Source organism: Bradyrhizobium australafricanum (genome assembly GCF_020329495.1).
GTDB lineage: Bacteria > Pseudomonadota > Alphaproteobacteria > Rhizobiales > Xanthobacteraceae > Bradyrhizobium > Bradyrhizobium australafricanum.
In genome coordinates this window covers 1-55,697 of record NZ_JAGKJL010000050.1, presented here as the reverse complement: position 1 = coordinate 55,697, position 55,697 = coordinate 1, and the positions used below count along the sequence as shown (strand labels likewise).

57 protein-coding genes and 1 other RNA gene (1 of these 58 running past the window's edge) are annotated in these 55,697 nt (G+C 65.7%); 24 read left to right on the top strand and 34 right to left on the bottom strand.

Features of this window, described 5'->3' with window-relative positions; translation table 11 throughout:
* Positions 1-603, top strand: partial view of an SDR family NAD(P)-dependent oxidoreductase gene (locus J6525_RS33670; RefSeq protein ID WP_225647901.1) — the 3' portion only. It extends 186 nt beyond the left edge of the window; 603 of the gene's 789 nt are visible here — the last part of the coding sequence; its start codon lies beyond the left edge, outside the window; the stop codon is at positions 601-603.
* 156 nt (positions 604-759) lie between these two features.
* On the opposite strand, the gene J6525_RS33665 is transcribed toward J6525_RS33670, so the two are convergent.
* Both J6525_RS33665 and cobS read right to left on the bottom strand, forming a co-directional pair.
* A complete protein-coding gene (locus J6525_RS33665; RefSeq protein WP_225647900.1) occupies positions 760-1,326 on the bottom strand; it encodes a histidine phosphatase family protein in 567 nt (188 codons plus the stop codon).
* Between the two features lie 70 nt (positions 1,327-1,396).
* Complete coding sequence (gene cobS / locus J6525_RS33660) at positions 1,397-2,149, bottom strand: adenosylcobinamide-GDP ribazoletransferase (RefSeq protein WP_225647899.1); 753 nt, start codon at positions 2,147-2,149, stop codon at positions 1,397-1,399.
* Positions 2,150-2,326: 177 nt separating this feature from the next.
* Between cobS and cobT the strand changes: the two genes are divergently transcribed.
* The 3 genes from cobT (at position 2,327) to J6525_RS33645 (ending at position 4,345) form a co-directional block, all read left to right on the top strand.
* Positions 2,327-3,340, top strand: coding sequence for a nicotinate-nucleotide--dimethylbenzimidazole phosphoribosyltransferase (gene cobT / locus J6525_RS33655; RefSeq protein WP_225647898.1), 1,014 nt, complete (start codon positions 2,327-2,329; stop codon positions 3,338-3,340).
* A 178-nt stretch (positions 3,341-3,518) separates the two neighbouring features.
* Complete coding sequence (locus J6525_RS33650; protein WP_016842535.1) at positions 3,519-3,809, top strand: hypothetical protein; 291 nt, start codon at positions 3,519-3,521, stop codon at positions 3,807-3,809.
* Between the two features lie 113 nt (positions 3,810-3,922).
* On the top strand, positions 3,923-4,345 hold the full coding sequence (locus J6525_RS33645) for a S49 family peptidase domain-containing protein (protein WP_057016263.1): 423 nt from the start codon (positions 3,923-3,925) through the stop codon (positions 4,343-4,345).
* A 278-nt stretch (positions 4,346-4,623) separates the two neighbouring features.
* Here J6525_RS33645 and J6525_RS33640 read toward each other — a convergent pair whose 3' ends face one another.
* The 5 genes from J6525_RS33640 to J6525_RS33620 all read right to left on the bottom strand — a co-directional run bounded on the left by J6525_RS33640 (position 4,624) and on the right by J6525_RS33620 (position 8,271).
* On the bottom strand, positions 4,624-5,034 hold the full coding sequence (locus J6525_RS33640; protein ID WP_225647897.1) for a VOC family protein: 411 nt from the start codon (positions 5,032-5,034) through the stop codon (positions 4,624-4,626).
* Positions 5,035-5,152: 118 nt separating this feature from the next.
* Positions 5,153-5,689 (bottom strand): SRPBCC family protein, encoded by a 537-nt coding sequence (locus J6525_RS33635; RefSeq protein WP_225647896.1) that lies wholly within the window; start codon positions 5,687-5,689, stop codon positions 5,153-5,155.
* 33 nt (positions 5,690-5,722) lie between these two features.
* Entirely contained in the window at positions 5,723-6,133 is a 411-nt protein-coding gene (locus J6525_RS33630; protein ID WP_051002956.1) for a DoxX family protein, read from the bottom strand.
* Positions 6,134-6,628: 495 nt separating this feature from the next.
* Positions 6,629-7,906: an RNA polymerase sigma factor gene (locus J6525_RS33625; RefSeq protein ID WP_225647895.1), complete on the bottom strand. Its 1,278-nt coding sequence runs from the start codon at positions 7,904-7,906 to the stop codon at positions 6,629-6,631.
* Positions 7,903-8,271, bottom strand: coding sequence for a YciI family protein (locus J6525_RS33620; protein ID WP_028332829.1), 369 nt, complete (start codon positions 8,269-8,271; stop codon positions 7,903-7,905). Before J6525_RS33620 ends, J6525_RS33625 begins: the two co-directional genes overlap by 4 nt.
* A gap of 511 nt (positions 8,272-8,782) precedes the next feature.
* Here J6525_RS33620 and J6525_RS33615 point away from each other — a divergent pair.
* Positions 8,783-9,748, top strand: a complete 966-nt coding sequence (locus J6525_RS33615; RefSeq protein WP_225647894.1) for a 2-hydroxyacid dehydrogenase — start codon at positions 8,783-8,785, stop codon at positions 9,746-9,748.
* Between the two features lie 229 nt (positions 9,749-9,977).
* On the opposite strand, the gene J6525_RS33610 is transcribed toward J6525_RS33615, so the two are convergent.
* Positions 9,978-10,631 carry a dihydrofolate reductase family protein gene (locus tag J6525_RS33610; protein ID WP_225647893.1) on the bottom strand — a complete coding sequence of 218 codons (654 nt, stop codon included), beginning with the start codon at positions 10,629-10,631 and terminating at the stop codon, positions 9,978-9,980.
* 90 nt (positions 10,632-10,721) lie between these two features.
* Positions 10,722-11,381 (bottom strand): TetR/AcrR family transcriptional regulator, encoded by a 660-nt coding sequence (locus J6525_RS33605; protein ID WP_225647892.1) that lies wholly within the window; start codon positions 11,379-11,381, stop codon positions 10,722-10,724.
* Between the two features lie 93 nt (positions 11,382-11,474).
* Between J6525_RS33605 and J6525_RS33600 the strand changes: the two genes are divergently transcribed.
* Positions 11,475-12,119 (top strand): glutathione binding-like protein, encoded by a 645-nt coding sequence (locus J6525_RS33600; protein ID WP_225647891.1) that lies wholly within the window; start codon positions 11,475-11,477, stop codon positions 12,117-12,119.
* A gap of 184 nt (positions 12,120-12,303) precedes the next feature.
* On the opposite strand, the gene tolA is transcribed toward J6525_RS33600, so the two are convergent.
* The 9 genes from tolA to J6525_RS33555 form a co-directional block, all read right to left on the bottom strand.
* Entirely contained in the window at positions 12,304-12,780 is a 477-nt protein-coding gene (gene tolA, locus J6525_RS47990) for a cell envelope integrity protein TolA (protein ID WP_092087599.1), read from the bottom strand.
* A gap of 209 nt (positions 12,781-12,989) precedes the next feature.
* On the bottom strand, positions 12,990-13,457 hold the full coding sequence (locus J6525_RS33590; protein WP_225647889.1) for a nuclear transport factor 2 family protein: 468 nt from the start codon (positions 13,455-13,457) through the stop codon (positions 12,990-12,992).
* 270 nt (positions 13,458-13,727) lie between these two features.
* Positions 13,728-14,177 carry a tol-pal system-associated acyl-CoA thioesterase gene (gene ybgC, locus J6525_RS33585; RefSeq protein WP_028332822.1) on the bottom strand — a complete coding sequence of 150 codons (450 nt, stop codon included), beginning with the start codon at positions 14,175-14,177 and terminating at the stop codon, positions 13,728-13,730.
* Positions 14,178-14,367: 190 nt separating this feature from the next.
* Complete coding sequence (locus J6525_RS33580) at positions 14,368-14,559, bottom strand: hypothetical protein (RefSeq protein ID WP_225647888.1); 192 nt, start codon at positions 14,557-14,559, stop codon at positions 14,368-14,370.
* 75 nt (positions 14,560-14,634) lie between these two features.
* Complete coding sequence (locus tag J6525_RS33575; RefSeq protein ID WP_225647887.1) at positions 14,635-15,552, bottom strand: metallophosphoesterase; 918 nt, start codon at positions 15,550-15,552, stop codon at positions 14,635-14,637.
* 170 nt (positions 15,553-15,722) lie between these two features.
* Complete coding sequence (gene ruvB, locus J6525_RS33570; protein ID WP_283848655.1) at positions 15,723-16,772, bottom strand: Holliday junction branch migration DNA helicase RuvB; 1,050 nt, start codon at positions 16,770-16,772, stop codon at positions 15,723-15,725.
* A gap of 193 nt (positions 16,773-16,965) precedes the next feature.
* Positions 16,966-17,583 carry a Holliday junction branch migration protein RuvA gene (gene ruvA, locus J6525_RS33565; protein WP_038386561.1) on the bottom strand — a complete coding sequence of 206 codons (618 nt, stop codon included), beginning with the start codon at positions 17,581-17,583 and terminating at the stop codon, positions 16,966-16,968.
* A complete protein-coding gene (ruvC, locus tag J6525_RS33560; RefSeq protein WP_092087607.1) occupies positions 17,580-18,107 on the bottom strand; it encodes a crossover junction endodeoxyribonuclease RuvC in 528 nt (175 codons plus the stop codon). Before ruvC ends, ruvA begins: the two co-directional genes overlap by 4 nt.
* 215 nt (positions 18,108-18,322) lie before the next feature.
* Positions 18,323-19,069, bottom strand: a complete 747-nt coding sequence (locus J6525_RS33555; protein ID WP_016842553.1) for a YebC/PmpR family DNA-binding transcriptional regulator — start codon at positions 19,067-19,069, stop codon at positions 18,323-18,325.
* A 213-nt stretch (positions 19,070-19,282) separates the two neighbouring features.
* On the opposite strand from J6525_RS33555, the gene J6525_RS33550 reads away from it, so the two are divergent.
* Positions 19,283-21,049 (top strand): methyl-accepting chemotaxis protein, encoded by a 1,767-nt coding sequence (locus J6525_RS33550; protein WP_225647886.1) that lies wholly within the window; start codon positions 19,283-19,285, stop codon positions 21,047-21,049.
* Positions 21,050-21,246: 197 nt separating this feature from the next.
* A complete protein-coding gene (locus J6525_RS33545) occupies positions 21,247-22,671 on the top strand; it encodes a methyl-accepting chemotaxis protein (RefSeq protein ID WP_225647885.1) in 1,425 nt (474 codons plus the stop codon).
* A gap of 243 nt (positions 22,672-22,914) precedes the next feature.
* Here J6525_RS33545 and J6525_RS33540 read toward each other — a convergent pair whose 3' ends face one another.
* The 5 genes from J6525_RS33540 to J6525_RS33520 all read right to left on the bottom strand — a co-directional run bounded on the left by J6525_RS33540 (position 22,915) and on the right by J6525_RS33520 (position 25,555).
* Positions 22,915-23,739, bottom strand: coding sequence for a TIGR00282 family metallophosphoesterase (locus J6525_RS33540; protein WP_225647884.1), 825 nt, complete (start codon positions 23,737-23,739; stop codon positions 22,915-22,917).
* A 2-nt stretch (positions 23,740-23,741) separates the two neighbouring features.
* Positions 23,742-24,320: a 5-formyltetrahydrofolate cyclo-ligase gene (locus tag J6525_RS33535; protein ID WP_137476855.1), complete on the bottom strand. Its 579-nt coding sequence runs from the start codon at positions 24,318-24,320 to the stop codon at positions 23,742-23,744.
* Between the two features lie 171 nt (positions 24,321-24,491).
* Positions 24,492-24,652: non-coding RNA, 6S RNA (gene ssrS / locus J6525_RS33530), on the bottom strand.
* Between the two features lie 202 nt (positions 24,653-24,854).
* Positions 24,855-25,238, bottom strand: a complete 384-nt coding sequence (locus J6525_RS33525) for a cell division protein ZapA (RefSeq protein WP_028332812.1) — start codon at positions 25,236-25,238, stop codon at positions 24,855-24,857.
* On the bottom strand, positions 25,235-25,555 hold the full coding sequence (locus J6525_RS33520; RefSeq protein WP_018269681.1) for a DUF4164 domain-containing protein: 321 nt from the start codon (positions 25,553-25,555) through the stop codon (positions 25,235-25,237). The genes J6525_RS33525 and J6525_RS33520 overlap by 4 nt, the downstream gene beginning before the upstream one ends.
* A 336-nt stretch (positions 25,556-25,891) precedes the next feature.
* Between J6525_RS33520 and tkt the strand changes: the two genes are divergently transcribed.
* From tkt to J6525_RS33480, 8 genes are all read left to right on the top strand, one after another.
* Positions 25,892-27,874, top strand: coding sequence for a transketolase (gene tkt / locus J6525_RS33515; RefSeq protein WP_092087617.1), 1,983 nt, complete (start codon positions 25,892-25,894; stop codon positions 27,872-27,874).
* A 160-nt stretch (positions 27,875-28,034) separates the two neighbouring features.
* Complete coding sequence (gap, locus tag J6525_RS33510) at positions 28,035-29,042, top strand: type I glyceraldehyde-3-phosphate dehydrogenase (protein ID WP_016842563.1); 1,008 nt, start codon at positions 28,035-28,037, stop codon at positions 29,040-29,042.
* Between the two features lie 179 nt (positions 29,043-29,221).
* Entirely contained in the window at positions 29,222-30,418 is a 1,197-nt protein-coding gene (locus J6525_RS33505; RefSeq protein ID WP_225647883.1) for a phosphoglycerate kinase, read from the top strand.
* A 42-nt stretch (positions 30,419-30,460) separates the two neighbouring features.
* Positions 30,461-31,528, top strand: a complete 1,068-nt coding sequence (fba, locus tag J6525_RS33500) for a class II fructose-bisphosphate aldolase (RefSeq protein WP_168859026.1) — start codon at positions 30,461-30,463, stop codon at positions 31,526-31,528.
* Positions 31,529-31,844: 316 nt separating this feature from the next.
* The gene (locus tag J6525_RS33495; protein ID WP_225647882.1) at positions 31,845-32,870 is read left to right on the top strand and encodes a class I fructose-bisphosphate aldolase; all 1,026 of its coding nucleotides are present in this window, start codon (positions 31,845-31,847) and stop codon (positions 32,868-32,870) included.
* A complete protein-coding gene (locus J6525_RS33490) occupies positions 32,871-33,560 on the top strand; it encodes a thiamine phosphate synthase (RefSeq protein WP_225647881.1) in 690 nt (229 codons plus the stop codon). It begins immediately after the preceding gene.
* Positions 33,561-33,567: 7 nt separating this feature from the next.
* Positions 33,568-34,650: an HcpA family protein gene (locus tag J6525_RS33485; RefSeq protein ID WP_225647880.1), complete on the top strand. Its 1,083-nt coding sequence runs from the start codon at positions 33,568-33,570 to the stop codon at positions 34,648-34,650.
* Positions 34,651-34,879: 229 nt separating this feature from the next.
* Positions 34,880-35,674, top strand: coding sequence for an inositol monophosphatase family protein (locus tag J6525_RS33480; RefSeq protein ID WP_225647879.1), 795 nt, complete (start codon positions 34,880-34,882; stop codon positions 35,672-35,674).
* Positions 35,675-35,688: 14 nt separating this feature from the next.
* Here J6525_RS33480 and J6525_RS33475 read toward each other — a convergent pair whose 3' ends face one another.
* The 3 genes from J6525_RS33475 to J6525_RS33465 form a co-directional block, all read right to left on the bottom strand.
* Positions 35,689-36,822 (bottom strand): AAA family ATPase, encoded by a 1,134-nt coding sequence (locus J6525_RS33475; RefSeq protein WP_225647878.1) that lies wholly within the window; start codon positions 36,820-36,822, stop codon positions 35,689-35,691.
* 116 nt (positions 36,823-36,938) lie between these two features.
* Entirely contained in the window at positions 36,939-40,094 is a 3,156-nt protein-coding gene (locus tag J6525_RS33470; RefSeq protein WP_225647877.1) for a multidrug efflux RND transporter permease subunit, read from the bottom strand.
* 6 nt (positions 40,095-40,100) lie between these two features.
* A complete protein-coding gene (locus J6525_RS33465) occupies positions 40,101-41,306 on the bottom strand; it encodes an efflux RND transporter periplasmic adaptor subunit (RefSeq protein WP_092087989.1) in 1,206 nt (401 codons plus the stop codon).
* 541 nt (positions 41,307-41,847) lie between these two features.
* Between J6525_RS33465 and J6525_RS33460 the strand changes: the two genes are divergently transcribed.
* The 3 genes from J6525_RS33460 (at position 41,848) to J6525_RS33450 (ending at position 44,663) form a co-directional block, all read left to right on the top strand.
* Complete coding sequence (locus tag J6525_RS33460; RefSeq protein WP_225647876.1) at positions 41,848-42,834, top strand: flagellar motor protein MotA; 987 nt, start codon at positions 41,848-41,850, stop codon at positions 42,832-42,834.
* Positions 42,835-42,861: 27 nt separating this feature from the next.
* A complete protein-coding gene (locus J6525_RS33455) occupies positions 42,862-43,890 on the top strand; it encodes a peptidoglycan -binding protein (protein WP_057016193.1) in 1,029 nt (342 codons plus the stop codon).
* 383 nt (positions 43,891-44,273) lie between these two features.
* Positions 44,274-44,663, top strand: a complete 390-nt coding sequence (locus J6525_RS33450) for a hypothetical protein (RefSeq protein WP_225647875.1) — start codon at positions 44,274-44,276, stop codon at positions 44,661-44,663.
* Positions 44,664-44,939: 276 nt separating this feature from the next.
* On the opposite strand, the gene J6525_RS33445 is transcribed toward J6525_RS33450, so the two are convergent.
* On the bottom strand, positions 44,940-45,260 hold the full coding sequence (locus tag J6525_RS33445) for a PilZ domain-containing protein (protein ID WP_176937104.1): 321 nt from the start codon (positions 45,258-45,260) through the stop codon (positions 44,940-44,942).
* 321 nt (positions 45,261-45,581) lie between these two features.
* On the opposite strand from J6525_RS33445, the gene J6525_RS33440 reads away from it, so the two are divergent.
* From J6525_RS33440 to J6525_RS33430, 3 genes are all read left to right on the top strand, one after another.
* Complete coding sequence (locus J6525_RS33440) at positions 45,582-47,096, top strand: AMP-binding protein (RefSeq protein WP_225647874.1); 1,515 nt, start codon at positions 45,582-45,584, stop codon at positions 47,094-47,096.
* A 144-nt stretch (positions 47,097-47,240) separates the two neighbouring features.
* Entirely contained in the window at positions 47,241-48,212 is a 972-nt protein-coding gene (locus J6525_RS33435; RefSeq protein ID WP_057016190.1) for a S1C family serine protease, read from the top strand.
* A 23-nt stretch (positions 48,213-48,235) separates the two neighbouring features.
* On the top strand, positions 48,236-49,318 hold the full coding sequence (locus J6525_RS33430) for a carboxylesterase family protein (RefSeq protein WP_225647873.1): 1,083 nt from the start codon (positions 48,236-48,238) through the stop codon (positions 49,316-49,318).
* A 114-nt stretch (positions 49,319-49,432) separates the two neighbouring features.
* On the opposite strand, the gene J6525_RS33425 is transcribed toward J6525_RS33430, so the two are convergent.
* Together J6525_RS33425 and J6525_RS33420 are read right to left on the bottom strand one after the other, a co-directional pair.
* On the bottom strand, positions 49,433-50,332 hold the full coding sequence (locus J6525_RS33425) for an SDR family oxidoreductase (RefSeq protein ID WP_225647872.1): 900 nt from the start codon (positions 50,330-50,332) through the stop codon (positions 49,433-49,435).
* Positions 50,333-50,388: 56 nt separating this feature from the next.
* Positions 50,389-51,129, bottom strand: a complete 741-nt coding sequence (locus J6525_RS33420; protein WP_225647871.1) for an SDR family oxidoreductase — start codon at positions 51,127-51,129, stop codon at positions 50,389-50,391.
* Positions 51,130-51,249: 120 nt separating this feature from the next.
* Between J6525_RS33420 and J6525_RS33415 the strand changes: the two genes are divergently transcribed.
* The gene (locus tag J6525_RS33415) at positions 51,250-52,137 is read left to right on the top strand and encodes a LysR family transcriptional regulator (RefSeq protein ID WP_225647870.1); all 888 of its coding nucleotides are present in this window, start codon (positions 51,250-51,252) and stop codon (positions 52,135-52,137) included.
* Positions 52,138-52,200: 63 nt separating this feature from the next.
* The gene (locus tag J6525_RS33410; protein WP_092087973.1) at positions 52,201-52,407 is read left to right on the top strand and encodes a hypothetical protein; all 207 of its coding nucleotides are present in this window, start codon (positions 52,201-52,203) and stop codon (positions 52,405-52,407) included.
* 77 nt (positions 52,408-52,484) lie between these two features.
* Here J6525_RS33410 and J6525_RS33405 read toward each other — a convergent pair whose 3' ends face one another.
* The 5 genes from J6525_RS33405 to J6525_RS33385 form a co-directional block, all read right to left on the bottom strand.
* Positions 52,485-53,162 (bottom strand): DsbA family protein, encoded by a 678-nt coding sequence (locus J6525_RS33405; RefSeq protein WP_225647869.1) that lies wholly within the window; start codon positions 53,160-53,162, stop codon positions 52,485-52,487.
* 36 nt (positions 53,163-53,198) lie between these two features.
* Positions 53,199-53,936: a sulfite exporter TauE/SafE family protein gene (locus J6525_RS33400; RefSeq protein ID WP_051003131.1), complete on the bottom strand. Its 738-nt coding sequence runs from the start codon at positions 53,934-53,936 to the stop codon at positions 53,199-53,201.
* 216 nt (positions 53,937-54,152) lie between these two features.
* Complete coding sequence (locus tag J6525_RS33395; protein WP_225647868.1) at positions 54,153-54,875, bottom strand: LrgB family protein; 723 nt, start codon at positions 54,873-54,875, stop codon at positions 54,153-54,155.
* Entirely contained in the window at positions 54,872-55,258 is a 387-nt protein-coding gene (locus tag J6525_RS33390) for a CidA/LrgA family protein (protein WP_225647867.1), read from the bottom strand. Before J6525_RS33390 ends, J6525_RS33395 begins: the two co-directional genes overlap by 4 nt.
* A gap of 54 nt (positions 55,259-55,312) precedes the next feature.
* Positions 55,313-55,697, bottom strand: a 385-nt coding sequence (locus J6525_RS33385; RefSeq protein WP_225647866.1) for an integrase core domain-containing protein, incomplete at its 5' end; no start/stop codon positions are given.

Genomic DNA, 55,697 nt, shown 5'->3' with positions numbered 1-55,697 from the left:
GCATCGGACGCCGCCGGCGTGGCAGCCGCGATCTCTGCGATCACGGACCGGTTCGGCCGGCTCGACGCGCTGGTCAACAATGCCGGCATTGCCGTGTTCACGCCGGTGCTGGAGACCTCGGAGGCCGACTGGAGCCGGATCATGGCGGTCAACCTCACCGGCCCGTTCCTGTGCACCAAGGCGGCCGCGCCTGTGATGCGCGAGCATGGCGGCGGTGCGATCGTCAACATCACCTCGATCTCGGCGGTGCGCGCCTCGACGCTGCGCTCGGCCTACGGCACCAGCAAGGCCGGCCTTGCGCATCTCACCAAGCAGCTCGCGGTCGAGCTCGCCTCGCTTGGCATCCGCGTCAACGGCGTCGCGCCCGGGCCGGTCGAGACCGCGATGGCCAAGGCCGTCCACACGCCGGAGATCCGCGCCGACTATCACGACGCCATCCCGCTCAACCGCTATGGGCTGGAGGAGGAGCTGGCGGAAGCGATCTTCTTCCTGTGCTCGGATCGCGCCAGCTACATCACCGGCCAGATCCTCGCCGTCGACGGCGGCTTCGACGCCGCCGGCATCGGCCTGCCGACCCTGCGCGGCGCGCGACGGAATGGGTAGACTCAGCGATACACTCACTCCATCTCCGTCATCCTGAGGCGGCCGCGAAGCGGCCGTCTCGAAGGATGGACGGCCCCGCTGGTGGCCGTCGACCCTTCGAGACGCGCTACGCGCTCCTCAGGGTGACGGAATTGCTAGTGCCGCTGAGTGGCTAAATTAGCGCTCGTTCACCGCGACCACGCGCCAGGCATTCGGCAGCCGGTCGATCCGCGTCAATGACAGCGGATCGATGACGAAGCGCAGCGCGAGCTCCGGCGCAAGCTCGAGCGCGATCGCAAGGATCGCGCGGATGGTGCCTGAATGCACGACCAGGACGACGTCGCCTGCCGGCAGGCGCGCCAGCCCTGCCCGCGCCCGCACGATCTGATCGGCAAAGCTTTCGCCGTCCGGCGGCCGGTTGTTGCCCGGCGATTGCCAGAACGCGCGATAGGCTGCGCCGAGCTCGGCTTCGATCTCGCTATGGCGCCGGCCGGTCCAATCGCCAAAATCCTGCTCGCGAAAGGCGTCGTCCTCCGCTGCCGTCAGGCCGAGCTTTGCTGCGGTCTCGCGAGTGCGCCGCGCCGGACTGCAGACCGCAAGAGCGTAAGCCGGCAGCCTCACCTGCAACGACGCGAATGCCGCGGCATCGCTGAGGTCGGCGGGCGCATCCGGCGCGTGGATCACGCCGCGCGGACCGTCCACCGGCGCATGACGGATTAGCCAGAGACGCGTTTCGCGATCCATGTTCCGCCCACGCTTTCATTTTGACGCGTTCTCTTCACGCGAACCGGTATCCACTTCGCTCGAAAACGCCCTAACCTAACCGCGCCGCAAGCAACACCAGAATCGCGGTCTCCGCGACCTGCTCGGCGCCGCCGAGCACATCGCCGGTCTGGCCGCCGATCTGCCGCTTTGCCGCGAGCACCATGACCAGTGCGCTCGCACCGGCCGCGATCGCCGCCAGCAGCGCGCTGCCGAACGGCAAGGCGAGGATTGCGATCAGCAGCGCGATGCCGGCCGCGACCACGGCAATGGTCCCATCAGGCCTTCCGGCATTGGCGGCGAGCCCGTCCTTGCGCGCGTAAGGCTGGCTGATCGCGATCCATGGCAGCACGCCGCGGCCCAGCGCGTGCGCAGATATCAGGCTCTGCACCACAAATCCGTTCGGAAGTGCAGCCAGCGCCGCGAGCTTGGCGGCAAAGCTCACCACCAGCGCCAGCGCGCCATAGGTGCCGAGCCGGCTGTCGCGCATGATCTCGAGCTTGGCCGCGACATCGCGGCCGCCGCCGAACCCGTCGGCGACATCGGCGAGCCCGTCCTCATGCAGCGCGCCGGTGAGCAGCGCACCGCCGCCGAGCGCGAGCGCCGCGGCGGCGAGATCCGGCACACCGATCGCCCGCAGCAGCAGGCAAAACAGGCCGATCGCCGCCCCGATGGCGGCCCCGACCAGGGGAAACAGCCGCTGCGCCCGCGCAAAGCTCTCCGGCCGCGCGCCGTCCGGATGCGGCATCGGCAGGCGGGTCAGGAAGGCGGTCGCGGTCCGGAGATCGTCGAGCCATTGATTCATGGTGAAGGCCTGGAAATTGGGCTAAAGCGCGACGAGACCGGGCTCGATCTCATCGCGCTTTAGCTTCCTGTTAGGGCATGATCTCCGCGCAAATGCTACGCATTTGTCGCGAGGAAAACCGCTTCACACTTTTCCGGATCATGCATTAGCTTGCGGCCCGCTCGACGAGGGAATCGCATGCAGTTCAGTACTCTAGACGACATCCGCGGCTTTTGTCGCGACCTGCCGCAGGGCGACGAGGCCAGTGCCGCGGCCGCCACGCAGCGCCAGCAGAACCTGACCAAGCCGCCGGGAAGCCTCGGCCGCCTGGAGGAGGTTGCGATCTGGCTGGCGCGCTGGCAGCGGCGTGAGATGCCCCGGCTCGACCACGTCACGATCGCCGTGTTCGCCGGCAATCACGGCATCGCCGAGCGCGGCGTTTCAGCCTATCCCTCCGAGGTCACCGCGCAGATGGTGGCGAACTTCGCCGCCGGCGGCGCTGCGATCAACCAGATCGCCAGGCTTACCGGCGCCGAGCTGCGCGTCGAGCCGCTCGAGCTGGCGCGCCCGACCCGCGATTTCACGACCGGACCGGCGATGGACGCCGCCGATTTCCTCGTCGCGCTCGATACCGGCTGGCGCACGGTGCCCGAGCAATGCGATTTGCTCGTGGTCGGCGAGATGGGCATCGCCAACACCACGGTCGCCGCGACGCTGTGCGCCGCCTTGATGGGCGGGCGCGGCGTACGCTGGGCCGGCCGCGGCACCGGCGTCGACGATGCCGGGCTGATACGCAAGCGCACCACGATCGATGCGGCGCTCAAGCTGCATCGCGGCGTGATCGACGATCCGCTCGTCACCGCGATGTCGCTCGGCGGACGCGAGCTCGCGGCGATCGCGGGGGCCGTGCTGGCAGCGCGCGCACGCTGCATTCCGGTGCTGCTCGACGGCTTCGTCGCGACAGCGGCGGTGCTGCCGCTGGCGCGGCTTGCGCCCGATAGCCTCGCGCATTGCCGCGCCGGACATGTGTCGGCCGAGCTTGGCCACCGCGAATTGCTGCGCGAGCTCGAGCTCGCCCCCTTGCTCGACCTTAACATGCGGCTCGGCGAAGGCTCCGGCGCGGGGGTTGCGATCCTTTTGTTGCGGGCGGCGCTCGCCTGTCATGGCGGCATGGCGACCTTTGCCGAGGCCGGCGTCTCCGGCGCTGACTGAGGCTCCCGGGAGAGCCGGAGGGTTCCCTCAAAAAAGCCGGTGCATAGCGTCGGCGCGGGTCGACAATCCTCGCGTGTGCAGCATGACCTCTGCGCGCTGGAGGCCTAACCTTCGCGGCGGTGGGACGCCGGCCGGCGTCTCAGCCGTGCTGAACCAGATACCGGGGAGAAATCACCTCATGTCGGGCGTTCTCATCAATCTGATCATTCAGGTCATCAGCGGAGCCGTCGGCGGCAATGTCGCGGCGGGAGCGGCCAAGAACATCGATCTCGGCACGCTCGGTAACACCATCGCAGGCGCCATCGGCGGCGGCGCGGGCGGACAGCTTCTGGGCATGCTGATCCCGCTGCTCGCCAATTCCGGCGCGACGCCTGACATCGGCAGCATCATCGGCCAGGTCGCCGGCGGCGGCGTTGCCGGCGCCGTGCTCACTGCGATCGTGGGGGCGCTCAAGAACCGCGCGGCCTGAGCCACCTGCTGTCGCGAACGGGACATCGGTCTTGACGATGCCCCATTCCGGCGCGAGCCTTCCGGCTTCAGATGCGGCGGCACCTCGATCGCATCGTGGCAGGGATTGCGCGCATGAAAATACTTGTCGCGGCGGCAGCTCTCTGCGCAACGGTTAGCTGCGCGCAAGCTGATGTTCGTATTCTCGCCAGCCCCGGCGGGCAGGTCGGCCCGTTCATCGAGCTGTTCGACAAGGTGCGCGAATCGGGCGAGCGCGTCGTGATCGACGGGCCCTGCCTGTCGGCCTGCACCCTGGTGCTCTCGATGGTCCCGGGCGACCGCATCTGCGTGACGCGGCGCGCCGTGCTCGGCTTCCACGCCGCGCGCTCGATCGACCAGCGCGGCCGCACCTATGCCGAGCCGGAAGCGTCCGTCGCGGTGCTGCAAGCCTATCCGGCGCCGGTGCGCGGCTGGATCGCCCGCCGCGGCGGCCTGACTTCGCGCCTGCTATTGCTGCGCGGCCGCGAGCTCGCGGCGATCTATCCGCGGTGCAGGTGAGATTTGCAGCTTGTAAAGTGTCGTAGCCCGGATGAAGCGAAGCGCAATCCGGGGGACTGCCGGCGCGGATTGGGTGCCCCGGATTTCGCTGCGCTCCATCCGGGCTACGGCTCCCATCCCGTCATCCTGAGGTGCGAGCCTTGCGGTGCACTTGCACCGCTGGGCGAGCCTCGAAGGATGCACGGCCACCAGCCGGGCCGTCGTGCTTCGAGACGGCCGCTACGCGGCCTCCTCAGCATGACGGGTAGGGAATGAGCTCGGCGGAATAAGCCGCCAGCCTACATCCCCTGCGGGCAGTTCACCATCCAGGGGATGCCGAACTGATCGATGCACATGCCGAAGCCGTTGGAGAAGAAGGTCTTGCCGAACGGCATCGTCACCGTGCCGCCCTCTGACAGCGCCTTGAAGCGGCGTTCGGCCTCCGCGGGATCCTCGACCTGCAACGCGACGTGGAAGCCCTGCGGCTTCTGGAAGTGGCCGGGCGGGGCGTCGGAGACCATGATGATCTCGCCGTCGATCGTGAGGCGGGCGTGCATGATCTTGTCCTTCCAGCCGGGCGGCGTCTGCATCTCCGCACTGCCCTCGCCGTAGGGGAAGGTTTCCTCGATCCGCGCGCCGAGAACCTTCTCGTAGAATTTCAGCGCGGCGCCGCAATTGCCGTCGTAGGAGAGATAGGGGTTGACCTGCATCGCATGCTCCCTTGGGTCATTCGAGCCTCGTCCCGAGGGTGTCGGAACGAGGGCTCCGGATTGTCATCTTGACGCGTTTTCTTGACACGAACCGGTAACCACCTCGTTCGAAAACGCGCTACTTTTCAGTCAGTTTCTTCAGATTGGCGAGACCGACCTCGAAATCCCTGCCGATCATGCGATCCAGGTTCATGAACACCTGCATCACCTTCGACATGAAGACGGCCGGACCATACATGGTCCATGTGACGCTGGTCGCATCTCCCTGCGGCAGCATTGTGAACTCGGCGGTGTTGTGGCCTTCGAACGGCTTGATGAAGTCGAGCTTGATGACGATCTTCGACGGCGCGGAGGATTGCAGGATCTCCATGCGGCCGGCGCCGACATTCTTGTTGCCGTCCCAGGCATAGGCCGCACCCTGCCCGCGCCCGGCGCCGCTGTAGATGCGCTTCATGGCCGGATCCCGGTTCTCGTAGGGCGACCAGAGCGTCCACTGATGGAAATCGTCGATCAATGGAAATATCCGCTCGGCCGGCGCGTTGATGCTGATCGCACGCGTGACGCGGAGCGTGCCCGGCTTGGTTACCGCGAGGATGAGGATGACGGCGATCGCGACGCCGAGGACAATCGCGATGATGGCAATCATCTCCAACATGATAGTCTCCACAAGGATGAATTGAACAATATCTCACCGGCGAAATGGAAGCATTGCGCGCAGATTGCCGTCGCGCAGATAGAGCCCGCCCCACAGCATCAGGCCGAGATAGAGCCCGAACAGCGTGTGGGTGAACAGCGGGCTGCCGATCCGCACATGCGATGCGATCGCGCCGCCGAGATAGCCGGTGAGCAGGATGGCGCCGAGGATCGAGGTCGGCGGCACCGAGTAGAGCAGCGTGCAAACGATGGTGATGATGCCGAGGCTACGCGCCAGCGCATCGCTCGCGCCGAAGCCCATCCTGTCCATGGTCTCGGTGACGACCGACAACGGCACCAGCTTGATCGCACCGTCGAACAGCAGGAACAAGACGACCACGCCGCTCATGACGCGGCCGGTGATGCGGGCGGGCTTTGAGACTTCGGTGTCGACGATCGTCGGCATGACAGGCTCCGTAACGCTTGGTGATGCACTCTGCCTTCATGACGAACGGCGGAGTACGCGGCCGACAAGGCGGGCGAAGATTTTTTCGGAAGTCAGGCAGAGTCGATTGAGAGCTGCGACAAGCTCCCTCTCCCTAACCAAGACGTGGATGCCCGGCACAAGGCCGGGCATGACGAGTTTGTGGAGCTATCGAGCCCATATGCGATTGCCCTGCACTCGCGGGGGAGGCGCGTTGCCAAAATATCGAAAACAACCCCATGCAAAGTAGCCGGCGGTGGCCGGCGTCCGACCGGGCTACTTGACACGTCGGGCAACTCAGGGATAATTTTCCAATATTCCGAAATCACCCAGACGCACGCTCGCCCCCGGCGGGCATATGGCATTCGCGCGCTTCTGCAAGCGACGTTTCCACGTCGTCATGGCCGACAGCCATATGCGATAGCCCTGCGCTGCGGGGGAGGTGCAGCGAGTATGCCGGTGCGCTGTTGCTGACCGCTACTTCGCCTTCGCGTTGCGCGGCTGGCTGTCGCGCATCAGGCGGTCGATATGCATGCGGATGTGGGCGGCTTCGGCGGTGGTGTTGGCAAGCGCGATGGCGCGGTCGAAGGCGATGCGGGCCTCCTCGTTGCGGCCGAGCTGCATCAGGAAGGCGCCGCGCACGCCGAAATAGTGGAAGTAGTTGGCAAGCCGCGGCGCCAAGGGCTCGATCATCTCGAGCGCGGCTTCCGGCCCCTTTACCTTGGAGACCGCAACGGCGCGGTTGAGCGTGATCACCGGCGACGGCTGCATGACCTCGAGCGCGCCGTACAGCAGATCGATCTGGGTCCAGTCGGTATCCTCGGGCTTTTCCGCACGGGCGTGCAGCGCTGCGATCGCCGCCTGCACCTGATACGGCCCACTGCGGCGGTGGCGCATCGCCTTGTCGATCAGCGCGAGGCCCTCGGCAATCTGCTTCTGATTCCACAGGCTGCGGTCCTGGTCGTCGAGCAAGATCACCTGGCCATCGGCATCGAAGCGCGCCTCGGCGCGGGCATGCTGCAGCAACAACAACGCCGTCAGCCCCATGATCTCCGGCTCGCTCTGGAACAGCCGCAGCAGCAGGCGGGCGAGACGAATCGCCTCCTCGCACAGCGGCGCGCGGATTTCGGCGGTGTCGCCGCTCGCCGAATAGCCCTCGTTGAAGATCAGATAGATCATCGCCGCGACCGAGGCGAGCCGCTCGCTGCGCTCGACCGCGCCAGGCGTCTCGAACGGCACGTCGGCATCGGCGACGCGCGCCTTGGCCCGCGTAATGCGCTGCTCCATCGCGGCTTCCGAGACCAGGAAGGCGCGCGCGATCTGCTTCACCGTAAGACCTGAGACGATGCGCAGCGCGAGCGCGATCTGCTGCGTCGCCGGCAGATCCTTGTGACAGCAGATGAACAGCAGCCGCAGGATGTCGTCGCGGTAATGCGAGCCGTCGAGCCGCTCGGCGATCTCGTCCTCGGCGTCGTCGAGGTCGGAGATCGCCTGGTCGTCCTCGGGCAGCGGCTGCTGCTTCTTGTTGCGGCGGACCTCGTCGATCGCGACGTTGCGGCCGACCATGATCAGCCACGCCGCGGGATCGCGCGGCGGGCCGTTCTGCGGCCAGCTCTTGAGCGCCCGCAGGCAGGCGTTCTGGAACGCCTCCTCGGCGGTGTCGAGATTGCGGAAGTAGCGCAGCAATGCGCCGACCGCCTGGGGACGCGCGGACGTCAACGCAGCATCGATCCAGGCGGTGTCGGTCACGCTCACGCCTTGGTACCTCCCTGATTGAAGTAGCCGACCGGGCGGATCTCATAGGTGCCGCCGGGATTGGCCTCGCCGAGGTCGCGCGCGATATCGAGCACCTCGTCGAGGTTCTTGCCCTCGACCAGATAGAAGCCGAGCAGCTGCTCCTTGGTTTCGGCGAACGGGCCGTCCAGCACCAGCGGCGGGTTTTCCTTGCGCAGCGTGGTCGCCGCGGTGGTCGGCAACAACCGCGCCACCGGGCCGAGCTTGCCCTGCTTGGCGAGCTTGTCCTGCACGACGGACAGTTTCTGCATGACGGAGGCGTCGTGTTCCTTGCTCCAGGAACCGACCATGTCTTCGTCATGATAGCAGAGGATGGCGTACAGCATCGAAAAGGCATCTCCGTTCATTGCAAGAACGAACGATTATGCCCGCTGCCGACAGGGGGCGCGAAAGAAATTTAGGTTCCGGATGCCGACGGTGGATTTTGATCGGGACTTCATGGCGAGCTTCGACGGACGGGACGTTTGTCGCGGCGACGATGTACGTGCGCTTACCAATAGACGCCGGAGCGCCTTGGCTCCATCGCTCTCACGATGGCGGACGTGGCTCCTCGTCACCGGACGAGACGCCTGCCGCCGCGGAGACTCCTCGGGTTGAGCCTGGGCCCGCGATGGGGCCGGCTGGGCCTCGCTGTGCGTTGGAGCAACGCCCGGTTGAGCCTGAGCCGGCGTGTCAGTGTTTGCGAGCACAGGCGTGAATCGTGGCGCCGGCGGCGCGGATGAAAGCCGACACCAGGATCAGTTTGCGCATGGAAGTTCTCCCCTGTTGATGGCAGGAGATGAGAGCGGGCCGGACCCGCTTTGTGACACACATCACATAGACGTTGGAGGTATCGGGATGGGTAAGGGCGCGCTCGCGCTGCTGATCAATGGCGGCTCGGAAAACTGGTCGTCGGCGCGCTGGAAGGCGCGGTTCGACGCGATCTGCCCGGACCGCCGCGTGGTGCTGCTGCCGGATGGCGCGCTCGATCCCGCCGAGGTGCACTATGCGGCGGTGTGGAAGCCGAAGCCGGGCGAGCTCGCGGCATTCAAGAACCTGCGCGTCATCTTCAATCTCGGCGCCGGGGTCGACGCGCTGATGGCTGATCGCTCGCTGCCCGACGTGCCGCTGGTGCGGGTTTCGGTCTCCGATCTCACCGACCGCATGACCGAATATGTCGTGCTGCACGTGCTGATGCATCACCGCCAGGAGCTCTATTTGCGCGAGTCGCAGCGGGTGAAGCGCTGGGCGCCGGACTATCAGTGGGCGGCGAGCGCGATCACCGTCGGCGTCATGGGGCTCGGTGCGCTCGGCGCCGCCTCGGCGCAGGCACTGCGCGCGCTCGGCTTTCGCGTCGTCGGCTGGAGCCGCAGCGAGAAGCGGATCGACGGCATCGCCTGCTACCACGGCGCGGACGGGCTCGACGCATTCCTGCGCGAGACCAACATCCTGGTCTGCCTGCTGCCGCTGACGCCGGATACAAGGCACGTGCTCAACCGCGATGCGTTCGCGAAGCTGAACGGCAGTAGCCCGCTCGGCGCGCCCGTCATCATCAATGCCGGCCGCGGCGGCTTGCAGAACGAGGCCGACATCCTGCGCGCGCTCGATGACGGCACGCTGGGCGCCGCCTCGCTCGACGTCTTCGAGACCGAGCCGCTGCCCGAGGCGAGTCCGTTCTGGAGCCACCCGAAGGTGGTGCTGACGCCGCACAACGCCGCCGACACCGACGCGGACGAGATCTCGAAATATGTCGCGCAGCAGATCGCGCGCTTCGAGGCCGGCGGCGCGCTGGACAATCTCGTCGATCGCAAGCGGGGGTATTGACGCCAGCGCGTAGCCCGGATGCAGCGAAGCGAAATCCGGGGTTCTTTGCGCCGGACAAACCGCTCCCGGATTGCGCTGCGCTCCATCCGGGCTACGAAACCGGCGATTGCGGAATCACGCCTGAGCGTCATTGCGAGGAGCGAAGCGACGAAGCAATCCATCGTACCGCATACGCGGGGACATGGATTGCTTCGCTTCGCTCGCAATGACCGACAAGATGCACGGCTGACTAGGACGTCTTGCGCGCGAAGGTGACGTGGGTGGCGTTCGGGCTCGCGACATGCGAGACCACGCCATAGCCGAGCGCGAGCAGGTCGATGCCCGCGAACAAGCTCTCGCCGGCACCGAGCACGACCGGCGGCAGCACCAATTGCAGCTCGTCGAGCAAACGCGCCTGCAGGAATTGCCGCACCACCGACACGCCGCCGCCGACCCGGATGTCCTTGTCGCCGGCAACGGCGCGCGCCCGCTCCAGCGCAGCAAGCATGCCGTCGGTGACGAAATGAAACGTGGTGTCGTCCGCCATCGGAAGATCGGGCCGCGCATGATGCGTCAGCACAAAGACCGGCGTGTGGTACGGCGGATTATCGCCCCACCAGCCTTTCCAGGCATGATCCGGCCACGGCCCGCGGATCGGGCCGAACATGTTGCGGCCCAGGATCCAGGCGCCGATCCCCTCCATCGACTTCCGCGCGATCTCGTCGTCGAGACCGGTGGTGCCGCCATCCTGGCCGGTCATCGCGCGAAAGGTTCGCGTCTCGAAGAACCAGGCTGCGGGCAGCGCCAGGCCGCCGACGCCGAACGGATGTTCGAGGCTCTGATTCAGCGCCGCGCCAAATCCGTCGATCGAGACCGTGAATACTGAAGTCCTGACTTTTCCCATGATGTTCCGCTTCCGTGAGTGGGGAGACCTTACGGAAGACGGGCGGGAAAGCCAGCGCCCGACATTTGCCCGGTAAGAAAATTTGGACGGCTATTTCGCCCCGCACAGCACGTCGATCGCACCCTTCACGATCGCCTCGAGCTCCTTGCGCGGCACGCGGGCACGGGCGCGGATCGCGATGGTGTGGATGGTGGCGGAGGCGAGATGCGCCAGCGACGCCGGATCGGTCCCCTCAGGCAGTTCGCCGCGCTCCTTGGCATGGCGGAAGCAGATGCCGAACGCCTTGTCGAGCTCGGTCAGGCCCTCGACCACCATGGTGCGGATGTCCGGATCCGACACCGCCTCCGACGCAGCCGTCATCACGGTGAAGCAACCGCGCGGGCCGGACTCGCCGGAGAGATAGATGTCGAGCGCGATGCGATAGATGCGCTCGAGTCGCTCGCGCAGCGGAGCGTCGGCGCGGAAGATGTCGACCATCGCGGCGCGCGCGTCGTCGCGATAGCGCTGGTAGCTCTTGATGTAGAGCTCGCGCTTGTCGCCGAACGCGCCATAGAGGCTCGGCCGGTTCATGCCGGTCGCAGCGCTCAGATCATCGAGCGAGGTCGCGGCAAAGCCGTCGCGCCGGAACAGATCCAGCGCCTTGCCGAGTGCGACATCGGGCTCATAGGCGCGCGGCCGCCCGCGGCGCTTCGGGGCGACTGGCGCCACGATTTTGGCAGCAGTCGGCGGCTTCTTACTTTTTTGTACCATCTCGCATTTAATTCCTTGACGCCACCAATATTATCCAAGACAGTACAAAAATCAACAACGGCCGGACACCCGCGCCAGACACTGGAGGCACCCATGGACCTTTATTTCTCGCCCCTCGCCTGCTCGATGGCGACCCGCGTCGCGCTCTATGAAGCGGGCCAGCCGGCCAACTATCTCGAGGTCGACCCGAAGACCAAGGCCGTGCGCAACGACGGCTCCGACTTCAACAAGGTCAACCCGCTCGGCCTGGTGCCGACGCTGCGCACCGACGACGGCATCGTGCTGACCGAAAACGCCGCGATCCTCCAATATGTCGCCGACCAGTTTCCGCGCGCCGGCATCGGCACGGCGTCGAACGCCGAGCGTTCAAAACTGCATCAGTGGCTGTGCTTCATCGGCACCGAGCTGCACAAGGGCCTGTTCCTGCCGCTGCTCGACAAGAAGGCGCCGCCGGAAGCCAAGACCTATGCGCTGGAGAAATACGTCTCGCGGCTCGACTATCTCGAGGACCACCTGAAGGGCCGCGACTATCTGCTCGATCATTTCAGCGTCGCCGACGCCTATCTCGTCACCGTGATCAACTGGACCATGGCGACGCCGCCGATCGAGCTCACGAAATGGCCGGCGCTGAAGGCCTATTACGAACGCCTGCGCGCCCGTCCCTCGGTTGCGAAGGCGATCGCCGAGGAGTTCGAGCTCTACAAGGCCGAGATCGCGCGGCATAAGGCTGCGGCGTAAGGTTTCTTACGACGGAGGCACTGTCTTCTCTCCCTCTCCCCGTTCTTACGGGGAGAGGGTTGGGGTGAGGGGCCGCTTCCGCGAGTTGCGAATGCGGTGAGACCTGTACCCCCTCACCCGGATCGCATCTTGCGATGCGATCCGACCTCTCCCCGCAAGCGGGGCGAGGTGAGGGGTGCCGCGGTCAGCATCCTCGGCAAATCGAAAGCTTGCGCTTATCGAGCTCCCCGGCTGCAGGCTTCCCCTTCCCGCCGGGAGGGGACGGCGTCTCTAGAAACACCGGCATGAAGTATTTCCATTCATCGTAGTATTCGGCCGGCAAGGAATATGGCTGGCATAGCGTGATCGCTTGCAGCGCGCTCTTGCGATAGGCTTGGGAGTAGTCTGACACGGCCGGACTGTTCTGCGACGACACCGACGGTTGCTCCGCCAGCGAGCCCTCGCGCGTCAGCCTGATCTCGAGAACCAACTTTATGTTCGCTGCCTCGTCCCCAACGGGGGCAGGTTTACGCCAACACTTGGTGACCTGAGAGCGAAACAGCGGCCCCCATTTTGCGGAATGGTCTGCGCTGCTCTGCGCAGCCGCGGGCTGGGCAAGGATGAGAGCAGTCGCGAGCAAGAGGCCTGCCAGCACTACGGCTGTAGAACGTTCAATTGGCATGTAATGGATCCGGCGGACGCGGTGAGGTTGCAATCGCCGACCAGCATAAATCAGCCCTCTTCGAGACGCGCAAACGTTTTCGATGAGTCCCCACAACGACCCGTAGCCCCGGATGGAGCGCAGCGCGATCCGGGATCGACCGCACAACAGGAGAGATCGTCCCGGATTTCGCTTCGCTCCATCCGGGCTACAAGGCTACGGAGAGCCGATCAGAACGGCTCCTGCCCCAGACCCGGAACGTCGGCCGGACGCGGGCCCGGGGCGGGCCAGTGGAAGCGGCGGTCCTTCTCCGAGATCGCGATGTCGTTGATCGAGGCCTCGCGGCGGCGCATCAGGCCGTGCTCGTCGAACTCCCACTGCTCGTTGCCGTAGGAGCGAAACCAGTTGCCGCCGGCATCGTGCCATTCGTACTGGAAGCGGACCGCGATGCGGTTCTCATCGAACGCCCAGAGATCCTTGATGAGGCGATACTCCTGCTCCTTCTCCCATTTGCGGGTCAGGAAGGCCACGATCGCCTCGCGGCCCTGAAACACCTCGGAGCGGTTACGCCAGCGGCTGTCCTCGGTATAGGCGCCGGCAACCCGAACCGGGGCGCGCGAATTCCAGGCGTCCTCCGCCATGCGCGCTTTCTGCGCGGCGGTCTCGCGGGTGAAGGGTGGCAGCGGCGGGCGTGACATTGGCGATCCCTCGCGGTTGAAGCATGATCCGGAAAAGTGTGAAGCGGTTTCCGAAAAGATCATGCTCGAAATGTAAGACAAACGCGATCAATCTGATCGCGTTTTGTCAGGCGCAAATCTATCGCCGCGCCGCGCAGAGTCGATGGGTCGTTTCGTATCGCCCGACAGCCGGAGCCTATTCCGTTCCGATTGTATCGGAACGGGGCTCCGGATTCTTGTTTTGACGCGTCTTCTTCGCGCGAACCGGTGCCCACTTCGCTCGAAAATGCTCTAAGCCAGATCGGCCTTCATCAGCGCGCGAATAGCCTTCGGAATCGGCTGCGCGCGGCCGCCGCTGATGAAGGCGACGCGGACCTCGGCCTTCACAAGCACGTCATCGCCGCGCCGGACTTCCTGAGCGAGCATGATGGAGGCGCCCTTCACAGCGATCGGCCAGGTCACGACGTCGAGCACGTCGTCCATCCGCGCCGGCTTGAGGAAGTCGAGCGTCATCGAGCGCACGACAAAGGCGAAGCCGCCGGTCTCCTCCTGCGCTTCATCGAACAGCGCCTGCTGCTCGGCGCCCATCAGACGAAGATGATTGGTACGGCCGCGCTCCATGAAGCGCAGGTAATTGGCGTGATAGACGATGCCGGAAAAATCGGTGTCTTCGTAATAGACGCGGACCTGCATATGGTGGCGGCCGTCGCGGATCTGGCCGTCGAGAATGGGTGAGGTCATTTCGAAAACTCTCGTTCGATGTCCCTGCGGCCGTCGAGAACGCGAACGATCACGATCCGATCCGTTTCCACCAAATAGAATGCAATGCACCCCTCGATCAACAGTCCGCGTAATGATGGCCGCAGTTCGCTTCGGTCCGGACCAAGCAAGGGAATGCTCGCAGGGAGACAACGATCCGCAGGCTCATGGTCTATCGCCGGGTTCGCGAGCGCGCCTGCTTGAGGAATTCTTCGAGATCCCACGGAACGACGCGGCCCGCCTCGACATCGGCCATCCCTTCGTCGATCGCGTCCTTAAGCGCCCGAAACTTCCTGGCCTGGGACAGGAGGTAGTCAGCCGCCTGCTCCTGCATGTCCTCAGGCAGCAACTCCAACGCTTCCACGGCTTTCTCAACGGCTGAACTCATACGCATAATATAGCACGGCGCGCCAGAATAGACAGCCATCAGCCTGGTTGATCAGGACACCACGGGCCCCTTTGCGCCGAGCGTGACCTGCACGATCTCGGGCGGCACGCCGAGGCGGAACGGCATGATGCTGCAGCCGAGGCCGCCGGAGACGACGACGTCGCATTTCAGCTTGATATGGCCATAGGCGAGCCGCATGCCGTGCTTCACCGGCACCGCCGGCGACCAGCCGAGCAGCCGGACCTGCCCGCCATGGGTGTGGCCGGACAGCTGCAACGCGACGCGCGAGGGCACGCGGAGCGCGACGTCGGGCTCATGCGCGAGCAGGATCACCGGCGCGTCGTCCGTGACCTTGGCAAGCGTCGCGTTGAGATCGTCGACGCCGATGCGCGAGACCTGGCGATAGGGCCGCGCCGCCATGAAGGCGAGCTGGTCGCCGAGACCGGCGAGCCAGAACGGCCGGCCGTCCTTGGCGAGCCGCACCGCGTCGTTCTCGTAGACCGGAATCCCCGCCCCCTCCAGCGCGCGGCGCGCCAGCGGGATGCCGCGCCCCAAGCGCTGTACCGCCTTGTCTTCCCAGTAGTCGTGGTTGCCGAGCACGGCGTGCACGCCGAGCGGCGCCTTCAGGCCCTTCAGCACCGCGGCCCAGTCGGAGGCCGGAATGAAGCGCGTCACATGACGCAGCCCGGCGACATAGTCGCCGAGCAGCACGATGATGTCAGGGTTCAGGGCGTTCGTCCGCTCGACGATCTCAGCGATGCGATCGAGCGACATCCAGGGATCGCAGGCGTGGATGTCGGCGAGTGCGGCGATCTTGAGCGGAAAGTCCGCCGGCCATTGCCGCGGCGACAGATCGTAGCGCGTGAGCGCGAGGCGGACGACCGGCTCGCTCAAGCCATAGGCCGCGGTCGAAGCGGTGGCGGCGGTCAACCCGCCGAACCCGCGCAGAAAATGACGACGTGAAATCATGGATGTGTGATCGGTGATGCCTGAGCGATCATACGCTCTCTGATTGGAGCGAAATTGGGCCGCGTTTGTGCAGACCGCCTGCAAGATGTAGCAATGGTTAGCGGGCAAGGTTAGCGGCGGGCGCGATGCATTGCATCAACACGCGTTTTCACGTCTTCGAGAGCGCGGGTTTAGTCCTCGTCGCCATTGCCGCCGAACAGGCCGAACTGCGAGGGATCGCGGCTCGGCTCGGCGAGCCCGAGATGGCGGAAGGCATGCGAGGTCAGGAGCCGGCCACGCGGAGTACGCTGCAGATAGCCGCATTGGATCAGATAGGGCTCGATGATGTCCTCGATCGCATCGCGCGGCTCCGACAGCGCCGCCGCCATGGTCTCGACCCCGACCGGCCCGCCGCCATAGTTCAAAGCGATGGTGGTAAGGTAACGGCGATCCATCGCATCGAGCCCGGCGCTGTCCACCTCGAGCGCGCTCAACGCCCGGTCGGCGATGCCGCGGTCGACGGAATCGGCATCGGCGGCGGAGGCAAAGTCGCGCACCCGGCGCAGCAGGCGGCCGGCGATGCGCGGCGTGCCGCGGGCGCGGCGCGCGATCTCGTTGGCGCCGTCGGCCGTCATGCCGATGTTGAGCACGCGGGCACCGCGGGTGACGATCTTCTCGAGCTCTTCCTCGGTGTAGAAATTGAGCCGGATCGGAATGCCGAAGCGGTCGCGCAAGGGATTGGTGAGCAACCCCGCACGCGTCGTCGCGCCGACCAGCGTGAATTTCGACAATTCGATCTTCACAGAACGCGCCGCGGGACCTTCGCCGATGATCAAATCGAGCTGAAAGTCCTCCATCGCGGGATAGAGCACCTCCTCGACCGCCGGGCTGAGGCGATGGATCTCGTCGATGAACAGCACATCGCGTTCTTCGAGATTGGTCAGCAGCGCCGCGAGATCGCCGGCCTTCGCAATGACAGGGCCGGAGGTGGCACGAAAGCCGACGCCGAGCTCACGCGCGACGATCTGCGCCAGCGTGGTCTTGCCGAGGCCGGGCGGACCGACGAACAGCACGTGATCGAGCGCCTCGCCGCGTTTCTTCGCAGCCTCGATGAAGATCGAGAGATTCTTGCGCGCCTGGGCCTGACCGACGAACTCCGTCAGCGACTGCGGCCGCAGCGCGGTGTCGCCGACATCGTCGGAGCGGCGTTCAGGCGAGACCATGCGCGAGGGCGTGTTCATGATGCGAGACTAACATGAGATTGTTCTCCCTCTCCCCGCTCTTGCGGGGAGAGGGTTGGGGTGAGGGGCTCCTTCCGCGAGCGCACTGTGTGTCGAGACCTGGACCCCCTCACCCGGGTCGCATCTGCGATGCGATCCGACCTCTCCCCGCAAGCGGGGCGAGGTGAAGGACAGAGGCGCTCCAATCCACTGATCACTTCGACAATTCCTTCAACCCGAGCCGGATCAGCTGCGCGGTCTCGGCCTTCTCACCCGCGCTGCGCGAGGCGGCGGCGATGGCGGCGGCGGCCTGCGGCTGGCCGTAGCCGAGATTGACCAGCGCCGAGATCGCGTCGGTGACCGGACGCGGCGCACGATTGTTGTCGATCGCACCCGAGAGCTGCACCACCGCGGGATCGACATCGGCAAAGCCCGGCGCCTTGTCCTTCAATTCGCTGACGATACGCTCGGCGACCTTCGGCCCGACCCCCGGCGTCCGCGCCACCGCCGCCTTGTCGCGCAGCGCGATGGCGTTGGCGAGATCGGTTGGCGGCAGCGTGCCGAGCACCGCGAGCGCGACCTTGGCGCCGACCCCCTGCACCGTCTGCAGCAGGCGAAACCATTCGCGCTCGTGATCGCTGCGGAAGCCGAACAGTTTGATCTGGTCCTCGCGGACATAGGTCTCGATCGAGAGCACGGCAGCGCCGCCCGGCGACGGCAGCGCCTGCAGCGTGCGGCTCGCGCAGTGCACCTGATAGCCGACGCCGCCGACGTCGAGGATCACGTAATCCTCGCCATAGGAATCGATCAGGCCCTTCAGCTTGCCGATCATAGGCTCGCCACCCTGAGCCGCAGCGCGGTGCTCTGGCGGTGATGCGCGTGGGTGATCGCGACCGCGAGCGCGTCCGCGGCGTCGGCGGACGGCGGCTCGGCTTTCGGCAGCAGTATCTTCAGCATCACCTGGATCTGGTTCTTCTCGGCATGTCCGGCGCCGACCACGGTCTTCTTGACCTGGTTCGGCGCATATTCGGCGACCGAGATACCGAACATTGCGGGCGCCAGCATGGCGACGCCGCGCGCCTGGCCGAGCTTCAGGGTGGCAACGCCGTCCTTGTTGACGAAGGTCTGCTCGACCGCCGCCTCCACCGGTCTGTGGTCGGCGAGCACAGCAGCCAGCCCCTCATGGATCGCAAGCAGCCGGTTCGCCAGCGGCAGATTGTCCGGCGGCTCGACCGAACCGCAGGCGATGTAGACGAGACGATTGCCTTCGGTCTCGATCACACCCCAGCCGGTGCGGCGGAGACCCGGATCGATACCGATGATGCGGACGGGAGAGCGAATCGGCTGGGATGTCATGGGGTAGTGATACCGCCTGCGCCGGGAGAACGAAACACAAACGGAGCCTCATCCCCTGCCGCGGTCGTTGTACTCGGCCCACTCGTCATCCCCGCCTAGTGCGCAATTGCACACGAGAGCGGGGATCCAGTACGCCGCGGCCTCTCGGATCAAACGCAGGTCTCTGGAATACTGGGTCGCCCGGTCCAGCCGGACGACGACAGCAGTGCAAGCGACTAGCCGCCCATCTTCGCGATCAGAGCGTCGGACACCTCGAAATTGGCGAACACGTTCTGCACGTCGTCGTGCTCGTTGAGCAGGTCCATCAGCTTCAGCAGCTTTTCGCCGGTCTCGTCGTCGACCGCGACGGTGTTCTGCGGTTTCCAGGTCAGCGCCGCCTTGCGCGGCTCGCCGAACTTCGCTTCCAGCGCTTTTGCGACTTCGCGGAAAGTGTCCTGCGAGGCGTAGACCTCGTGGCCGCCCTCGCTGGAGACCACGTCGTCGGCGCCGGCCTCGATCGCGGCATCCAGCATGGCGTCGTCGGAGGCGACCTTGGCGTCGTATTCGATGATGCCGGTGCGGTCGAACATGAAGGCGACCGAGCCGGTTTCGCCGAGATTGCCACCCGACTTGGTGAAGAAGGAGCGGATATCGGAAGCGGCGCGGTTGCGGTTGTCGGTCAGCGCCTCGACGATGACGGCGACGCCGCCGGGGCCATAGCCCTCGTAGCGGATCTCGTCATAGTTCTCGCCTTCATTGCCGGCGGCCTTCTTGATGGCGCGGTCGATATTGTCCTTGGGCATGTTCTCGGCGCGGGCCGCGACCACGGCGGCGCGCAGCCGCGGATTCATCGCCGGGTCCGGGGTGCCGAGCTTGGCCGCCACGGTGATTTCGCGGGCCAGCTTGCCGAAAAGCTTCGACTTCTGGGCATCCTGCCGGCCCTTGCGGTGCATGATGTTCTTGAATTGGGAATGGCCGGCCATGCGACGTCTCTTCGGAGCTTAGGGTCTGAACAGGGATGGAAAACGCGGCCTTATAGGCCCCTCACGGTCAAAATCAAAGGATCGGCGGGGCCCTCCGGCGGAGGAATACTACCGCAAGCCGGAATATGAGGCACTTGTTAACCATGACTTCATGCCCGGGTGCGAGGATCGCCCCGTCCCGCCGCAACTTTCCACAGCCCCCAAAGAGCCCACATGGCGTTCGGTTTGTTTCGAAAGCAAGTGCCGGAGCCGGCTGCGCCGGCCGTCGCGCCGCAGGTTCCAACCGCGGCCGCAGCCCCTGAGGTCTCGACCGAGACTGATTCGGCCAAGGATTCGTCCAAGGAGATCCTGGAATTGCTGGAACTCGAGCTCGGCGCGATGATCCGCCAGCTCGAACGCGCCGCGAGTTCGGTCGCCGACGGCGCCGAGGCGACGGCAGCCAAGCTCGCGACCATCCGCGCCCGCACCGACGCGCTGACCGGCCGCAGCAGCGATGCGCAGAGCACCGCGACGACGTTCTCGCAAGCCGCCGACCGTTTCACCCACTCCGCCGAGGGCATCGGGGCGCAGGTGCGCAGCGCGAGCCAGCTCGCCGACGACGCCGCGGCCGCGGCGCGCGAGGCCACCGCCAACGTCGATCGCCTGCGCGAATCCTCGGCCGCGATCGGCAACGTCGTCAATCTGATCGCCCAGATCGCGCGGCAGACCACGCTGCTCGCGCTGAACTCGACGATCGAGGCGGCGCGCGCCGGTGCCGCCGGCAAGGGCTTTGCGGTAGTCGCAACCGAGGTCAAGGCGCTGGCGGTGCAGACCCAGAGCGCGACCGAGGAGATCACCCGCAAGATCGAGGCATTGCAGAAGGACGCCACCGGATCGGCGGACGCGGTGCACCGCATCTCCCAGGCGATCGAAAAGATCCGCCCGGTGTTCGAGAACGTCAACGGCGCGGTTGCCGAGCAGAATGAAATCACCGGCGAGATGGGCCAGAACGCCGCCTCCGCCTCGCACTTCATCGTCTCGGTCGGCACCAGCGCCGGCGAGATCGACAGTGCAACGCGCGAAGCCGCCGCGCATGGCGACAATGTCGCCAGGGCCGGCAAGGCGGTGACCGCCTTCGCCCAGAAGCTGAAAGCGCGCTGCGCGGTGCTGCTGCGCCAGGACGAGCGCGGCGATCCGCGCAAGAACGAGCGCCTGCCCTGCAGCCTCAAGATCGAGATCACGACCGCGCGCGGCATCGTCACCGCGCCGGTCTACGAAATCGCGATGGACGGCATCCTGATCGGCGGACCCGATGCCGAAAAGCTGCCGGTGCAGGAGACCCTGAACGCGACATTGCAGGAGATCGGCGCGTGCCGGATCCGGATCGGCGAGCGCTCCAAGGCAGGCAGCCAGGCCCGCTTCGAGGCGGCAACCGCCGAGCTGCGCGAAAAAATCGAAGACCGGATGTGGGCGATCCACGAGGAGAACGCCGAGCTCGTCACCCGCGCGATCGAAGCCGGCAGCACGCTGAGCAAGATGTTCGAGAACGGGCTGGCGAGCGGCGCGATTACGATCGCCGACATGTTCGACACCGACTATGTCGAGATCGCAGGCACCAACCCGGTGCAGTACCGCACCAAAATGCTGGACTGGGCGGAGCGCACGCTACCGGCGTTCCAGGAGGCGTTCCTCGCCAGGGACAAGCGAATGGCGTTCTGCGTGATGATCGACCAGAACGGCTATCTGCCGGTCCATAACAAGCTCTACTCGCAGCCGCAGCGGCCGGGCGACGTGGCATACAACACCGCCAACAGCCGCAACCGCCGCATCTTCAACGACGCCGCGGGCCTCGCCGCCGGCCGCAACCAGCGCGCCTATCTGATCCAGACCTATGCGCGCGACATGGGAGGCGGCAACACGGTGATGATGCGCGAGATCGACGTACCGATCCGCGTGCGCGGCCGGCACTGGGGCGGTTTCCGCACCGCCTACAAGCTTTAGCGGCTTCGTAGCCCGGATGCAGCGAAGCGTAATCCGGGATGCGTGTTTCCACGGGCAGGAGTCCCGGATTTCGCTGCGCTGCATCCGGGCTACACAGTGCGCGCTCAGGCAAGACCGGCAGCGCGAATCACGCTTTAGGGTTGGAATGGGGAATGCTGCGGCGGCCGACAGGCCGCTGTAACGGAGGAAGCGTCGACATGTCGGCCGCGCAGCTTGCAGTTCTGGATACGTCATCGGACCGAACGCTGGCCGAGCGGCTGGTGGACCAGCTCGCCGACCGCATCGGCGGCCTCGGGGTGGAACTCGCCGACATCGCCGGCAACGTCCAGGAGGTCGCGAACCGCGTCAGCAGCCAGTCCGAGCGCTTCCATCATTTGCAGACAACGGCCGAGACGATGGTCGCCGCCAATCACGACATCGCCAACGCATCGCAGGCGGTGCAAACGACCGCATCCGCCGCGGTCGGCCAGATCGCGGAGTCCCGCCATGTGGTCGAGACGGCGGTCAGCCATATCGCGGAGCTCGTCGCGGCGGTCGGACGGATCGAGGCGCGGCTCGCCGCGGTCGGCTCCGCGCTGAGCCAGGTCGCCAAGGTTTCCGGTTCGATCGAGGCGATCGCCAAGCAGACCAATCTGCTGGCGCTCAACGCCACCATCGAGGCGGCGCGCGCCGGCAATGCCGGCCGCGGCTTTGCCGTGGTCGCGAGCGAGGTCAAGAACCTTGCGGAAGCAACCCGCCAGGCGACACATCAGATTTCCGACACCGTGCGCGATCTCGACGGCCAGATCGGCAGCCTGATCGGCGAGAGCAGCGATGCCTCGTTGCGCGCCAAAAGCGCCGGCGAAGGCGCCCAGCAGATTTCGGGCATCATCATGCGCGTGCAGGAAGGCTTTTCATCCGTCGGCGCCGAGATCGGCAGCGTGGCGCGCGCCGCGACCTCCAATCTCGGTCATTGCGACAGCGTGATCGCGGAGTTGAACGAGCTGGCCAAGGGCGTCGATCTCTCCTCGCGCGACCTCAAGCACGCCGACAGCCGCGTCGCGAAACTGCTCGAGCTCTCCGAGAGCCTGATCGTGACCATCGCCGACAGCGGGGTGGAGACCAGCGACACGCCGCTGATCCGCGTCGTGATCGACACCGCAAGGCAGATCTCCGAGCTGTTCGAGAATGCCGTCGCGCGCGGCGAGATCACGTTCGCGCAATTGATGGACGAGAATTATCGCGAGATCGCCGGCACCAATCCGAAGCAGTATCTGACGAACTACGTCGCCTTCACCGACCGCGTGCTGCCCGCGATCCAGGATCCGATCCAGAAGAGCGACCCGCGCATCGTGTTCTGCGTCGCCTGGGCGCGCAGCGGCTATCTGCCGACCCACAATCCGAACTACCGGCAGCCGCAGGGACCGGACCCGGTCTGGAACAACGCCAATTGCCGCAACCGCCGCCTGTTCAACGATCGCGCGGTGAGCAAGGTCGCGGCCAACACAAAACGGTTCCTGCTGCAGACCTATCGCCGCGACATGGGCGGCGGCAATTTCGTGCTGATGAAGGACCTGTCATCGCCGATCGTCGTGAACGGCCGCCACTGGGGCGCATTCCGGATGGGTTTTCGGCAGAGCTAGACCAGCCCCTTGGCCGGGACGGGGGATGCAATGCCAAAATATGGAAAACAACCCCATGCAAAGCAAGCCGGCGGCTGTCGGCGCTCGACACTGCACTTGACACGTCGGGCAACTCAGAAGTATTCTTCTATTATTCCGAAATGACTTGTAGCCCGGATGGAGCGAAGCGAAATCCGGGAATCTCGCAAGCTCAAAGACCGGTCCCGGATTTCGCTGCGCTTCATCCGGGCTACGGTGACTTCACTACGTCCAAAACGCCGGCACCGCAGGCTCGAGCCGCCCGCCGGCGCGCACCGGCGCGACCTTCACCGCAAGCCCGGTCGCATCGTCGGTCTCGACCGCGATGCCGCTCAGTGTTGCCACACCGCCCGCCGGCTCGAACCGTCCGGAGGGAATGCCGGTGAGGAAGCGCTGCAGCGGCTCCTCCTTCTGCATGCCGATCACCGAGTCATAGTCGCCGGTCATGCCGGCATCGCTCATATAGGCGGTGCCGCCCGGCAGCACCTGATGATCAGCGGTCGGCACGTGGGTATGGGTACCGACCACGAGGCTGACGCGGCCGTCGCAGAAGAAGCCGATGCCCTGCTTCTCGCTGGTCGCCTCGGCATGGAAATCGAGCACGATGGCGTCACAGCCCTCGCGCAGCGGGCAGGCCTCGAGCTCGCGCTCGATGGCGCTGAACGGATCGTTCGAGGACGGCTCCATGAAGACGCGGCCGATCGCGTTGAGGACCAGCGCGCGCTTGCCGCTCTTGGTATCGACCAGCGTGGCGCCGCGGCCGGGCGAATGGCGCGGGAAATTCAGCGGGCGGATCAGGCGCGGCGCGCGCTCGATGAAGACCAGCGCCTCCTTCTGATTCCAGGCGTGGTTGCCGAGCGTGATCGCATCGGCGCCGGCGTCGAGCAGCTCCTGATAGATCGCCTCGGTGATGCCGAAGCCGCCGGCGGAATTCTCGCCATTGACGACCACGAGATCGAGCGACCAGTCCCTGATCATGCCGGGAAGGTGGTCGGCGATGGCGGTGCGGCCGGTCCTGCCGACGACGTCACCAACGAAGAGAATTCGCAAGGCTAGCTACTCCGGAAATCGAACGTCTTGCGCTCCGTTAGCACAAAATCGAGCGGGACGTCGTGCGACAGCGCCGGAATCGCCTTGGTTTCCTGTGCAGCAAAGGCAAGTCCGACCCCGATCACATGTTTGGCCTTGCGCAGATGCGCGAAGGTATAGTCGTAATAGCCGGCGCCGTAGCCGATGCGGTGACCGAGCTTGTCGAATGCCGCGAGCGGCACCAGCATCACGTCCGGATGCACCTCGGCGGCGGCCGGCGACGGCTCGGGAATGCCGAGCGGCCCGAGCATCAGCCGGTCCTGCGGCGACCAGCTGCGGAAGGTCAGCGACTGGCCGCGCGCGTTGATGCAGGGCAGCGCGAGCCGCGCGCCCTTGTCGGCAAGCTTCTTCATCAACGGCGCCGGATCGAGCTCGCTGCGGATCGGCGCATAGCCCGAGACGATCATGCCCTGCGCGATCTCGAACGGCGCGCCGCGCTTGGCGAGCGCTTCGGCAGCCGTCGCGCGCTGCTCGTCGCTCAGCGCATCGCGCTTGGCGAGAGCAAGTGCCCGGAGCTCGGCCTTCGATGGAGATGCGTGCATGATCCATCTTCCGCTGTCGTCGTCCGCGACAACGGACGATCCATCATTCCAGAGACGCTAGCTTTCGTTAAGGCAAGGCCGCGGCGCGCTGGACGCCCCGTATCGCGGGGCACAACACTGCTAGACAATTCAACCGCCGCAGCGCGACGACAAGGCAACAGCAAAAATCAGTGCGAAGCCGCAGAGGCCGTTGGAGCGCTCGATCCCGGAGTTCCCTACGAAAGTAGGTGGGCACCATATGTCCGGGTCCACGGACCCGGCCAGGGACAGTTCCCTAAAGGATCGATAAGGCCCCGGGGATATATGGCTCCTGACGCACGACGCAGCTTCGCGGGGGCTAATGTAGCCATCGTTGCCCCAATCCGCCAGCGGTAAGGAAGACGCAGCCTTGGCTCCTGGAAGAAACTGTCATGGCCGGGCTTGTCGAGGCCATCCACGTCTTTCTTTTCATGGAGACAAATACGTGGATGCCCGGGACAAGCCTGGGCATGACGAATGTGTGGAAACACCGAGACCAACAGGGACGAACGAAGATCACCCGATCGCGATGCCGCCGCCGATGGTGCGGTTGAGCACCTGCGTGGTGCGCTCGATCCGCTCCGCGGCGGCGTTGAGCGCATTGGAGACCGCGGTCTGGGTCGCGCGGGCGCGGTCGATGGCGGCAACGCGCGCGTTGCGCAGCTGCTCGACCTCTTCCTCGAGGCTGCGGATGCGTGCGCTGGCGTCAACCAGTTCGTCGCAGGCGGTGAGCGCCGCCATCACCGTCAGCCGCGCATCGCCGATTTCGCCGAACTTGCCGCGCAGCGATTCCACGCGCTGCTGGAGATTTTCCGCGAGCTTCAGCAACCGCACCTCCTGGCCCTCCTCGCAGGCCATCCGGTATTGCCGGCCATTGATGGTGACGTTGATGTGGCTCATCTGCTGTCTCCGCCGTCGAGCACGGCGCGAATGCTGCCGATTGCCGCGTCGAGTTTTTCCGCTATCTCGCGATTGGCGCGCTCGAGCTTGCGCGTCTTCACCAGCGATCCGTCGAGTTCGTCGGCAAGCCTGGAGCGATCGGCGCCGAGCGCCTGGATGCGGCTCGCCAATTCGTTCTCGTCGCGGTCGGCCTCGCGGCGCCGCTCCACCGAGCTTTCCAGCGCATCAAGCGCTGCCATCAGCCGCTTTGTCGCAGCATCGATATCGGCAAGCGGTGCCTCGGTATTGCCAGACCCGTTGGCGAGACGATCACTCATGACACGCGGCGTGGACCCTTCAAATCGGTTGGCTTGGTAGCCTGCTGCAGACAAGCCTGCCGCACGGCAAAACTGGCGGTTCGGCAAGCGTTTACGGGACGAAATTTACGTGGCAAGCGAGCCCAGCGCAACGGCGGCGCAGAACTATGCACCGTTGAATGAAATAGGGCGATTTCGGGCCACTTTTCCCCGTTTTGAGGCGTTTCATCGCCTTGGACTTGCGGAATTGAGGTGCTAATCCACCCCCAACCCGTAAGGCCATCCACGCGCGTATCGCGGCTGCCCGCCCCGATCCGTCCAGCAATCCAGCTCCTCATTTTAGGCGGACTTTTCATCATGACGCAGGTCGATCACACCCGTATGGCCAATGCGATCCGTGGCCTTGCCATGGACGCCGTCGAAAAGGCGAATTCCGGCCATCCCGGCCTGCCGATGGGCGCCGCCGACATCGCGACCGTCCTGTTCACAAAATTCCTGAAATTCGATGCGGCCGACACGGCGTGGCCCGATCGCGACCGCTTCGTGCTCTCGGCAGGCCATGGCTCGATGCTGCTCTATTCGTTGCTGTACCTCACCGGCAACAAGGACATGACGCTCGACCAGCTCAAGCATTTCCGCCAGCTCGGATCGCTGACACCGGGACACCCCGAGAACTTCCACACCAGGGGCATCGAGACCACCACCGGTCCGCTCGGCCAGGGCATCGCGACCGCGGTCGGCATGGCGGTCGCCGAGAAGATGCTGGCCGCCGAGTTCGGCAAGAAGATCGTCAACCACCACACCTATGTGCTCGCCTCCGACGGCGACCTGATGGAGGGCATCTCGCAGGAAGCGATCGCGCTCGCCGGTGTCTGGCGGCTCAACAAGATGATCGTGCTGTACGACGACAACGGCATCTCGATCGACGGCCCGACCTCGATCTCCGATTCCGTCGATCAGGTGAAGCGCTTCAAGTCCGCAGGTTGGGCCGCCGAATTGATCGACGGCCACGATCCGCAGGCGATCGCCGCTGCAATCACCCGCGCGCAGAAATCCAACAAGCCCTCGATGATCGCCTGCAAGACCACGATCGGTTACGGCGCGCCGCACAAGGCCGGCACCGCCAAGGCGCATGGCGAGGCGCTCGGCGCCGACGAGCTCAAGGCGGCCAAGGAGAAGCTCGGCATCTCGCTCGAGCCGTTCTCGGTGCCCGACGATGTGCTGAAGGCCTGGCGCGAGGCAGGCGCCCGCGGCGCCGCCGAGCACAAGGCGTGGGACGAGCAGTTCGCGCAGCTCGGCAGCCGCAAGCGCGCCGAGTTCGAACGCCGCATTCGCCACGAGCGGCCGCAGTCGCTCGCCAAGGGGCTGCGCGCCTTCAAGAAGGGGCTCCTGGAAAATCCGCTCAACGTCGCGACCCGCAAATCGTCGGAAGCCGCGATCGAGGTGATTGCGGCTGCGATGCCGATGGAATTCGTCGCCGGCTCCGCCGACCTCACCGGCTCCAACAACAACAAGGCGAAGTCGGCGACGGCGTTCGGCGCCAAGACGCCGAAGGGCCGCTTCATCCATTACGGCGTCCGCGAGCACGGCATGGCGGCATGCCTCAACGGCATCTTCCTGCATGGCGGCTTCGCGCCGAACGGCGCCACCTTCCTGGTGTTCACCGACTACGCGCGCGGCGCGATGCGGCTGTCGGCGCTGATGGGCACCGGTGTCGTCTACGTCATGACCCATGACTCGATCGGCCTCGGCGAGGACGGCCCGACGCACCAGCCGGTCGAGCATCTCTCCGCGCTCCGCGCGATGCCCAACATGCGCGTGTTCCGTCCCTGCGACGCGGTCGAGACCGCCGAGTGCTGGGAACTGGCGCTCAACCGCGTCGACGGACCGACGGTGCTGGCGCTGACCCGCCAGAACCTGCCGCAGCTCCGCACCACGGCGCCGAACGACAACCCCTGCAGCCACGGCGCCTATGAGCTGGTCGCGGCGCAGGGTGACGCAAAAGTGTCATTGTTCGCGTCGGGTTCCGAGGTCCAGATCGCGGTCGAGGCGCAGAAGCAGCTCGCCGGACGCGGCATCGCGACGCGGGTGGTCTCGGTCCCGTCGCTGGAATTGCTGCTGGCACAGCCCGCCGAACGGCAAAATGCCATTATCGGCAACGCCCCGATCAAGATCGCGATCGAGGCCGCGGTGCGCTGGGGCTGGGATGCCGTGATCGGCCATGACGGCGAATTCATCGGCATGCACGGATTCGGCGCCAGCGCCCCGGCGAAGGACCTTTTCCGGCATTTCGGCATTACTGCTGAAGCCGTCGTTAACGCTGCCACGAAGCGCGTCTGACGCTGGCCTGACACCCGTCGGCCAAGGTTGAGCTTGTCGCAAAAAAGGATTACCTAAGCTCCATCTTTTCCGTACGCGCCCGGCCGAACCGGGCGTTCCGCCGTAAAAACCTCGTGGGAGCGCTCCCGCGGGGCTGACAACAGCATTAGAGGAGACGAGCATGGCAATCCGCGTCGCGATCAACGGGTTTGGGCGTATCGGCCGCAACATTCTGCGCGCCATCGCCGAGTCCGGCCGCAAGGACATCGAGGTGGTCGGCATCAACGACCTCGGCCCGGTCGAGACCAACGCACACCTGCTGCGCTTCGATTCCGTGCACGGCCGCTTCCCCGGCACCGTCACGGTCGACGGCGACACGATCAGCCTCGGCGACAACAAGATCAAGGTTTCGGCCGAGCGCGATCCCTCCAAGCTGCCGTGGAAGGCGCTCGGCGTCGACGTCGCGCTGGAATGCACCGGCATCTTCACCGCGAAGGACAAGGCCTCCGCGCACCTCACAGCCGGCGCCAAGCGCGTGCTGGTCTCGGCGCCCGCCGACGGTGCTGACGCCACCATCGTCTACGGCGTCAACCACGACACGCTGACCAAGGATCACCTGGTGATCTCGAACGGCTCCTGCACCACCAACTGCCTCGCGCCGGTCGCCAAGGTCCTGAACGACACCGTCGGCATCGAGACCGGCTTCATGACCACGATCCATGCCTATACCGGCGACCAGCCGACGCTCGACACCCTGCACAAGGATCTCTATCGCGGCCGCGCCGCGGCGATGTCGATGATCCCGACCTCGACCGGTGCCGCGAAGGCGATCGGCCTCGTGCTGCCCGAGCTGAAGGGCAAGCTCGACGGCGTCTCGGTCCGCGTTCCGACCCCGAACGTTTCCGTGATCGACCTCAAGATCGTCGCCAAGCGCGCAACCGACGTCAAGGAGATCAACGAGGCGATGAAGCGTGCGTCCGAGCAGCAGCTCAAGGGCATCCTCGGCTACACCAACGCGCCGAACGTCTCGATCGACTTCAACCACGATCCGCACTCGTCGACCTTCCACATGGACCAGACCAAGGTGCAGAACGGCAACTTCGTGCGCGTGATGTCCTGGTACGACAATGAGTGGGGCTTCTCGAACCGTATGGCGGACACCGCCGTCGCGATCGGCAAGCTGGTTTAAGTTCGACTGTTCGTGATGCCCGGCTCACCGCCGGGCATCTGCGTGTTTGCCGCTCCGTCATTCCGGGATGGTCCGCAGGACCAGACCCGGAATCTCGAGATTCCCCGATGCGCAATTGCGCATCTGAGGTTCGATGCTCCGCATCGCCCCGGAATGACCCCAGGAGTTCGACACCCCCCATGACAAAATCGTTCCGCACCCTCGACGACGTCAACGTGAAGGGCAAGCGCGTGCTGCTGCGCGTCGACCTCAACGTCCCCATGGAAAATGGCCGCGTCACCGACGCCACCCGGCTCGAGCGCGTGGCCCCCACCATCACCGAAATTTCCGACAAGGGCGGCAAGGTGATCCTGCTCGCCCATTTCGGCCGCCCCAAGGGACGCGATCCCAAGGAATCGCTGAAGCCGGTCGCCGAAGCGCTGTCGAAAGTGATCAAGCGCCCGGTGGCCTTCGCCGAGGACTGCATCGGCGAGCCCGCGGCCGCCGCTGTCGCGGCCCTCAAGGACGGCGACATCCTCTGCCTGGAAAACACGCGTTTCCATAAGGAGGAAGAGAAGAACGACGCCGGCTTCGTCGCTGAGCTCGCCAAGCTCGGCGACATCTGGGTCAACGACGCCTTCTCCGCCGCGCATCGCGCCCACGCCTCGACCGAAGGCCTCGGCCACAAGCTTCCGGCCTATGCCGGCCGCACCATGCAGGCCGAGCTCGACGCGCTCGGCAAGGCGCTGGAAGCGCCGACCAAGCCGGTAATCGCGATCATCGGCGGCGCCAAGGTCTCGACCAAGATCGACCTCTTGGAAAACCTCGTGAGCAAGGTCGACGCGCTGGTGATCGGCGGCGGCATGGCCAACACCTTCCTGCACGCGCAGGGCGTCGCCGTCGGCAAGTCGCTCGCCGAAAAGGATCTTGCCCCGACCGCGCTGCGGATCATGGAGAAAGCCAACGCGGCCAATTGCGCGATCATCCTCCCCGTCGACGCTGTCGTCGCCAACCAGTTTGCCGCCAACGCGCCGTCCCATGCCTATGGCCTCGATGCGATCCCGGCCGACGGCATGATCCTCGACGTCGGTCCGCAATCGATCGCGCGCATCCATGCCGCGATCGACGACGCGGCGACGCTGGTCTGGAACGGCCCGCTCGGCGCCTTCGAGCTGACGCCGTTCGACCGCGGCACCGTGGTATCGGCCAAACATGCCGCCGAACGCACCAAGGCCAGGAAGCTGATCTCGGTCGCCGGCGGCGGCGACACCGTCGCGGCGCTGAACCAGGCGGGCGTGGGCGGCGATTTTTCCTACGTCTCGACCGCGGGCGGCGCGTTTCTTGAATGGATGGAAGGCAAGCCGCTGCCGGGCGTCGAAGTTCTGAAAAACCGTTGATTTAGGTCACATCCGCGAACTTGCACTACAGGGAGAAATGGAATGGCTCGCATAACGTTGCGGCAACTGCTCGACCACGCGGCCGAGCATGATTACGGCGTACCTGCCTTCAACATCAACAACATGGAACAGGCGCTGTCGATCATGGCGGCAGCCTCCGAGGTCGACGCGCCCGTCATCATCCAGGCTTCGCGCGGCGCGCGGTCCTACGCCAACGACGTCATGCTCAAGCACATGATGGACGCCGTCACCGAGATCTACCCGCAGATCCCGGTCTGCGTGCATCTCGACCACGGCAACGAGCCCGCCACCTGCATGACCGCGATCCAGTCCGGCTTCACCTCGGTCATGATGGACGGCTCGCTGAAGGCCGACGGCAAGACCCCCGGCGACTGGGACTACAATGTCGGGGTCACCAAGACCGTGACCGGCATGGCCCATCTCGGCGGCATCTCGGTGGAAGGCGAGCTCGGCGTGCTCGGCTCGCTCGAGACCGGCATGGGCGACAAGGAAGACGGCCATGGCGCCGAGGGCAAGCTGTCGCACGACCAGCTGCTGACCAACCCGGACGAGGCCGTGAAGTTCGTCAAGGAAACCAAGGTCGACGCGCTGGCGATCGCGATGGGCACCTCGCACGGCGCCTACAAGTTCACCCGCAAGCCCGACGGTAACATCCTCGCCATGAACGTGATCGAGGAAATCCATCGCAAGCTGCCTAACACGCATCTCGTCATGCACGGCTCCTCGTCGGTGCCGCAGGAGCTGCAGGAGATCATCAACGCCAATGGCGGCAAGATGAAGCCGACCTGGGGCGTGCCGGTCGCCGAGATCCAGCGCGGCATCAAGAACGGTGTGCGCAAGATCAACATCGACACCGACAACCGGATGGCGATGACCGGCCAGATCCGCAAGGTGCTGAAGGACAATCCGGAAGAGTTCGATCCGCGCAAATACCTCAAGCCCGCGATGGAGGCGATGACCAAGCTGTGCAAGCAGCGCCTGCAGGAGTTCAACACCGCGGGCCAGGCCAGCAAGATCAAGAAGGTGCTGACCACGGCGGAAATGGCCAAGCGCTACGCCGCGGGCCAGCTCGACCCCAAGGTCGCCTGACGTATCTCTCCCTCTCCCCGCCCTTCGCGGGGAGAGGGTTGGGGTGAGGGGCTGCTTCCACGAGCCGCGAATGCGGCTAGACCTGTACCCCCTCACCCGAATTGCATCTAGCGATGCAACATAGCCGAAGCTCGACTTCGGCGTTCTTTGCCGACGGCCGCCGAAGGTGGCCTATGCCTCTCCCCGCAAGCGGGGCGAGGTGAACAGAACAAGCCAAATCTACGCGCGATCTCAGCCGCGACGAACGTTTTCTAGGCATTTGCCCGAGAACCGCCTATTTTGGTTTGCAAAGGCAATGGCTCTGGAGGACGCCCCGATGAACCTCTCCGACCTCAACAAAATCGCGCTTGCCATGGTCACCCCGGGCAAGGGCATTCTCGCCGCCGACGAATCCTCCGGCACCATCAAGAAGCGGTTCGACGCCATCAAGGTCGATTCGACCGAGGACAATCGCCGTGACTATCGCGAGATGCTGTTCCGCTCGCAGGAGGCGATGAGCAAGTACATCTCCGGCGTCATCCTTTACGACGAGACGATCTGGCAGAATGCCAAGGACGGCACGCCGCTGGTCAAGCTCATCGAGCAGGCCGGCGCGATCCCCGGGATCAAGGTCGACGAGGGCACGCAGGCGCTGCCGAACTGCCCAGGCGAACTCGTCACCGTCGGCCTCGACAAGCTCGCCGAGCGGCTGAAGAAATATTACGAGCGCGGTGCGCGCTTTGCGAAGTGGCGCGCCGTGATCGATATCGGACCGCGAATCCCGACCCAGACCGCGATCCGTGCCAACGCCCATGCGCTGGCGCGCTACGCCGCGCTGTGCCAGGCCGCGCAGATCGTCCCGATCGTCGAGCCGGAAGTGCTGATGGACGGCGATCATGACATCGACCGCTGCTACGAGGTGACGCAGCGCGTGCTGAACCGCACCTTCCAGGAATTGCGGGTGCAGCGCGTCGCGCTCGAAGGCATGATCCTGAAGCCGAACATGGCGATCTCGGGCAAGAAGTGCCCGAAGCAGGCGCCGGTGCTGGAAGTCGCCGAGAAGACCATCCGCCTGCTCAAGAGCTGCGTGCCGGCCGCGGTGCCCGGCATCGCCTTCCTCTCCGGCGGCCAGAGCGACGAGGAAGCGACCGCGCATCTCGACGCCATGAACAAGATCGGCAATTTGCCCTGGCGGCTGACCTTCTCCTACGGCCGCGCGCTGCAGGCGGCGCCGCAGAAGGCGTGGTCCGGCAAGCCCGACAACGTCCCCGCGGGCCAGCGCGCCTTCTCGCATCGCGCCCGGATGAACGGGCTCGCGAGCACCGGCAATTGGGAAGCCGGCCTCGAGAAACAGGCGGCATAGTTGGCGACCAAGCCCGTTCCGCCGCGGCCGACGCCGCGCCTCTATCTGGCAACGCCGGCGGTCGATGAGCCTGCGCGGCTTGCGGCCGAGCTCACCGAGCTGCTTGCCGCGGCCGATGTCGCGGCCGTGCTGGTGCGGCTGCGCGAGAGCGATCCGCGCAGCATGATCTCCACCATCAAGGCGCTGGCGCCCGCGATCCAGAACGCCGGCGCGGCGCTGCTGATCGACGGTCATCCCGATATCGTGGCCCGCGCCGGCGCCGACGGCGCGCATCTGACCGGCGTCGCCGCGATGGAAGAGGCGGCGCCGGCGCTGAAACCCGACCGCATTGTCGGCGTCGGTGGACTCGCGACCCGCCACGATTCCATGGCCGCGGGCGAAGCCGGTGCCGACTATGTGCTGTTCGGCGAGCCCGACGCCAACGGACAGCGGCCCTCGCGCGAGGCCATCGCCGAGCGGCTGGAATGGTGGGACGAATTGTTCGAGCCGCCCTGCATCGGCTTTGCAACCTCGCGCGAGGAAGCCGAGACGTTCGCGGCGGCCGGCGCGGATTTCGTGCTGGTCGGAGACTTCATCTGGTCCGATCCGCGCGGCGCCAAGGCGGCGCTCGCCGAGATCGGCGACGCGATTGCGCGGGCGCATGCCGGCACATTCGGCAAGGCCAAGGCCGACGGAAAGGCCGAGGGATGACGCCGGAATGAAATGCCTGCGTCCGATAGGTGTTGCGCTCGGCTGCACGATGCTGGCGAGCGGCGCGATGGCGCAGCTCTCGATCACGCCGCCGGCACAGACGCCGCCCGCGAAGAAGGAGGCTCCGAAGCCGAAGGTGCATTCGCCGGTCGCGAAGAAGCCGACGCCGAAGCCCGCCGCCTCCGCGACGCCGAAGCCTGCCGCATCTCCGACGCCCTCGCCGACCCCGACCCAGGCCGTCGACGACCCCAATGTCGACCTCGTCTACGGCGCCTATCAGCGCGGCATGTACAAGACCGCGTTCGATCTCGCGACCGCGCGCGCGCAGAACAACAACGATGCCAAGGCCATGACGATGCTGGGCGAGCTCTATGCCAATGGGCTCGGCGTCAAGCGCGACTACGTCAAGGCCGACGAGTGGTACAAGCGCGCCTCCGATGCCGGCGACCGCGAGGCGATGTTCGCGCTCGCCATGATGAAGATCGCGGGCCGCGGCGGCGCGGTCGACAAGGATGCCGCGGTCAAGCTGCTGGCGTCGTCGGCCAAGCTCGGCGAGCCCAAGGCGGCCTATAATCTTGCGCTGCTCTATCTCGACGGCCAGACCCTGCCGCAGGACCTCCGCCGCTCCGCCGAGCTGTTGCGAATGGCCGCCGACGCCGGCAGCCCCGAGGCGCAATACGCGCTCGCGACCTTCTACAAGGAAGGCACCGGCGTGCCGAAAGACCTCGAGAGGGCGGCGCGGCTGCTGCAGGCCGCCTCGCTGGCCGACAATGTCGATGCCGAGGTCGAATATGCCATCGCCCTCTACAACGGCTCCGGCACGCCGCGGAACGTGCCGGCGGCGGTGGCACTGCTGCGCAAGGCGGCCCGGCAGAACAGCGCGATCGCGCAAAACCGCCTCGCCCATGTGCTGGCGACCGGCGCCGGCGCCCCGGTGGACAAGGTCGAGGCGCTGAAATGGCACACGGTCGCCAAGACCGCCGGCAAGGGCGACCCCGATCTCGACGACATCCTCGCCGATATGAGCCCGGAAGACCGCGCCAAGGCCGAGGCAGCCGCGCGAAAATGGATCGGAAACAACGTCAAATGACGCCTTGACGGCGCCACTTCCAGAGGGCACCCAGTCCGGAAACTCGAGCGGCTAGGTCGCTCCCTCCTGATCCGTCATCCTGAGGAGCGCGAAAGCGCGTCTCGAAGGATGAACGGCCCGGTCCGGGGCCGTGCACCCTTCGAGGCTCGCTGCGCTCGCACCTCAGGATGACGGATTTGCGTGCGCCGCCTGATCGACTTTCACATTTCTCGGGTCACAAGTTCTCATCATGCTCTATTCCGCTCTCATCAATGTCATGGTCAAGGCCGCGCGCCGCGCTGGCCGCAGCCTCAAGCGCGACCTCGGCGAGATCGAACATCTCCAGGTGTCGCTGAAGGGGCCGGCGAACTTCGTCTCGCTCGCCGACAAGCGCGCCGAGGAGATGCTCTACACCGACCTCGAAAAGGCCCGGCCCGGCTACGGCTTCGTCGGCGAGGAAGGCGGCAAGCGCGAAGGCAGCGACAAGAGCCACACCTGGATCGTCGATCCCTTGGACGGCACCACCAACTTCCTGCACGGCATCCCGCAATTCGCGATCTCGATCGGGCTGAAGCGCGAGGACACCGTGATCGCCGGCGTGATCTACAATCCCGCCAATGACGAGCTCTACATCGCCGAGCGCGGCAAGGGCGCGTTCCTCAACGACCAGCGGCTGCGCGTCGCCGGCCGCCGCCAGCTCAACGAATGCGTGGTAGCCTGCGGCCTGCCGCATATCGGCCGCGGCAGTCACCAGCTGGCGCTGCAGGAGATGGCTGCGCTGCAGAGCAAGGTCGCCGGCTTCCGCCGCTTCGGCGCCGCCTCGCTCGACCTCGCCTTTGTCGCTGCCGGCCGGCTCGACGGCTATTGGGAGCGCAATCTGCAGGCCTGGGACGTCGCGGCCGGCCTGCTGATGGTCCGCGAAGCCGGCGGCACCGTCTCCGGCATCCAGGGCAATGACGACCCGCTGCAGACCGGCCATATCGTCTGCGGCAACGAGTTCGTGCACGGCGAGCTGATCAAGATCCTGAAGCCGCTCGGGCAGTAATGCGACGGCGCGATCTAGTCGTCGTCGCCGTCATCGTCATCCTCGCGGTCGCGAAATTCACCGCCGGCGGTCAGGCCCTCGATGGTGGTGGCGCCCTTCGCCTTGATCACCCGGCGCAGCGGGACAGAGCTCTCGCTTCGCAACGCCTCCATCAGATGTTCCGAATGGGTGACGATCCAGATGTCGGCGCGACGCGACGCCTTGGCGATCAGCCTCGCCAATGGCGCCAGCAGCGATGGATGCAGGCTGGTCTCGGGCTCGTTCAGCGCGATGAACGGCGGCAGCCGATAGCCCATGAACACGGCGAGCAGGCAAATATACTTCAGCGTTCCATCGGATAGTTCGTGCGCCTTGAAGGGACGCGGCACGTCCGCCTGCTGCAGCTCGAATTCGCACCGGCCGTTTTCCGCCCATGCGTGGAGCTCGGCACCCGGGAACGCATCCTCGATCGCATCCTGCAAGTCGACCGCATCTTGCCTGATCGCGCTGAGCGTTGCCAAGGCGGCGGCCAGGTCGCTGCCATCGGCGCTCAGCGACGGTGTCGTGATCGCCAGGCAAGGCTTTCGGATCGGCGACGCCGGATCGGTGCGGAAATCGTGATAGAAGCGCCAGCTCTGCAGCGCGTTTCGGATCAGGTCGATTTCGGGGCACGCCTTGCCGTCGAGGAAATCCGCGAGCGCGGTCTCCGACGGCACCACCGCATTCTTGTGCTCGCTCCAGGCGCCGCTCTCGCCGCGGACGCTGACGTGTGAATTGGTCCGCTCCATCATCAGGACTTTGCGCTTGCCGTGGATCGCCTCGATGCGTTCGGACTTGATCATCGGCTCGCCGGGAAACGCCGCCTCGAGCGGGCCGGGATGCCCGAGCTCGATGGCGTATTTGACGTGATCGAACCTGACCTCCAACCGCAGCCTTGCATCCTCGCCGCGTTTGCGCAGGCCCGACCAGCAGACCGAGTTCAGCCCACCCTCGTCAGCGATCGTGCGCGTGATCCGGCCGGTGGCCGCGTCGCGCAGCAGCGACAGCGACTTGTAGAGATTGGATTTGCCGACACCGTTCTCGCCGACGAACACGGACAGCGGCTGGATGGGCATGAAGAGCCGCCGGATCGAGCGATAATTCGAGATCGCAATATCGCTCGGCCGCATCGCACGCCCTCAATCCCCGGGTTGCCCAAACGCGCCCCGTTCAATCCAAAGCTGCAATCTGGATTGGCCGGCTCGCGAAAGCAAGCCGCTGATCTGACCAGCGTCGGTCCCTGATGTCAGTGACCGATCCTTGCCGGCGCGGGCGGGCCATACACCTCACCCTGCCCCGGCGCCTTCTCGCGGTCGCCGGCCAGCACGCGCTGCACGCTGACGAAGAACACCGGCACCAGGAGCAGCGCGAGGATCACGACGGCGATCATGCCGCCCATCACGGACGTGCCGAGTGCCTGCTGGCTGGCGCCGCCGGCGCCGGTCGCGATCGCCATCGGCAGCACGCCGCAGACGAAGGCAAGGCCGGTCATCAGGATCGGGCGGAATCTGAGGCTGCACGCCTCGATTGTCGCCTCGACCAGCGGCTTGCCTTGCGCGCGCAGATCCTTGGCAAACTCGATGATCAGGATCGCGTCCTTGGCGGCAAGACCGATGATGGTGATCAGGCCGACGGTGAAATAGACGTCGTTGGAGAGCCCGCGCATCGTCGCCGCCACCACCGCGCCGAGAATGCCGAGCGGAATGGTGAGCAGCACCGCGAGCGGAATGGTCCAGCTCTCATAGAGCGCGGCGAGCAACAGGAACACCACCAGCACCGACAGCGCGAGCAGGAACGGCGCCTGCGAGCCCGACAGCTTCTCCTGCAGCGACTGGCCGGTCCATTCATAGCCGAAGCCGCGCGGCAGCTTGTCGGCAAGCCGCTCCATCTCGGCGATCGCATCGCCCGAGGTGAAGCCCGGCCGCGCCTCGCCGGAGATGCGCACCGCCGGATAGTAGTTGAAGCCCGCGATCTGCGTCGGCCCCTTCGTCCACTCGATGGTGGCGAAGGCCGAGAACGGCACCAGCTGGCCGCGGCTGTTCTTGACGTTGTAGTTGAGAATGTCGTCCGCGTTCATGCGGCTGGTCTTGTCGGCCTGCACGATGACGCGCTGCATGCGCCCGCGGTTCGGGAAGTCGTTGATGTAGTTCGAGCCGAGATTGGTCGAGATCGTGTTGTTGATATCCTCGAAGGTGAGGCCGAACGCGCCCGCCTTCTCGCGGTCGATCATCAGATTGACCTGCGGCGCCGGCGGCAGGCCTTCGACATAGACCTTCTGCAGGATCGGGCTGGCATTGGCCTCCGCGATCAGGCGATCGGACGCGGCGATCAGCGCCGAATAGCCCTTCTGGCCGCGGTCCTGCAGGCGGAACGAGAAGCCCGAGGAGTTGCCGAGATTGTCGATCGGCGGCGGCTGCAACGCCGAGATCCTGGCGTCGCGAATCGACGACAAATCGCGGTTGATGTCTGCAACGATGGCGGCGGCGGAATCCTTCGGGCCGCGCTCCGACCAGTCCTTCAGGGTGATGAAGGCCTGCGCGGTGTTCATGCCCTGGCCGAGGAAGCTGAAGCCGGTGAGGAACGTGACGTTCTCGATGCCGGCGCGGTCCTTGAGGTACTTCTCGACCTGCTCGACCGCGGCTTCGGTCCGGGCATAGGACGACTCCGACGGCGTCTGCACGTCGGTCGTGATGAAGCCCTGGTCGTCGACCGGCAGGAAGCCGCCGGGCAGCCGGACGAAGCCGTAGGCGACGCCTGCGAACAGCACCAGATAGATCAGCATCAGGCGGCCGGTGCGCTTCAGCCCGGCCTGCACCGTGCTGACATAGCCGGCGCGGCTGGTGTCGAGCACGCGGTTGAACCAGCCGAACACGCCCTTGCTGGCATGGCCGTGGCCCTTCTTGACCGGCTTGAGCAGCGTCGCGCACAGCGCCGGCGTCAGCGACAGCGCGAGCAGCGCCGAGAACGCGATCGCCGCCACCATGGTGACCGAGAACTGGCGGTAGATGATGCCGACCGAGCCGGGGAAGAACGCCATCGGCACGAACACCGCCATCAGCACCAGCGTGATGCCGATGATGGCGCCGGTGATCTGCGACATCGCCTTCTTGGTGGCTTCCTTCGGCGGCAGGCCTTCCTCCGCCATGATGCGTTCGACGTTCTCGACCACGACGATGGCGTCGTCGACGAGGATGCCGACCGCCAGCACCATGCCGAACATGGTCAGCATGTTGATCGAGAAGCCCGCGATCATCAGCGTGGCGCAGGCGCCGAGCAGCGCCACCGGTACCACGATGGTCGGGATGATGGTGTAGCGGATGTTCTGCAGAAACAGGAACATCACGACGAACACCAGCACCACGGCCTCGACCAGCGTCGTCAACACCTTCTTGATCGAAGCCTCGACCACCGGCGTGATGTTGTAGGGGATTTCGTAGGAGATATTGGCCGGGAAGAAGCGCGACAGCTCCTTCATCTTGGCTTCGACCGCGCTCGCGGTCGCCAGCGCATTGCCCTTCGGCGACAGCAGCACCGAGAGGCCGGCGGTCGGCTTGCCGTCCAGGCGGGTGTTGAACTGGTAGCTGAGGCCGCCGATCTCGATCCGCGCGACGTCGCGCAGGCGGACCGTCGAGCCGTCGGCGTTGGCGCGCAGGATGATGGCGCCGAATTCGTCGGGCGAGGACAGCTGGCCCTTCACCAGCACCTGCGCGGAAATCTTCTGGGTATCGGTGCTCGGCTCGGCGCCGATGCTGCCGGAGGCGACCTGGGCGTTCTGCGCCGTGATCGCCTTGTTGACGTCGTCGGCGGACAGGCCGTAGCCGACCAGCTTGGCCGGATCGATCCAGATCCGCAAGGACCGCTCGGTCGAATAGAGCGTGGCGCGGCCGACGCCGGGGATGCGGCGCACCTCGCCCAGCACGTTGCGGATCATGAAGTCGCCGAGGCCCACTTCATCCAGCGAGCCGTCGGTCGAGTTCAGCGTGATGATCTGCAGCACGGCGGACGAGGCTTCCTCGACCAGGATGCCCTGCTGGATCACGGCGCGCGGCAGCCGCGCCTCGACGCGCTTGAGGCGGTTCTGCACCTCGACCGAAGCCTGGCTGGTGTCAGTGCCCGGCTTGAAGTTGGCGATGATCTCGACCTGGCCAAGCGAGTCGGAGGTTGATTCGAAGTTCAGGATGTTGGCGGCGCCGTTGAGCTCCTCCTCGATCAGCCGAGTCACGCTGTTGTAGAGGTTCTCCGGCGACGCGCCGGGATAGCTGGTCGAGATCGAGATCGAGGGCGGCGCGATGATCGGATATTGCGCGACCGCGAGCAGCGGAATCGAGATCGCGCCGATCAGACAGATGAACAGCGCGACGACCCAGGCGAAGATCGGCCTGTCGATGAAGAAGCTAGGCATGTCGGATCACCGCACTGCGTGCGCGGTCTGGTGCGGATCCGTCGGTGCTGCAGCTGCGTCGACCTCGCGCCAGGCTTGCGGCCGGACCTTGTCGCCGGCGGCGAATTTCTGGAACCCCTCGACGACGACCTTGTCGCCGGCTTTAAGACCGTCGGTCACGAACCAGGAACCACCCTGCAGCGAGCCGGTGCGCACCGGCTGCACCGCGACGTGATTGTCGGCCTTGACGACGAACACCTCGCTGCCGCCGCCGCCATTGCGCTGGATTGCCTGCTGCGGCACGGCAATCGCATCGCTGTCGATGCCCTGTTCGATCAGCACGCGCACATACATGCCCGGCAGCAGGATGCGATGCGGGTTCGGGAACTCGCCGCGCAACGTCACCTGCCCGGTATAGGCGTCGACCTTGGCGTCGGAGAACAGCAGCTTGCCCGGCAGCGGGTAGATCGAGCCGTCGTCGAGCACGAGCCGCACCTTCATCGCGTCGGGCGCGATGCGGTCGAGATCGCCGCTCTCGAAGGCACGGCGGAGCTGGTTCATCTCGGTCACCGACTGCTGGAAGTCGGCGTAGATCGGATCGAGCTGCTGGATGGTCGCAAGGCTCGCGGCGTCGTTCTGCACGACGAGGGCGCCCTCGCTGACCAGCGCAGCGCCGATGGTGCCGTCGATCGGCGCGCGGATCGTGGCGTAATCCAGATTGAGCTTGGCGCGCGCGACTTCGGCCTCGCGACCTTGCACGTCGGCTTCGGCCTGCTTCAGCGTCGCGATCGCCTTTTCGTTCTCGGCTTCCGGCGCCGCACGCTGGCTGGTCAAGGTGGCGATACGGCGGGCCTGCAGCGCGGCCTGTTCGAGCACGGCCTTGGCGCGCGCCAGCGCCGCCTCGGTCGACTGCAATTCGACTTCGAACGGGCGCGGATCGATCTGGTACAGGGGATCGCCGACCTTCACCTCGCTGCCCTGATGGAACATGCGGTTGACGACGATGCCCGAGACGCGCGGGCGGACCTCGGAAACACGGGTCGGCGCGATGCGGCCCGGCAGCTCGCGCAGCATCGCACGCGCCTGCGGCTTCACGGTGACGACGCTGACGTCCGGCTCGGGTACTTGTACGGCGGCGGTTGCGGTGTTCGGCTCGTCGCAGCCAGCAAGCATTGGCGCGATGGCAGCCAGCATCAATGCAATGCATGCCGATTGCGCGCGAAGTCCAGACATTGAGATAATCGCCCCTGAAAGGTTTGAACAAACGAACGGCGGTGTCACGGCGACACCGCTCGTGTTGCTGCGATGAAAATAAAATCTGCTTGCTGCGACGCAATGCGTTTTTCGGCGGCTCAATGTCACAGAACGCTATCACCCTGATTTCGCGGCATCTTTTACCTTGTCACCGCATTGTGAGCGGGTTCCATCGCAGGCTGTGGGAATGCGTTAAGGTCTGCGTGAGCGGGAACCCCGCCATTTTGCCTGCGCGGAATGCCGCACCTCGCAACACCGAGACCATCGGACCGAATCACCATCGTCGCGTTCGCCTCACCGAACGACGCGTGCAAGCCGACCTCATTTCGCGATCTGCGGGTGGGGCGTGCAGTTCAGCGGATGGTGATGCGCCGAGCGGTCGGAAAGCCGTGCAAAGCGGCAACGGCCCACGAGATTCCAACTCAAGGTCCTGTTTGCTGCCCCTGGAATCGGCTTTCCTCACTCCGCCGCTGTGCCATATTGCTCGCAGATGCGGCCTTCGCGAACGGATGACCCGGCAATGCCTCCTTCCCGCTCCGACATGGAGATCGAATTGAGCAAGCTGTCCTCGCCTCGGATCTTCCTGGTGCGGATGCTGGTGTTCCTGGTGCTCTGCGGCCTGGTCGGGGTCGTGCTGTACAAGCAGATCGTCACCGCCTTCTTTGCCAATCCGGGGCTGAACGCCCTGATCGGGGCGGTGCTGCTGATCGGAATCATCCTGGCGTTCCGCCAGGTGATCCGGCTCTATCCCGAGGTCGCCTGGGTCAACAATTTCCGCATCGCCGATCCCGGCCTTGCGATCGAGCGCCGCCCGACGCTGCTTGCCCCGATGGCCGCGATCCTCGGCGGCGAACGCTCGGGGCGGATGTCGATCTCGCAGCAGACCATGCGACATCTGCTCGATTCGATCGCAACCCGCCTCGATGAAGCCCGCGACATCTCGCGCTACATGACCGGCCTGCTGGTGTTCCTCGGCCTGCTCGGCACGTTCTGGGGCCTGATCGAGACGGTGGGCTCGGTCGGCAAGGTGATCGACGGGCTCAAGGTCGGCGGCGACTCCGGCGCGCTGTTCGATACGCTGAAGGAGGGCCTCGCCGCGCCGCTCGGCGGCATGGGCATCTCGTTCTCGTCCTCGCTGTTCGGCCTCGCCGGCTCGCTGATCCTCGGTTTCCTCGACCTGCAGTCGAGCCAGGCCCAGAACCGCTTCTACACCGACCTCGAGGACTGGCTCGCCGGCACCGTGCGCGGCATTTCCGGCGATGAACCTGGCGTCTCCGGCGACATGCAGGGCGCGATCGATCGGCTCCGCACCGCGCTCGAGGAAGGCGGCGGCGGCCGCAGCACCACGGCCGCGATGGCCAATCTTGCCGAGGCGATCCAGGGACTGGTTGCGCATATGCGCACCGAGCAGCAGATGATCCGAGAGTGGGCCGACGGCCAGGGCGAGCAGAACCGCGAGATCAAGCGGCTGCTCGAACGCCTCGCCCGCCAGCCCGAGAAGAGCTAGCCGGGGAGCAAGCCCAAGGAGACACCCATGGCCCTCGCCCGCTCGCGCCGCAGCGAATCCGGCTTCAACTACTGGCCCGGCTTTGTCGACGCATTGTCGACGCTGGTGCTGTCGATCGTGTTCCTGCTGTCGGTGTTCCTCGTCGTGCAGTTCTTCCTGTCACAGGAGGTCACCGGCAAGGACAAGGCGCTGGAACAGCTCACCGCCAAGATCGCCCAGCTCAACGACCTGCTGTCGCTGGAGAAGCTCTCCAAGCTGACGCTCGACGACCAGGTGGCGCAGCTGCGCGCCGGGCTTGCGTCCGCGGAAGGCGAGCGCGACCGCATGAAGGGGCTCTATGAGGGGCTCGCGAGTTCCGGCAGCGACGCGCAGGGCCGCGCCAACGAACTCAACAAGGCGCTGGAGTCCGAGAAGGCCGTATCGTCGCGCGCACTGGCGCAGATCGAGCTGCTGAACCAGCAGATCAGCGCGCTGCGCCGCCAGCTCGCCGCGCTCGAGGAGGCGCTCGACGCCTCCGAGAAACGCGACAAGGAATCGCAGAACCGCATCGCCGATCTCGGCCAGCGCCTCAATGTCGCGCTGGCGCAGCGGGTGCAGGAACTGTCGAAATACCGCTCGGAATTCTTCGGCCGGCTGCGTGCGATCCTCGGCAACCGTCCCGATATCCGCGTCGTCGGCGACCGCTTCGTGTTCCAGTCGGAAGTGTTCTTCGACACCGGCCAGGCGACGCTGCTGCCCGAGGGCAAGACCGAGCTCGAAACGGTCGCGAGCGCGCTGATCGATCTCGACAAGCAGATTCCGCCCGAGATCGCCTGGGTGCTGCGCGTCGACGGCCACACCGACGTGCGGCCGATCAACAGCCCGCTGTTCAAGTCCAACTGGGAGCTGTCCTCGGCGCGCGCGATCTCGGTGGTGCAGTACCTGGTCTCGCTCGGCGTGCCGGCGCAGCGCCTGGTCGCCGCCGGCTTTGCCGAATTCCAGCCGCTCGACACCGCGCAGACCGAAGAGGCCTACAAGCGCAACCGCCGCATCGAGCTGAAGCTGACGGAACGCTAGGACGACGGCGCCTGGCCAACCAGTCGTCATTGCCGGGCTCGACTGTGTTTGCGTGAACCCGTGAGGACGGGCACACGGCACTATCCGTTCGTCGTCCTGGCGAAAGCCAGGACCTATAACCACCGCACTTGATCCTGGACGGGATCGTGGCCCCAGCGTCGCGCAACAATTGAGATTTGGGGTAATGGGTCCTGGCTTTCGCCAGGACGACATTGAGTGTGTGGCGAGGTCTGTGAGTCACACATCCGCATTCTCGCGACATGAATGTCCAAACTTCATGTCGAAAGATCCGCAACACCGGCGAGGCGTCGCCGCGATCGGTGGAGACCGTTCATTACACGGATATTTGCTTCGCCCTGGCGAGGCGTCCGGGAACGCATCAAATGCGGCTGACGTTATGCTGGTATCGCAATCTCGCGGGCTTGGCGGATGTCTCGTCTCCGTCGCGGCTGTGCCTGTCGCTCAAGCCTCACCGCGCCATCTCGGACCAGCACATGTTCAAGACCAAATTTGCCATCGTCGTCGTCGTCGCCGGCCTCGTCCTCGCACCGGCCCAGCTTCTCGCGCAAAACACCGGCGGCACCCCGCTGCCGCCGAGGCCAGGCGACCGCGCCGCGCCGTCGAACGGCGTCGGCGGCACTGCGCTCCCGACCCAGTCCGGCCAGCGCGTCGCACCGTCTTCCGGCACCGGCGGCGGCAGCGCCGCACCGGCGCTTCCGGGAGGCCCGACGGGCACCACCACCGGCAATGCCGACAATCCGCAGCGACGTTGACGTGAGCCACGCTTGCGCGGGACGTCCTGGCGTGAGCCATTGAACGCGCGCCCGATCCGATCGGCGATGGCCTGCGCCGAACGTTCATTCGAACATTGATTGATGAAACGCCGCGCTAGTGTCCCGAATCCGAAGTTCGCATCATTTGCCGCACCTTCGGAGCGAACTTCGGATTCGATAAGGACACTAGCAAACTTTTGATTCTAGTGTGCTTTATGAATGCGAAGTTCGTGAAAGTGGCTGCCGCGAAATCACACGAACTTCGCATTCAGCACACTAGGTCGCGCCGGCCGGCTCCGCGGCCGGTTCAACCGGCTCGACTTCGGCCGTCACGAATTTGAGCCCGTAGGTCTTGCCGCGACGCCAGACCACCTTGCACGGATAGCGCTTGGCGTGATCGGCGAGCAGCGTCAGCGCGAGGCGGTCATTCACCTCGAACTCGACCTCGGTGGTGATCTTGGCGCCGCCCGGCGAGATGTCGACCACGGCGCATTCGCTCTCGGTCGCGCCGTCGTCGACCGTGATCCAGGCCGCACGATTGTTGAGCTGGCGCCGCGGCTCGCGACTGACCTTGATCCGTGCTCCATTGCTCGCCATCGTCGCCGTCCTTGAAGCCATTGGTCATTGAAAGACATTGCACGCCGTGCACGTCGCTCGACGCGCCCGGCACAGAACCGCAACGGCCACAATGCCGGCCCCCCGTAAAGCCCGGCTTAGCGCGATCGCTTGAACTTTACCGGAATCTTGACGGGGCTTTTAGCGAACAGGGATTCTGCAATTCCATCAGCGGGATACCGGCCGCCTCGGCAGCCGTCGGCTTGACACGGAGACCGCACTGTTGGTGAAGTGGCGGCCGTGGTCTTGACCACATCCTTGCAACAAGAGCGCTTCAAGCCGCCTTTTCCGACGGAAACGACCATGCTGATCCCCCTCGCCGACGTGCCGCGCTGGTATGCCGAACGCAAGCCCACGGATGCGATCGCCATCAGTCATGGCGCGGATGCGTTGACCTGGCTCGAGCTCGAGCGCCGCGCCAATGCACGGGCGCGCGCCTTCGCCGCCAAGGGCGTCAAGCCCGGCGACTTCGTCGCGATCGGGCTGCCCAACAGCAACGCGTTCTTCGAGACGACCTTCGCGGTGTGGAAGTGCGGCGCGACGCCGACCTCGCTGTCATGGCGGCTGCCGCGCGGCGAGGCCGCTGCGGTGCTCGAGATTCTGAAACCGTCGCTGGTGGTCGGCGGCGAGACCGACTGGAATGCGCCGAATTCGCTGCCGGTGAATTTCGTACCGGACGGATTCTCCGAGGAGCCGATCGATGCGCCGGTCGCGCGCTACTGGAAGGCGATGACGAGCGGCGGCTCGACCGGACGGCCGAAGGTGATCCTCGATCACAACCCCGCGGTGATCGAGACCACGGCCGAGGCGACGCTCGGTATTGCGCGCGACACCTCGCTGCTCAATCCGGGGCCGCTGTATCACAATGCGCCATTCATCCTCTCGCACTTTGCGCTGTTCGGGGGCGGAAGGGTCACCGGCATGGTGAAGTTCGACGCCGAGGAGACGCTGCGGCTGATCGAGCGCGAGCGCGTGCAATGGGTGAACTTCGTGCCGACCATGATGCACCGGATCTGGGCGCTGCCCGAGGAGGTGCGCAACCGCTACGATGTCTCCAGCCTGAACATCGTGTTTCACATGGCAGCTCCGATGCCGCCCTGGCTGAAGGAGAAATGGATCGAATGGCTCGGCCCCGAGCGGATCTGGGAGCTCTATGGCGGCACCGAGCGGCAGGGCGCCTGCGTGATCTCGGGCACCGAATGGATGGCGCACAAGGGCTCGGTCGGCAAGATCGGCGAGACCGCGAAACTGCGCATCATCGGCGAGGACGGCAACGACGTCGCGCCCGGCGAGACCGGCGAAATCTATTTCCTGCCCAATGACGGCGCCGGCTCGACCTATCACTATCTCGGCGCAACGCCGAAGCGGCGGACGGACGGCTGGGAATCGCTCGGCGATATCGGCCGGCTCGATGAAGAAGGCTATCTCTATCTCGGCGACCGGCTCGCCGACATGGTGCTGCGCGGCGGCGCCAACATCTATCCGGCCGAGGTCGAGGCCGCGGTCAGCGAGCATCCCGAGGTGCGCTCCTGCGTCGTGGTCGGACTGCCCGATCCGGAATTCGGTCAGCGCGTGCATGCAATCCTCGAGCTCGCCGACAGCGCCGATGCGCAAGCGATCGCCGACGGCATGGGCGATTTCCTGAAGGACCGGCTCAGCCGCTACAAGCATCCGGAAAGTTTCGAGCGCGTCGGCACCGCGCCGCGCGACGATTCCGGAAAGGTTCGCCGCACCATGCTGCGCGACGAGCGCGCCGCGTGGATCAAGGACAACCGCGCCTTCCGCATCATGCCGGCGCGTGCGGCAAAAACCGAATAGGTTCAATTATCTTGCGAGGGGCAGGTCTGCACGCCACATGAGCTGTGCAGGCGGCCCTGCAAGGTATATTATTCCATCTTCCCTGCCGGCAGAACCTCGGTCTACCTTGAGGTTCCAGCGCCCTGCACGCCAGGAGATCCCTTGATGCCCTCCACGACCGAATGGAAAGTGCCCGCGGCCTTTCAGCCTCGCCCCGAAGATTACCGCTACGATCTCGATCGCGCGCTGATGAGTGTGGTCGGGCTGCACTCGATCATTCCGCCGGATGCTTTCAGCGCCGAGACGCTCGGCACCGAGCGCGCCGGCAATGGCGTCCTGATCGACGACGGGCTGGTGCTGACGATCGGCTATCTGATCACTGAAGCCGCCACGGTGTGGCTGCATCTCGGCGACGGCCGCGCGGTCGAGGGCCACGCGCTCGGCTTCGATTTCGAATCCGGCTTCGGCCTGGTGCAGGCGCTCGGCCGGGTCGATCTCGAGCCGCTGCGGATCGGCTCGTCGGCGGCGACGCAGGTCGGCGACAATGTGGTGCTCGGCGGCGCCGGCGGCCGCACGCGCTCGGTCGCAAGCCAGATCGCGGCGAAGCAGGAATTCGCCGGCTACTGGGAGTATCTGCTGGACGAGGCGATCTTCACTTCTCCGTCGCATCCGAACTGGGGCGGCACCGGGCTGATCAACAATGCCGGCGAGCTGATCGGCATCGGCTCGCTGCAACTCGAACGCGAGCGCTCGGGCCACGCCGAGCATGTCAACATGATCGTGCCGATCGATCTGCTCAATCCGGTGCTGGACGATTTGCGCAAGTTCGGCCGGGTCGACAAGCCGGCGCGGCCGTGGCTCGGCATGTTCACGACCGAGATCGACAACCGCCTCGTGGTGGTCGGCGTCGCCAGCAAGGGACCGGCGGCGCGCGCCGAACTGAAGACCGGCGACGTGATCCTCGCGGTCGACGGCGACAAGGTGACGAGCCAGGCCGGCTTCTACCGCAAGCTCTGGTCGCTCGGCGCGGCCGGCGTCGACGTGCCGCTGACCATCTATCACGAGGGCGTCACTTTCGACGTCACGCTGACCTCGATCGACCGCATAAAGCTGTTGAAGGCGCCGCGGCTGCATTGAGGCAAAGGGAAGAGGCAGCGGCGATGAGCGAGGCGGTGGTTGACGACATCGTGGCCGTGCTGCCGCCGCTGTTGCAGACGCTGGAATCGCTGTCCTTCGTCGCGCGCAACCTCAATCCGCCGGACTTCGATCGCGTGATGCAGATCGCGGGCGAGCCCGAAGAGGCCTTGCAGGCGGTGCGGCCGCGGCTTGCCGATTGGCCGGAGAAATTCGCGCACATCAAGACCGTGCTGGAAGCCGCGATCGAACCGGCGCTCGCCGGCTACGCAGGGCTGCGCGCGGTACAGAACGGCGAAGGCGATCTGGTCAGCGTGTTCCGTGCGCTGCGCTATCTGCCGCGGGCGCAGGAGGCGCTCTATCCGCTGACCGAGCTGCCGCCGGTCAGCGGTTTCTTCATCGCGCCCGATCTGCGCGAGGATACGGAGCTGCAGGCGAAGCTCGCCGCCAAGCCCAACGCCGACACCGGCATCTTCCATGAGCGCAACGGGCCGGGCAGCCGCGGCGGCTTCTCGATGTACGTGCCGGAATATTACACGCCGGATCGCGCCTGGCCGCTGGTGATGGCGCTGCATGGCGGCAGCGGCAATGGCCGCGGCTTCCTGTGGAGCTGGCTGCGCGATGCGCGCAGCCGCGGCGCCATCCTGGTGGCGCCGACCGCGACCGGCCAGACCTGGGCGCTGATGGGCGAGGACACCGACTCGCCGAATCTGAACCGCATCCTCGACCAGGTGCGTGCGCGCTGGAAGATCGACGAGACGCGCCTGCTGCTGACCGGCATGAGCGACGGCGGCACCTTCAGCTATGTGAGCGGGCTCGACGGCGCCTCGCGCTTCACGCATCTGGCGCCCGTTGCCGCGACCTTCCATCCGCTGATGGCAGAGATCGCCGACGCGGAGCGGCTGCGCGGCTTGCCGATCTTCATCACCCACGGCCGACTCGACTGGATGTTTCCCGTGCAGACCGCGCGGCAGACCCAGGGCATGCTGTCAGCCGCCGGCGCCAGGGTGACCTATCGCGAAATCGACGATCTCAGCCACACCTATCCGCGCGAGATCAATGCGGAGATCATGCAGTGGATGAATGGTGAGCGAGCCGACAGCACCTGAGGGATCGTATCCCGTCATTGCGAGCGAAGCGAAGCAATCCATTGTCACCGAGCACGCGGGCAGATGGATTGCTTCGTCGCTGTCGCTCCTCGCAATGACGTTGCGGGGAGAAGATTACCCGTTCACTCGCGGTTTGAGCAGGTCGGAGAAGCCGACCCGGTGCAGCATCTCGTTGCGGACGCGGTCGATCACGCCGAATGCGACTTCGGCGCCGTCTTGCGTCGGATCGATGTGGACGCGGAACGGCCGCTTGCCGAACGGCGTATCGACGACTTTGACGATCGCGTCCGCGACCAGCGAGGCGTCGGCATCCTCGGGCACGATCGCCGCGAACGCCTTCATGATCTCCTCGCCGAAGCCGGCATAGGGACCGGCCTCATATTCGGCGACGCGGGCCTCGTCGGCGGGACGGCCGGAATGCGCGAAGTGATTGGTGCCGCCGGTGAAGGCGCCGGGCACGATGATCGAGGTCTCGATGCCCCAGCGTGTAAGCTCCCGGGCATAGATCACCGCCATCGCATCCATGCCGGCCTTGGCCGCGAAATACGGCGCCAGATAGGGCGGCGTACCGCCGGCCGAAGAGCTGCTCGACACCCAGACCACGAGTCCCCTGCCCTGTTTGCGCAGTTGCGGCAGCGCCGCGCGATTGACGCGCTGGGTCGATAGCACGTTGACGTCGTAGAGCTTGGCAAGCTGCTCGGGCGTGAACGCCTCCGCCGGGCCGAACACCATGTGGCCGGCATTGTGCATCACGACGTCGAGGCGGCCTTCCTCGGCGACGATCTGCGCAATCGCCGCATCGCCTGACGCCTGCGAGCCGACATCGAGTTCGAGCGCGCGCAGGTCGACCTTGTTGTCGCGCGCGAACTCCTCGATATCGGCGACCGCGGCGGCGTTGCGGCCGGTGGTGTGGCGCATCGAGGCGTAGACGGTGTGGCCGGCCTTGGCGAGCGCGTTGGCGGTGAGGCGGCCGAAGCCGCTCGAGGCGCCGGTAATGACGATGACCTGTTTCATGACACGTATCCTTGTGAAGTCGGTTGAATGCGAGTTGGGTTGGAGATGTGCGGGCGTCAGACCAGGCCGCCATTGGCGCGCAGCGTCTGGCCGTTGATCCAGGAGCCGTCGGGGCCGGCGAGGAAGGCCACGGCATTGGCGATGTCATCGGGTGTGCCGAGCCGCTCCAGCGGCACCATCTTGGCGAAGCGATCAATCAGCTCGTCCGACTTGCCGTGCAGGAACAGGTCGGTCGCGGTCGGCCCGGGCGCGACCGCATTCACCGTGATGCCGCGGCCGCGCAACTCCTTGGACAGGATCGCGGTCAACGACTCGATCGCGGCCTTGGTCGCGACATAGATGCCGTAGGTCTCAAGCTTGGTGCCGACGACGCTGGTCGAGAAGTTGACGATGCGTCCGCCGTTGCGCAGCCGGCGCGCCGCCTCGCGCATGGTGTTGAAGCTGCCCTTCAGGTTGACCGCGACCTGGTGGTCGAACGCGGCGTCGTCGTTGTCGGCGATCTTGCCGAGCTTCATGATACCGGCATTGTTGACCAGCACGTCGACGCCGCCGAAGGCGGCTTCCGCCGCGTCGAACATGCCGCGCACCGCGTTGGCATCGCTGACATCGGCCTTCGCGGTCAGTGCCCGGCCGCCGGCGGCCTCGATCCTGTCCGCCACCGCCTGCGCCGGCTTGGCGTCGCCGGAGTAGTTGATGACGACGGTGAAGCCGTCTTTGGCGAGGCGTTCGGCAACCGCCGCGCCGATCCCGCGCGAGGCGCCCGTCACCAGGGCTACCTTGTTGGTTTGGTTGGTCATTTTCAGTCTCCCATCAGGTGATGCGGCCGCGCCGCGTTCGATGGGAGGACACTAGGTCTTGGCGTCTTCCGGATAATCATGCATCATCCGACATCACTATTTGTTATTCCCGGACAATAGATGGACCGTTTCGACGCGATGCGCGTGTTCACCCGGGTGGTCGAGCGGCGCAGCTTTTCGCTCGCCGCCGAGGATCTGGGACTGCCGCGCTCGACGGTGACGGACGCGGTGAAGGGGCTGGAGGCGCGGCTCGGCGTGCGGCTGCTCGAGCGCACCACGCGCACGGTGCGCCCGACGCTCGATGGCGAGGCGCACTACCGCCGCTGCCTGTCGCTGATCGCGGACCTCGAAGACGCCGAGGGCGCGTTCAGCGGCGCGCGGCCGAAGGGGCTGCTGCGGCTCGAGGTGCAGGGCACGCTGGCGCGGCACTTCCTGCTGCCGAACCTGCCGGGCTTCCTCGCCGAATATCCTGATATCGAGATCAACATGAGCGAGAGCGACCGCTGGGTCGATCTGATCCGCGAAGGCGTCGACTGCGTGCTGCGCTTCGGCAAGCTGCCCGACAGCGACATGATCGCGCGGCAGGTCACGATGCTGGAGCGGTTGACCTGCGCGACGCCGGATTACCTTGCGCGTTTCGGCACGCCGCTCGATCCGTTCGCGCTCGACGGCCATCGCATGATCGGCATCCGCTCGCTGACCACGGGACGCCTGCGGCCGATGGAGTTCGTGATCGACGGCACGCTGAAGCAGTTTCCGCTGCCGGCGCCGATGTCGGTGACCGGCCCCGAGAGTTATCTGGCGAGCGCGAAACTCGGCCTCGGCCTCGTGCAGGTGCCGCGCTTCCACGCCGAAATCGATCTGGCAAACGGAACGCTGGTCGCGGTGCTGCTGCAATGTCCGCCGCCATCGGTGCCGGTAAACCTGCTCTATCCGCGCAACCGCCAGCTCTCGCCGCGCGTGCGCGTGTTCATCGATTACGTGATGCGGGCGTTCGCGCGCAGTTGATCGATCGCCGGAACCACAGCGAGCCCCGCAACGTTATGCTTCCGACACCGGAGGGATTGAGCGATGCGGACCTTTTTCGGCATGATTTTGGGCGCGCTGCTGCTGACATGCGGCGTTTATGTCTATGACTCGATGCGGACGTCGAGCGTCGCCAATGGCGAGGTGGCGCAGGACACGCGCACCATCGTCAATTGGGACGTCGCAGCGCATGACTGGAACCTGCTGAAGACGCGCACCCGCGAGCAGTGGGACAAGATCGCGGCGAAGTAACGATTGTTTTCAAGCCGACATAAAAGCAGATGGCTTCTCCGGCGCCGGAGAGGCCATTTTCGTTGCAGGAAGCGCGATCAATTCTGCTCGGTCTTGCGGCCCATATTGGCCTTGCGGGCGTCGGCGATCACCTGCTCGAACTGATCCATGCTGAGCACGCCCGGCACGCGGTACTTGCCGACGATGAATGACGGCGTGCCGTTGAAGCCGAACGCCAGCGCCTGCTCGTTGTTGCGGGAAAGGATCGCGTCGATCGCCTTGGCGTTGGCGTCGTGATCCTTCTTCAGGCGGTCCATGTCGAGGCCGGCGCCCGAGAGCAACTCGGCGATGCGCGGCTCGGTGATGCGCGAATTGACCGAGATCATCGCCTCATGCGCGACGTCGAACTTGTTCTGGTACTTCGCCGCCAGCGCCATCCGCGCCGCGACCTTGGAGACCGGTCCGAGGATCGGCCAATCCTTCAGCACGAGGCGGACCTTGCCGTCGTCCTGCACCACCTGGCGCAGCTCCGGCGCGAGCTTGCGGCAATAGGGGCAGTTGTAGTCGAACCATTCGACGATGGTGATATCGCCCTTGGGGTTGCCGATGTCAGGAATATCCGGATCGCGCAGCACCTGCTCCTCGGTCAGGACATTGTCGTCCTCGGCGCGTGCGGCGCCCGCGGCCATGAGCGCGAGGCCGGCACCGAACAGGCCGAGCGCGCCGCGGCGGGTGGCACCGGCGTTGATCAGGGGCGATTTCGTCAGTTGGTTCATAGCTGGCTTTCGCAAGAGCTCTGCGCCCTTCTACGTTCAGGACACATTGATGTTACGCAGCAGCATATAGATCGCCACCACGATAATCACAGTCGCGAACACGATATTAAGCGCGCCGCGCCGTTCCGACAGGTGGCGGGCGCTGCTTGTGCCGAGAAGGCCGCCCGCGATGCCGCCGGCGACGAATAGCCCCGCCAGGCCCCACGACACCAGCCCGGACCACGCATAGCTCAGGGCCGTGGTCATGCCGAAGGCGGTGACGGCAACCAGCGAGGAACTGACCGCGTTCATGATCGGCATCCCGGTCGCCAGCATCAGCGCCGGCACGATCAGGAAGCCGCCGCCGATGCCGAAGAACCCGGACATGGTTCCGGTGGCAAGCCCGAGGCCGATGATCGCGGGCATGTTGGACATCGAGATCTTGACGTCGGTCAGCCCGACCCGCGCGCGGTTCTTCAGCATCAGGCCCGCGATGACCAGCATCACCAGCGAGAACAGCGCGAGCAGCTTCTGCCCCTCCAGCATCTTGCCGAGGATCGAGCCGCCGAACGCGCCCAGCATGCCCGACAGCGCGAACACCAGCGCGCAGGACCAGATCACGGTGCCGCCGCGGGCGTGGTTGGAGAGATTGACCGCGGCGTTGGCGGCGACCGCGATCGCCGAGGTGCCGATCGCGACATGCGGCTCCGGCACGCCGACCACATAGACCATCAGCGGCACGGCAAGGATCGAGCCGCCGCCGCCGACCAGGCCCAGCGAAAAACCGACCAGCATGCCCGATGCCAGCCCAAGCACACTTTGAGTTGCGGAGAAGACCAAGGGGAACAGACTCGCGTTTGAGGCGGCGACCCTAGAAGGATTTGCTGCTCAATGCCATACCAATAGCACAAAACTGCCCTGCAGCCGGACTCTCTATATCAGCATGATCTCCGCGCAAACGCGTTGCGTTTGTCGCGAGGGAAAACCGGTTCCCACTTTTCCGGATCATGCTTAGCGCAGCAGATATGTCACAGCCAGCGGCACCAGCAGCGAGGTGACCAGCGCATTCAGGCTCATCGCGATCCCGGCAAAGACGCCGGCGACCTCGTCGACCTGGAAGGCGCGCGCGGTGCCGATGCCATGGGCGGCGATGCCCGCCGCAAAGCCGCGGGCGCGAAAGTCGGTGATGCCGGTGAAGTTCATCAGGGGCGTGACGATGATCGCCCCCATGATGCCGGTGAGGATCACCGACACCGCGGTCAGCGAGGGATCGGCATGCAGGGATTCGCTGATGCCCATCGCAACGCCGGCGGTGACCGATTTCGGCGCCAGCGACAGGATGACGTCGCGCGGCAGCCCGAACGCCTGCGCCAGCAGTACCACCGAGACGATCGCCGTCAGCGAGCCGATCGCGAGCGCAACCAGCATCGGCAGGATCGCCGCCGCGACCCGCCTGCGGTTCTCGTAGAGCGGCACCGCGAGCGCCACCGTCGCAGGCCCGAGCAAAAAGTGCACGAACTGCGCGCCGGCAAAATAGGTGGTGTAGGAGGTCCCGGTCAGCAGCAGAAACACGCCGATGATCCACACCGAATGCAGCACGGGATTGGCGAGCGGGTGCCGCCTTGTCTTCAACGACACCGCGTCGGCCGCCGCATAGGTCAACAGCGTCACCGTCAGCCAGAGCAGCGGCGACTGCGAGAGATAGACCCAGAGCGAGAACGGATTGTCGTTCACGGCCTCTCCTCCTCGCGCGACAGCAAACTGCTCGCCGCAACGAAGGTCGCAACCGTCGCCAGCAGGGTGACGATGACCGACACCGCGAGGATCACCAGGACCGCGATACCGTGCTCGGCGAGCAGATCGAGCTTCTGCACCACGCCGACGCCGGCCGGAATGAACAGCAGCGAGAGATTGGCAAGCATGCCGCGGCTCGCGCTCTCGACGCCGTCATCGCCGAGCGGCCCGTGCGCCAGCGCCGGAAAGCGGTCACGCGCCAACAGCAGCAACAGCAGCAACACGAGGCCAACCACCGGGCCCGGCACCGGTACCGCCAGCGCGCGCACGGCGACCTCGCCGATCAGCTGGCAGAGCAGGATCAGGCTGAGGCTGGCGATCATGGCAGGAAGCTCACGCGACGCATCCGCCTATCAGGTCGGTGTGGCGGGACCTTGTCAATGAGCGGGTTTTGGATGCGTGCGCAGATCTTGGGCGCCGCCGCTCTCAAATCGGTCACACCTTCTCAGACCGTCATGCCCGCTTGTCGTCCCTGCGAAAGTGTTCAGTCCCGTGAGTTTAGCAACGGCCTGGATCGGGGCCTGGTAGCCGAGGCATTTGAGGCGAGTCCGGTTGTAGTCGTGGACGAACCTGGCGATGAAGGCGTCGCGATCGGCATGGTCGATGAAGGTCCGCCGGGCGCTGCCGCGCTTTTGTTCGCGGCCAATGGCTTCGGCGATACGCCGGTTGAAGCGTTCGACGAGGCCGTTGGTCTGCGGGTGGTAAGGCTTGGTCAGGCGATGCTGGATGCCGCGCTGCTTGCAGAGCCGATCAAAGGGGTGG

Coding starts and splice junctions, on each gene's coding strand:
- J6525_RS33665 (WP_225647900.1), bottom strand. CDS start 1,326: ATGGATCGCGAAACGCGTCTCTGGCTAATCCGTCATGCGCCGGTGGAC.
- cobS (WP_225647899.1), bottom strand. CDS start 2,149: ATGAATCAATGGCTCGACGATCTCCGGACCGCGACCGCCTTCCTGACC.
- cobT (WP_225647898.1), top strand. CDS start 2,327: ATGCAGTTCAGTACTCTAGACGACATCCGCGGCTTTTGTCGCGACCTG.
- J6525_RS33650 (WP_016842535.1), top strand. CDS start 3,519: ATGTCGGGCGTTCTCATCAATCTGATCATTCAGGTCATCAGCGGAGCC.
- J6525_RS33645 (WP_057016263.1), top strand. CDS start 3,923: ATGAAAATACTTGTCGCGGCGGCAGCTCTCTGCGCAACGGTTAGCTGC.
- J6525_RS33640 (WP_225647897.1), bottom strand. CDS start 5,034: ATGCAGGTCAACCCCTATCTCTCCTACGACGGCAATTGCGGCGCCGCG.
- J6525_RS33635 (WP_225647896.1), bottom strand. CDS start 5,689: ATGTTGGAGATGATTGCCATCATCGCGATTGTCCTCGGCGTCGCGATC.
- J6525_RS33630 (WP_051002956.1), bottom strand. CDS start 6,133: ATGCCGACGATCGTCGACACCGAAGTCTCAAAGCCCGCCCGCATCACC.
- J6525_RS33620 (WP_028332829.1), bottom strand. CDS start 8,271: ATGCTGTACGCCATCCTCTGCTATCATGACGAAGACATGGTCGGTTCC.
- J6525_RS33615 (WP_225647894.1), top strand. CDS start 8,783: ATGGGTAAGGGCGCGCTCGCGCTGCTGATCAATGGCGGCTCGGAAAAC.
- J6525_RS33610 (WP_225647893.1), bottom strand. CDS start 10,631: ATGGGAAAAGTCAGGACTTCAGTATTCACGGTCTCGATCGACGGATTT.
- J6525_RS33605 (WP_225647892.1), bottom strand. CDS start 11,381: ATGGTACAAAAAAGTAAGAAGCCGCCGACTGCTGCCAAAATCGTGGCG.
- J6525_RS33600 (WP_225647891.1), top strand. CDS start 11,475: ATGGACCTTTATTTCTCGCCCCTCGCCTGCTCGATGGCGACCCGCGTC.
- tolA (WP_092087599.1), bottom strand. CDS start 12,780: ATGCCAATTGAACGTTCTACAGCCGTAGTGCTGGCAGGCCTCTTGCTC.
- J6525_RS33590 (WP_225647889.1), bottom strand. CDS start 13,457: ATGTCACGCCCGCCGCTGCCACCCTTCACCCGCGAGACCGCCGCGCAG.
- ybgC (WP_028332822.1), bottom strand. CDS start 14,177: ATGACCTCACCCATTCTCGACGGCCAGATCCGCGACGGCCGCCACCAT.
- J6525_RS33575 (WP_225647887.1), bottom strand. CDS start 15,552: ATGATTTCACGTCGTCATTTTCTGCGCGGGTTCGGCGGGTTGACCGCC.
- ruvB (WP_283848655.1), bottom strand. CDS start 16,772: ATGAACACGCCCTCGCGCATGGTCTCGCCTGAACGCCGCTCCGACGAT.
- ruvA (WP_038386561.1), bottom strand. CDS start 17,583: ATGATCGGCAAGCTGAAGGGCCTGATCGATTCCTATGGCGAGGATTAC.
- ruvC (WP_092087607.1), bottom strand. CDS start 18,107: ATGACATCCCAGCCGATTCGCTCTCCCGTCCGCATCATCGGTATCGAT.
- J6525_RS33555 (WP_016842553.1), bottom strand. CDS start 19,069: ATGGCCGGCCATTCCCAATTCAAGAACATCATGCACCGCAAGGGCCGG.
- J6525_RS33550 (WP_225647886.1), top strand. CDS start 19,283: ATGGCGTTCGGTTTGTTTCGAAAGCAAGTGCCGGAGCCGGCTGCGCCG.
- J6525_RS33545 (WP_225647885.1), top strand. CDS start 21,247: ATGTCGGCCGCGCAGCTTGCAGTTCTGGATACGTCATCGGACCGAACG.
- J6525_RS33535 (WP_137476855.1), bottom strand. CDS start 24,320: ATGCACGCATCTCCATCGAAGGCCGAGCTCCGGGCACTTGCTCTCGCC.
- J6525_RS33525 (WP_028332812.1), bottom strand. CDS start 25,238: ATGAGCCACATCAACGTCACCATCAATGGCCGGCAATACCGGATGGCC.
- J6525_RS33520 (WP_018269681.1), bottom strand. CDS start 25,555: ATGAGTGATCGTCTCGCCAACGGGTCTGGCAATACCGAGGCACCGCTT.
- tkt (WP_092087617.1), top strand. CDS start 25,892: ATGACGCAGGTCGATCACACCCGTATGGCCAATGCGATCCGTGGCCTT.
- gap (WP_016842563.1), top strand. CDS start 28,035: ATGGCAATCCGCGTCGCGATCAACGGGTTTGGGCGTATCGGCCGCAAC.
- J6525_RS33505 (WP_225647883.1), top strand. CDS start 29,222: ATGACAAAATCGTTCCGCACCCTCGACGACGTCAACGTGAAGGGCAAG.
- fba (WP_168859026.1), top strand. CDS start 30,461: ATGGCTCGCATAACGTTGCGGCAACTGCTCGACCACGCGGCCGAGCAT.
- J6525_RS33495 (WP_225647882.1), top strand. CDS start 31,845: ATGAACCTCTCCGACCTCAACAAAATCGCGCTTGCCATGGTCACCCCG.
- J6525_RS33485 (WP_225647880.1), top strand. CDS start 33,568: ATGAAATGCCTGCGTCCGATAGGTGTTGCGCTCGGCTGCACGATGCTG.
- J6525_RS33480 (WP_225647879.1), top strand. CDS start 34,880: ATGCTCTATTCCGCTCTCATCAATGTCATGGTCAAGGCCGCGCGCCGC.
- J6525_RS33475 (WP_225647878.1), bottom strand. CDS start 36,822: ATGCGGCCGAGCGATATTGCGATCTCGAATTATCGCTCGATCCGGCGG.
- J6525_RS33470 (WP_225647877.1), bottom strand. CDS start 40,094: ATGCCTAGCTTCTTCATCGACAGGCCGATCTTCGCCTGGGTCGTCGCG.
- J6525_RS33465 (WP_092087989.1), bottom strand. CDS start 41,306: ATGTCTGGACTTCGCGCGCAATCGGCATGCATTGCATTGATGCTGGCT.
- J6525_RS33460 (WP_225647876.1), top strand. CDS start 41,848: ATGCCTCCTTCCCGCTCCGACATGGAGATCGAATTGAGCAAGCTGTCC.
- J6525_RS33455 (WP_057016193.1), top strand. CDS start 42,862: ATGGCCCTCGCCCGCTCGCGCCGCAGCGAATCCGGCTTCAACTACTGG.
- J6525_RS33450 (WP_225647875.1), top strand. CDS start 44,274: ATGCGGCTGACGTTATGCTGGTATCGCAATCTCGCGGGCTTGGCGGAT.
- J6525_RS33445 (WP_176937104.1), bottom strand. CDS start 45,260: ATGGCGAGCAATGGAGCACGGATCAAGGTCAGTCGCGAGCCGCGGCGC.
- J6525_RS33440 (WP_225647874.1), top strand. CDS start 45,582: ATGCTGATCCCCCTCGCCGACGTGCCGCGCTGGTATGCCGAACGCAAG.
- J6525_RS33435 (WP_057016190.1), top strand. CDS start 47,241: ATGCCCTCCACGACCGAATGGAAAGTGCCCGCGGCCTTTCAGCCTCGC.
- J6525_RS33430 (WP_225647873.1), top strand. CDS start 48,236: ATGAGCGAGGCGGTGGTTGACGACATCGTGGCCGTGCTGCCGCCGCTG.
- J6525_RS33425 (WP_225647872.1), bottom strand. CDS start 50,332: ATGAAACAGGTCATCGTCATTACCGGCGCCTCGAGCGGCTTCGGCCGC.
- J6525_RS33420 (WP_225647871.1), bottom strand. CDS start 51,129: ATGACCAACCAAACCAACAAGGTAGCCCTGGTGACGGGCGCCTCGCGC.
- J6525_RS33415 (WP_225647870.1), top strand. CDS start 51,250: ATGGACCGTTTCGACGCGATGCGCGTGTTCACCCGGGTGGTCGAGCGG.
- J6525_RS33410 (WP_092087973.1), top strand. CDS start 52,201: ATGCGGACCTTTTTCGGCATGATTTTGGGCGCGCTGCTGCTGACATGC.
- J6525_RS33405 (WP_225647869.1), bottom strand. CDS start 53,162: ATGAACCAACTGACGAAATCGCCCCTGATCAACGCCGGTGCCACCCGC.
- J6525_RS33400 (WP_051003131.1), bottom strand. CDS start 53,936: ATGCTGGTCGGTTTTTCGCTGGGCCTGGTCGGCGGCGGCGGCTCGATC.
- J6525_RS33390 (WP_225647867.1), bottom strand. CDS start 55,258: ATGATCGCCAGCCTCAGCCTGATCCTGCTCTGCCAGCTGATCGGCGAG.